The sequence below is a fragment of the Nocardiopsis sp. CA-288880 genome, from assembly GCF_050955985.1.
Lineage (GTDB): Bacteria > Actinomycetota > Actinomycetes > Streptosporangiales > Streptosporangiaceae > Nocardiopsis > Nocardiopsis tropica.
Genome location: NZ_CP192105.1, coordinates 1,538,426 through 1,593,810, shown reverse-complemented (window position 1 = coordinate 1,593,810; position 55,385 = coordinate 1,538,426). Strand labels below are relative to the sequence as shown.

The window sequence follows — 55,385 nt, the reverse complement described above, 5'->3', positions numbered from 1 at the left end:
TATGTGCAACCCCATGGTTGCACCAATGCCCCTCGGAAGCAACCCTCCGGTTGCACATGGAGCGCTGTCCGGAGGCCGCCCTGCTGGACGCCCGCGGGCGGGTCGGTCACCACCGCGCCTCGCCCTCCCCTAGAGCCCCCGCCGGCCGCGGCGCCGCGAGGACCACGCCCTCCACCTCCAGCGGCATTCGGAGCCGACGGGCCGGCCCCCACGGCGTGTCCTCGACCCCCGGGGCGAGGTCGCCGTCGCCCTCCGGGTCGAGCGGGCCGGGGTCGCCCGTGCCCCGGCGCCCGGCGAGGAAGAGGGCCGTACGCGCCAGGGACAGCCGGGCGAGGGAGCCCCGGCCGGCGTCGACCCGCCGCCTCAGCCCTTCCAGGGCGGCGTAGGCCATCAGGTACCCGGTCCCGTGGTCGAGCGCCTGGACCGGCAGCGGCTTCGGAGCGTCCAGCCCTCCTTCGCGCATGGCGGCGTCGGCGATGCCGGTGCTCATCTGCACCAGGCTGTCGAAGCCGCGCCTCGTCCTCCAGGGGCCGGTCCAGCCGTAGGCGTCGAGGCCGACCTCGACCAGTCCCGGGCGCACCCCTTGGCGGACGTCCGCGCCCAGGCCCAACCGGTCGAGCGCGCCGGGTCGGTAGCCGTGCACGAGGACGTCGCACCGCCCCAGCAGTTCCAGCAGGCGCCCGCGCGGGCCCGCCCCCCGCAGGTCGAGCCGGGCGGACCTCTTGCCGAGCATGACCTCGGGGACCAGGCCGGGCTCGTCCCACCAGGGCGGGTCGACGCGCAGGACGTCGGCCCCGAGCAGCGCCAGGAACCTCGTCGCCACGGGGCCCGCCAGGACCCGGGTGAGGTCGAGGACGCGCACGCCCTCCAGCGGGCGCGCCCCGCCCGCGAGGGCCGGCGCCGCCCCGGACCCGTCGCCGTCCTCCCAGGCGATGAGCGGTTCGCAGGCCACGCTCCGCCCCTGCTCGCCGGAGGCCCACGCGGCCGTCGAGCGCATCACGGCCGCGCAGCCCCCGGCCCCGACGACACGGGACTCCAGTTCGACCCCGTCCCACCCGGCGACAGCCCGCTGCACCCGGTCCCGCCCGCCGGGGACGCCGAGAACCCGCAGGGCCGCCGCACGGTGGGCGGCGGCGTTGGTGTGGAGCCTGATCCACCCGTCGAAGGTCCGGTAGTCGCCCGCGACGTCGTCCCACGGGGAGGGGGGCCGCCATCCCGTGGGACGGAGGGACCACGCGAACCACATCGAGGCCAGGCGCCGGTCGACGCGGACGTCCCGGCGCCGTCCGTCGCCCGCCGAGGCCAGGTCGGCGGCGGCGACACCGGCCGCGCCGACGGAAGCGGCGGCGAACTCCGTGACGGGAAAGACCGAGGGGAGTCCGCCCGTTCCCGTGAACGCGAGCCCCGCGCGCGGGGGACACCGGCCCGAGTCCAGGATGTCCGCCGCCATGGCCCGGGCGACGTCGTCCACGACGTCGTGTCCACCGTCCATCGACCGCCCCTCTCTCCGGAAGGCTCACCACCGTACGGGAAGGGCTCCGGGGGCCGCGTCGGCGAAACCGCGCCCGGGCGCGCGGCGGGGGGACGAAGCGCGCCGAACAGGACCGTCTACGGCGAACGCGGATGCGGGGGCGCACACAGCACATGCGCCGACCGGGGACCCCGGGCGCCTCGGCCATCGCGGGAAACCACCACGACCGGACGGACGACGTCACCGTTGTCAGGGCGGGAGAACACCACCCCGCCGATCAACACGACCCCAACCACAGGGGGTCACCTCGGGGGTTCGGGTGGTCTCCCCCCGGCAGACATGACGAAGGCGACCCCGCGAGAAGACCGAAGGCCCCCGAGCACATTCACCCCGAGAACACGGAACACAGGCAGCCCGTACGGAAAACCATCACGACCGAACGCGCGGATGCGCCGTTGCCGGAGTGGGAGAACACCACCCCGCCGATCAACACGACCCCAGCCACAGGGGGTCACCTCGGGGGGTTCGGGGGGTCTCCCCCCGGTAAACACGAAGGACGACCCGGCAAGCGCGGTCACGCGCGAGCAGGATCGTCCTCAGTCCGTGGAGCTATGGGGATTCGAACCCCAGACCTCCTCCATGCCATGGAGGCGCGCTACCAACTGCGCCATAGCCCCTGGTGTGCCGGGCGGTTTCCCCGCTCGGCGATAGAAGTACTGTACCCGAGGTCCGGGGCAGGTCGGGACGCCGCAGAGGACGGGCGGCCGGTGGATAGCCGTGTGCGGGGCCGAATACCCTGGGGTCGTGGCCGAATCAAAGCTTGAGATCCAGATGCTCCACGACCGCCTCCTCGTGCGGACGGTCGTGGACCGGAGCGAGCGGCGCAGCAGTGCCGGTCTGGTCATCCCGGACACGGTGAAGCTGGCGACCAGGCTCGCGTGGGGTGAGGTCGTCGGCGCCGGGACCGGCGCCCGGCACGTGAAGACCGGGGACCGCGTGCTCTTCGACCCGGAGGAGCAGGGCGAGGTCGAGCTGAACGGCGAGCGCTACGTGATCCTGCGCGAGCGCGACGTGCACGCCGTCGCCAACGAGGCCCCGGAGCGGGGCACCGGCCTGTACCTCTGACCCGTCCTCCCGATCCCCGCGCCGGCTCCGGGTGCCCGGCCCGCGGGGACCGCCGGGGCCGCCCGACCGGGGGGCGTCAGCCGCGCGCGCCGTTCGCGGCCGGGTTCGCGACCACCTTCTCCAGGGAGAGCACGCAGAGGTTGAGCGCCTCGTACGCGGAGGCCTCCCCGGTGTTGACGTAGGACCACCCGGAGTAGAGCCCCGCCCACAGGAACTGCTGCATCCAGCTCGCGGAGATCGCGGGGTCGATGCTGCCGTCGGCGTGCCCGCGTTCGATGAGGGCGGTGAGCGCGAGGTCGGCCTCCCCGCACTCCTCCGCGGAAGCCTCGGTGAAGTCCTCCTCCTGCCCGAACGACAGCATGACCACCTTCTGGAGCGCGAAGTACTCCGGCACGAGGCGCAGGAAGGCCTCCAGGCCGGTCCCCTCGGTGGTGCGCGCCCGCTGCATGGCCTCGGTGATCAGCTCGTCGGCGTACTCCCCCAGCGCGTTCGTCAGGTCGGCGCGTTCGGGGAAGTAGCGCTGGAGGGTGCTGCGGGCGACCCCCGCGACTCTGGCGACCTGCGACAGGGGGGCCGCGGAGTTCTCGCCGAGGACCTGGACGGCCGCTTCGAGGATCGCGCGCCGGGTGCGCGCGCGTGTCCTCGTCTCTTCCTCTGAGGGAGCGCTGTTCACCATGCCAACATCCTAGGCTTGTCGGTACTTGGTTGACAATAATCGGTCACATATGACCTAATTTAGAGCATGACTGAACGATCTACGGTATTAACCGACTCCTCAACGGGGGCGCCAGAGCCCCGCTTCGCCCAGCTCCGGGTGCTGTGGTCGTTCGTGCACCCGCACCGGCGGAAGCTCGCCCTCGGACTCGTGCTCGCGCTGCTCGGGTCCGCGCTCGAACTCGCCAACCCGATGGTGATCAAGCTCGTCCTGGACACCGTCGCCGACGCGGGCAGCCTCGTGGTGCCCATCTCGCTCCTGCTCGGGCTGTTCGCCCTGGGCATCGGGTTCGGCCTGTGGCACTGGATCCTCCTCGGCACCGTCGCCGAGAAGGTCGTCCTCGACGCCCGCACCTCCCTGGTCCGCCGCTACTTCCGGGCCGCCCTCGTCCCGATGTCCCGGCGCCCTTCGGGCGAACTCGTCACACGGGCCACCTCCGACACGGTGCTCCTGCGCGAGGCCGCCTCCAGCAGCATCATCAGCCTCGTCAACGGCGGTGTACTGCTGGTCGGGACCCTGGTGATGATGGGGGTGCTGGACCTGGTCCTGCTCGCCGTCACGTTCACCGCCGTGCTCGTCGTCACGATCCTGTTCCTCACCCTGATGCCCGCCATCGCCAAGGCCCAGGAGAAGGCGCAGAACTCGCTGGGGCTCATGGGCGGCGTCCTGGACGGCGCCCTGCGCGCCGTGCGCACGGTCAAGGTGAGCCGCGCCGAGGACCGGCTCGGCGGCCAGATCCTGGAGCACGCACGGCAGGCCGCGCACCACGGGGTGCGGTCGGTGAGGCGCGAGGCCGTGGCCTGGACGATCGCCTACGGCGGCATCCAGATCTCGATCATCGCCATCCTGGGGGTGGGCGCCCTGCGGGTGACCTCCGGCGCGATGGAGGTGTCCTCCCTCATCGCGTTCCTCCTCTACGCGTTCACGCTGATGAACCCGGTCATGGAGCTCTCCCAGAGCGTCACCACCCTGCAGTCCGGCGTGGCCGCGGCCAGGCGCATCCGCGAGGTCGAGGCCATCCCCCTCGAACCGTCCTCCGACGGACCCGACGTCCCGCTCGCCGACCCCGACGGCGCCGGGGAGGCGCTGCTGGAGCTGCGCGGGGTCACCGCCCGGTACGCCCCCGGAGCCGAGTCCGCGCTGGACCGGGTCGACCTGAGCATCCCCCGGCGGGGGCACACCGCCATCGTCGGACCGTCGGGCGCGGGCAAGACCACCGTGTTCTCGCTGCTGCTGCGCTTCCTCGAACCGGAGGAGGGGGAGCTCGCGCTGGCCGGGACGCCCTACCGGTCGCTCAGCCCCAGGCAGGTGCGCGGCCACTTCGCGTACGTGGAGCAGGACACCCCGGTGATCCCCGGGACCGTCCGCGAGAACCTGCTGTTCAGCAGGCCCGACGCGTCGGAGGAGGACGTGCGCCGGGTCCTGGACGAGGTCGGGCTGGCGGACAAGGTCGACGCCCTGGAGGAGGGCCTGGACACCCAGCTCGACGCCACGTCGTTCTCGGGCGGGCAGCGGCAGCGCATCGCCCTGGCACGCGCCCTGCTGTGCTCCCCGGACGTGCTGCTGCTGGACGAGGCCACCTCGCAGGTGGACGCGATCACGGAGGCGGCGATCACGGAGAGCCTGCGCCGCCACGCCGACCGGAAGGCCGTGGTCACCATCGCCCACCGTCTGTCGACGGTGATCCACGCCGACAGCATCGTCCTGATGGAGGACGGCCGTGTCCGCTCCCGGGGTACGCACCGGGAGCTGCTGGACCGGGACCCCCTCTACCGGGAGCTGGTCGCCGCGCTGCACATCTCCGAGACGGAGGCGGGGGACGGCGGGGTCCTGGACGAGGGGATCCCGGTCGGCTCGTCCTGAGCCGCGCGGCCGGTCCCGCCACGGGGGCCGGGTGGAGTTCCGGCCGGGCGGCGCCGCCCGGGTTCCGAGCGGCTCGGTGAACACCGGGCGCCCGGGTGACGCGCGTCACCCGGGCGCCCGGTAGCATCCTCCGTGAGCCGGACGGCGCGAACGGTTCGACCGCCCGGGACCGCGGGCCCTCTCCCACGGCCCGGGCCTCCCTGTCCGTCCCGTGCGCCGACCGCGGCGCGCGCACCGGGCGCCCCCGGCGCCAGCGAGGGAACGATGAGCCACTTCGCCCAGTACCAGGACGGCGTCTACGCCGACGCGACCAACGGCGACCTGCCGCACCTGCCCTACCACCACGAGGCCCTGCGCGACCTGGCCGAGAAGGCCATGGAGCCGGGGCCCTTCGGCTACGTGGAGGGCAGCGCCGGCCGGGAGCGCACCGCCGACGCCAACGTGGCGGCGTTCGCCCGGTACGCGCTCCGCCCGCGCAGCCTGCGGCCGGGCGCGGAGAACGCCGGGGACCTGGGCGTCACCCTGTTCGGGGAGCGCTACCCGACCCCGCTGCTCACCGCCCCGGTCGGGGTCCTGGAGCAGGTCCACGGGGAGGCGGAACTGGCCGTGGCCAGGGGCGCGAACGCCCTGGGCGTGCCGATGGTCCTGTCCACGGCCTCGTCCACGCCCATGGAGGAGGTCGCGGAGGCGGCCGACACGTGGTGGTACCAGCTGTACTGGCCCGGCGACGACGCGCTCGCGGAGTCGTTCGTGCGACGGGCGGCCGCGGCGGGCGCGAAGGCGATCGTGGTCACCGCCGATACCAAGAGGCTGGGGTGGAGGCCGCGCGACCTGGCCCTGGGCCACCTGCCGTTCCTGCGCAGCCAGGGCATGGCGAACTACTTCAGCGACCCGGAGTTCCGCTCCCGGCTCAAGGCCGACCCGGAGCCCGGCGGGGTGTTCACGGAGGCGGTGTTCCACTTCCTCGGGGCGTTCGCGAGCACATCCCTGAGCACGGCCAACATCGCGCGCATCCGCGACTGGACCGACCTGCCGGTCCTGGTCAAGGGCGTCGTCCGCGGCGACGAGGCGATCGAGCTGGTGGAGGCGGGCGTGGACGGCCTCGTGGTGAGCAACCACGGGGGCCGCCAGGTCGACAACGCGGTGGCGGCCCTGGACGCCCTGCCCGAGGTGGTGGAGGCGGTCGGCGACCGGGCCGCGGTGCTGTTCGACTCGGGGGTGCGCTCGGGCGCGGACGTGGCCGTGGCGATGGCGCTGGGCGCCCGGGCGGTGCTGCTGGGACGCCCCTGGGTCTACGGCCTGGCCGTGGACGGGGCGGCGGGGGTCGAGCACGTGCTGCGCGCGGTCCTGGCCGAGTTGCAGATCACGGCCGAGCTGATGGGCAGGGACGCCGCCGACCTGGACCGCGACGACGTCACCCGCCGGTGAGTCCCGGCCCCGGCCGGGAGGGGCGGGTCCGGGCGGCGCGCCGACGGCGTGGTGCGGGGGCCGCGGCCCGGCCGGGCGGCGGCGCCGTGGCGGTGGGCCTCCCGCCCCTCCCCCGGAGGGGCCCGGCGGCGGGAGGGGGCCGGGGTCCTGGACCGCTCCCCGGGCCCCTCCCCGCCGCCGTCAGCCCTTCACGGCCCCCGAGGTCAGGCCCGCCACGATCCGGCGCTGCAGGACCAGGGCGAACAGGATGAGCGGTACCGAGACCAGCACCGACGCCGCCATGATCTGGCCGATCGGGTTCTCGTAGCCGACCCGCTCGAACGTTCCCACGAACACCGGCACGGTCTGGACGTTCAGGTCGCGCGGCGCGAAGGAGAAGGCCAGCAGGAACTCGTTCGTGGAGTACACGAACGTCAGGATGGCGGCGGCGCCCACGCCCGGCGCCGCCAGCGGCGCCACCACGCGCAGGAACGCCTGGAACGGGGTGGCCCCGTCCACCTTCGCCGACTCCTCGATCTCCCGGGGGATGCCCGCGAAGAAGGTGGCGAGGATGAAGATCGCCAGCGGCAGGGTCAGCGCCACGTACGGGATGATCATGCCCGCGTAGGAGTTGAGCAGGTTGATACCGGTCCACTGGTTGAGCTTCAGGTACACCTGGTACAGCGGGTTGACCAGTGCCACCGGCGGGAACAGCGTGGCCACCAGGGTGGCCGCCAGCAGCGCGAACTTGCCCGCCATGGGCAGGCGCGCCAGCGCGTAGCCGGCGAGGGACGCGACCGGGATGCAGATCGCCGTGGTCACCGCCGCCACGATGAGCGAGTTGCGCAGGGCGAACTGGAACCCGAGGTCGAAGACCTGCTCGTAGTTGGACAGGCTGAACGGCCCCCGGAAGATGTTCGGGTCCGTGAGCGCCACCGACCCCGACCGGAGGCTGGTCATCCCCATCCACAGGAACGGGAACAGGCACCAGCCCAGCACCAGGAGCAGGCCCAGCAGCTTGAGCGCGTTGACCACCGCCGGGTGCGTCCTGCGGCGCGGCCGGTGGACCGGCCCGCTCGGCTTCACCGTCTCGGCCGTCATCACTTCTCCTTCCGCGCCACGTCGCCGACCATGTGGCGGCCCATGCGGCTGATGAAGGCCAGGCCGACGATCATGACGATGACGAACGTGACGGTGGACAGGGCGTTGGCGTAGCCCAGCTCCGGTTCGGCGACCAGGAAGCGCTGGGCGTACACGGACAGGGTGGCGAGCGAGTTCGAGTACCCGGCGAACACGTACGCGAAGTCGAACATGCGCAGCGCGTCCACCGTGCGGAACAGCAGGGCCACGACGATCGCCGGCCTCAGCAGGGGCAGGGTGATGAACCAGAACCGCTGGACCACGGTGGCGCCGTCGACCCTGGCCGCCTCGTAGTAGTCCTTCGGGATGGTCTGCAGCCCGGCCAGGAGCAGCAGGGCGACGAACGGGGCGGTCTTCCACACGTCGGCGCTGATGATGCCGACCATGGACCACGCGGGGTCGCGCAGCCAGTTGACGTCCGTGCCCAGGACCGAGTTCACGAAGCCCGGGTTGTGGTCGAACATGTACCGCCACACCTGGGCGGCGACGGCCGTCGGGATCACCCACGGCACGAGGATGACCGCGCGGGTCAGGCCGCGGCCGACGAACGCCTGGTGCATGATCAGCGCGAACGCCATGCCGACGACGAACTCCAACGACACCGAGGCGACGGTGAAGACCAGGGTGTTCCCGACCGCGTTGAAGAACCCCGCGTCGGTCAGGACCCGCGCGTAGTTGTCGAACCCGGTGAACTCCTGGTGGAACCCGCGGATGCTGTAGAGGCTCATCCCGATCGCGTAGAACACCGGGAAGAGGGCGATGACGGCCATGAACACGAACGACGGGGCGAGGAAGATCCTGCCCATCGCCCGCTCGCCCAGGCCGCGGCGCGTACTGACGCTCTGGGTCTTCGCCATCGGACCTACTCTTGCTCTAGGGCTTCGTCGGCCGACCGGTCCACGGCCTCCAGGGCCGCGGCCGGGTCCTCCTGCCCCAGGTAGGCGGCGTGCAGGTTCTCCTGCATGACCAGCGACATCGAGTTGTATCCCGGCACCGGCGGGCGCGCGTGCGCGTCGCCGAGGATCTCGCCGAGCACCTCCAGGTGGGGGTCCTCGGTGTCCTCGTAGGCGCTCTGCATGGTCGGCGGCAGGCTGTTGGTGGCCAGGATGTCCTGGGCCTCGGGATCGGTGGCCGCCCACAGGACGAACTCGCGGGCCAGGTCCTTGTTCTCGCTCAGGGTGCTGACCGCGTTGTTGAGCCCGCCGAGCGCGCTGGTCGTGCCCTCGCCCGTGAAGGTGGGCAGCGGCGCCACGGCGAAGTCGTCGGCGACCGCGCTCTCCTCGCCCGCCTCGCCCTCCAGGAGCGGGATGGCGTAGGGCCAGTTGCGCATGTACACGGCCTCGCCCGCCTGGAAGAGGGCGCGTGCGTCGTCCTCGACCATGGAGTCGAAGCCCTCGGCGTAGAAGCCGCTGTCGTAGGCCTCGGTCATGAAGTCCAGCGCCGTGGTGGCGGCGTCGCCCTCCAGGAAGGTGCTCTGCGACTGGGCGTCGTCGAACAGCTCCCCTCCGGCGGACCAGTACAGCTCGAGGAAGTTGACGACGAGCCCCTCGTACTGGTCGCCCTGGCCGACGTAGCCGGAGATGCCGGCCTCCTCGGCGGCCTCTGTGCCGGTCTCGTACAGCTCCTCCCACGTGGCGGGGGGCTCGTCGACGAGGTCGGTGCGGTAGTAGAGGAACGCTCCGTTGGAGGAGTACGGGAGCGCGTACAGCTCCTGCTGCCACTGCGCGCTGTCGACGGCGCCGTCCAGGCTGACGCCGTCGACCTCGGATCTCAGGTCCTCCAGGCTCTCGATGTACCCGTAGTCGGCGAACTCGCCGGTCCAGATGACGTCGAGGCCGAGGACGTCGAACTCCCCGGCCTGGCTCTGGAGGTCCTGGAACATGGCCTGCCGCTGTTCGTCCGCGGTCGGCGCCAGGAAGAAGATGTCGACCTGCCGGTCGGGGTTCCTCTCGTTCCAGAGGCGGGCGACCTCCTCGTGGACCTGCCGGTCGGCGCCGGTGACCGCCCACACGAACTGCGGGTCCTCGGCGAGCCCAGCGCTCTCGCCCTCCCCTTCCGACTCCTCCCCCGGAGGCGTTCCGCACGCGGTGGCCAGTGTCAGGCCGAGTGCGGCCAGGCCCGCCGCACCGGTGCGCACCGCGTACCTCTTGTGGCGTGAAAGCTCTGACATGACTCTCTCCTTCCGCGCCGGGCGGTGGCCGGGCGCGCGCCGTCGAGTGTGTCCTGGGTCATCCCCCCGGGGTCGTGCGAAAACGATGCCACCGCCATGTGATCCAGTCAACACAAAACTTATCCGGATCTGCCCGCTACAGGGGGAATGGCGTTCCTCGTGTCGGCAGACTCGTTGAAAACGTTGCCATGACACGGGCCACACTCTTAACGTAGGCAGCATGTCCAGCCAACCCGCGAGCATGCGGGACGTCGCCCACCGGGCGGGCGTCTCGCTCTCGACGGTCTCCCGTGTCCTGCGCGGCGCCCCCGGTGTCGCCCCCGACGTGCGACTGCGCGTCCAGCGCGCCGCGGACGAACTCTCCTACGTGGTCTCGCGGAACGCGTCGGGCCTGGTCACCGGCCGCACGGGCCGGGTCGCCGTGGTCGTCCCCTTCCTCCAGCCGTGGTTCTTCGGGGTGGTCCTGTCGGGGATCAGCGACGCGCTGCGCGAGGCGGACCTCGACATGCTCGTGTACCAGGTCGGCGAGACCCGGGCCCGTGAGGGCTGGACGCGCGCGCTCCCCCTCCGGCGCAACTCCGACGCCGTCGTCACGGTGTCGATGGACCTGTCCGAGGACGAGTGCCACCGCCTGGACGACGTCGGGGTCCCCGTGGTGCTCGTCGGCCAGTGCGTCCCGGGGCGGGCAAGCGTGTACATCGACGACCGCGCGGGCGCCGCCGGAGCCACCCGGCACCTGCTCAACCTGGGGCACACCCGTATCGCCTACATCGGGTCCCGGCGGGAGGAGTGGTCCAGCGCCAGCTCCCGGCACCGGCTCGAGGGGTACGGGGCGGCGATGGCCACGGCGGGCCTGGTTCCCTGGAGCGTCGGCAAGGCGACCGGCCACGCGGGGGGCGAGCTCGCCATGGGAGAGCTCCTGTCCGACCAGGACCCGCCCACGGCGGTGCTCGCCGAGTTCGACGACATCGCGATGGGCGCGCACCGGATCCTGCGGCGCTCGGGGGTCCGCGTGCCCGGCTCCATCTCCCTCATGGGGTTCGACAACCACGACGCCGCCGCCGTCCTGGACCTGACGACCGTGGACCAGGCCCCCTACGACACGGGCCTGGCCGCCGGACGGCTCACCGTGGGCATCCTCGACGGGAAGGCCCGGACCGACACGCACGTGGAGATGCCCACCCAGATCATCCTCCGGCAGTCCACCGCGGCCCCCCGGGGCGCGCGCGGGCTGTCCACCTGACCCCGGTCCCCGGGGCCGGGGCGACGGCGTGAGCGCGCCGGGGCGGGGCGCCCGCACGGCCCGCCGACGACCCGAACACCCGATCAGCGAAGGGGAACCATGCAGCAGTGGTGGCGCGACGCGGTCCTTTACCAGATCTACCCGCGCAGTTTCGCGGACGCCGACGGGGACGGTGTCGGTGACCTCCCCGGCATCACCGCCCGGCTCGGCCACATCGCCGGCCTGGGCGCGGACGGGATCTGGCTGTCGCCGTTCTACGCCTCCCCGTGGGCGGACGGCGGGTACGACGTGTCCGACTTCCGGGCCGTGGACCCGCGGCTGGGCACTCTGGAGGACTTCGACGCGATGGTGGCGGCCGCGCACGGACTCGGCCTGCGCGTGATGGTCGACATCGTGCCCAACCACACCTCCGAGGAGCACCCGTGGTTCCGGGACGCCCTGGCCGCCGGCCCCGGCTCGCCCGAGCGCGACCTGTACGTCTTCCGCGACGGCAGGGGCGAGGACGGCGGGCTCCCCCCGACCAACTGGCGGTCGACGTTCGGCGGACCGGCGTGGACGCGCGTGGAGGACGGCCAGTGGTACCTGCACCTGTTCGCGCGCGAGCAGCCCGACCTGAACTGGGACGACCCGAGGGTGCGCGAGGAGTTCCGGGGCATCCTGCGGTTCTGGAGCGGCCGCGGGGTGGACGGGTTCCGCATCGACGTCGCCTACGCACTGGTCAAGGACCTGCGTGAGCCGCTGCGCGACCTGGTCCTGGTGGAGGGCGGCCGGTTCGAGGACATCGCGGCCAACCCCGACCACCCGCTCCTCGACCGGCCCGGGGTCCACGAGGTGTACCGGGACTGGCGCCGCGTGCTGGCGGAGTTCGACCCGCCCCGGGCCACGGTGGGCGAGGTGTGGCTGCCCGGCGACCGGCGGCGGCTGTACACCCGGCCGGACGAGCTCGACCAGGCGTTCAACTTCGACTTCCTGAGGACGGAGTGGGACGCGGACTCCTACCGCCGCGTGATCGACGCGTCGATCGCGGACGCCGCGCACGTCGGCACGGCGCCCACGTGGGTGGTGGGCAACCACGACGTCGTGCGCCCGGTGTCGGTGCTGGGTCTGCCCCGCGGGACCGACCAGGGGGCGTGGCTGCTCTCGGACGGGCGCGACCCCGAGCCCGACCTGGAGCTGGGGACCCGGCGGGCCCGGGCGCTCGCGCTGCTGGAGCTGGCGCTGCCCGGGTCCGCGTACGTCTACCAGGGCGAGGAGCTGGGCCTGCCCGAGGCGGCCGGCCTGCCCGCCGAGGCCCTGGAGGACCCCCGCTGGGAGCGCAGCGGCCGCACCGACAAGGGGCGCGACGGGTGCCGGGTACCGCTGCCGTGGACCCCGGACGGCCCCTCGTACGGGTTCGGTGCGGGCGGCTCCTGGCTCCCCCAGCCCGAGGGCTGGGGACGGTGGTCCGTGGAGGCCGAGTCCGGGGACCCCGGTTCGGTGCTCAACCTGTACCGGAGGGCTCTGGCGCACCGCCCGGACTTCTGCGCGGACCGGACCCTGGTCTGGGACGACACGCTGAACCTGGGCCCGGTGCTGGCCTTCTGGAGGGGGCCCGGGGTACTGGTCCTGGTCAACACGGGCCGGGAGCCCGTGGAGCTGCCGCCCGGCGAGGTGCTGGTGGCCAGCACGGAGCTGGACGGACGGCTTCCCGGGGACGCCGCTGTCTGGCTGCGCCGGGTCTGAGGAGCGGGCGCCCGCGGAACCCGCCCCCGGCCGGTGCGGGCGCCGCACGCGGCGGCCCCCGTCAGAGGACCGTCTCACGCCCGTCCACGACCCCGAAGCCGCCGGTGGTGAAGGGCGCTGGGCGCAGGGTGAGCGAGAGGAGCCCGGCGGGCGTGGCGGCGCTCCCCTCGACGGTGAAGCCGAGCGGCTCCGTCCTCTCGTCGAACAGCCGCTTGCCGTCTCCCACGACCGTCGGGAAGACCAGCAGGCGGAACACGTCGACCAGCCCGGCCGCGTGGAGGGCCCGGGCGAGCCTCCAGCTGCCGTGGACCTGGATCTCGCCTCCCGGGCGCTCCTTGAGCGCCCGCACGCTTCCGAGGACGTCCTCGGCGATGAGCGTGGTGTCGCCCCAGTCCGCGCCCGTCCGGCCCGCGGTGGTCGAGACCAGGTACTTGGGACGGCTGTTGAGGGCCGTGGCCACCCGGTCCCCGGGGTCGGTGACCTCTCGCCAGTAGTCGCGCATCATGGCGTAGGTGGAGCGGCCGAACAGCAGCGCCTCCCCCGCGGCGAACCACCCGTCCACGATCCGGCCCATGTCCTCGTCGGCGTGGGGGACCAGCCAGCCTCCCCTGGTGAAGCCGCCGCTGGTGTCCTCGTCCGGCGCACCCGGCCCCTGCATCACGCCGTCGAGGCTGAGCAAGGTGTTGACGCTGAGTTCCATGGTCTCTCCTGTCCCGCCGACCGGCCCCCGTTCCCGTCTCCATCATGACGCCGTTCCGCCGGTCAGGGCCCCGACATGCCGAAGGGGACGACACGGAGGCCGTCCCCGGTTCCCCGGACAGGGGCCCGCCGGCGCCTGGAGACCCCTGCCCGGGGGGCCTCACCGCGCCAGGGGCGGACGGTCCTCCACCGCGGCCGTGCAGCGGGCGGCCTGGTCGCGGAAGGCGTCGGCGAGCCCGTCCGGGCCGCTGACCAGGGTGAAGTCCAATCCCACCGACGTGATCATCCAGACCAGGTCGGAGGGGGATTCCGAGCCCACGTGGAACAGGCAGCTGTGCTCGTCGACGGCCTCCAGGACACCCATGCCCGGCCACACGCGGTCGGCTGCGGCCTCGGAGGAGGCGTGCAGCCTGACCACGGCGCGGAAGGGCCAGGTCTCCGAGGACAGCTGACGGGCGAGGTAGGCGGCCGCGTCGCCGTGGGGAGGCTCGCGGGGGACGAACCGGGGGCCCGTGGGGGTCCGGGGGGTGAGCCGGTCCACGCGGAAGCTCCGCCAGTCCTGCCGGTCGGTGTCGAAGGCGACCAGGTACCAGCGCCGGCCGAAGCTGACCAGGCTGTGCGGTTCGACCGTCCGGGCCGTCGGACCCCCGCGCGGACTCGTGTAGCCGAAGCGCAGGCGCTCCCTGCGCCGGCAGGCCTCGGCGACGGCCATCAGCGTCTCGTGCGACACGGTCGGCCCCGGTTGCGCCCCGGCCCGCAGGGTGGCGCCGTGCAGGGTGTTGACCCGGCCGCGCAGACGCGAGGGCAGGACCTGTTCGAGCTTGGCGAGCGCGCGCAGCGAGGCCTCCTCGCCGCCGCTGACGGAGCCGTCGGCGGCGGTGCGCAGGCCCACTACCACGGCGACGGCCTCCTCGTCGTCGAGCAGCAGCGGCGGCATCGCGGCGCCGGCCCCCAGCCGGTACCCGGCGGTGCCCCTGGTCGCGTGCACCGGGTAGCCGAGCCCCCGCAGGCGGTCCACGTCGCGGCGGATCGTGCGCGCGGTGACGCCGAGCCGCTCCGCCAGCTCGGCGCCGGACCGCTCGCGGTGGGCCTGCAACAGCGAGAGCAGCGCGAGCAGGCGCGCCGAGGTTTCTGCCATGGATCCGATTCTCCCCTCCGGTTGGGAACGGATCCGACCTAACCGGTTCCTAGGCTTCCACCCATGACGAACACGGAGCAGGACCAGAAGGAGATCCGGCCCTTCCGCGTGGAGGTTCCGCAGGAGCAGCTGACCGACCTCACGGAGAGGCTGGGCAACACACGGTGGCCGGACGAGGTCCCGGGGGTGGGCTGGGACCGCGGCGTCCCGGTGGGATACCTGAGGGAGCTGGCCGAGTACTGGCGTTCGACCTACGACTGGCGGGCCCGCGAGGAGGAGCTCAACGCCCATCCCCAGTTCACCACCGTCGTCGACGGACAGAACCTCCACTTCCTGCACGTGCGCTCGCCGGAGCCCGGCGCCACGCCGCTGCTCATGCTGCACGGCTGGCCCGGGGCGGTCACCGACTTCCTGGACGTCATCGGTCCGCTCACCGACCCGCGCGCCCACGGGGGCGACCCGGCGGAGGCGTTCCACCTGGTCGTCCCGTCCCTGCCGGGGTTCGGCTTCTCCACGCCGCTGGCCGGACCCGGGATGGGGGCGGCCAGGATGGCCGGGGTCGTGGTCGGGCTGATGTCGCGGCTCGGCTACGAGCGCTACGGCGTCCATGGCTACGACACTGGCTCGTGGGTCGCCCCCGAGGTGGGGAGGCAGGCGCCGGAGCGGGTCCTCGGGGTGCACCTCAACGCCATGATCACGTTCCCCGTCGCGGAGGGCGACACCGAGGGCCTGACGGGGGTGGAGGAGGAGCGGTGGAAGTCGATGCAGGACTACAACGACGGGTACCTCCAGTGCAACGCGAAGCGACCCCAGACGGTGGCCTACGGGCTCAACGACTCGCCCGTGGGTCAGCTCGCCTGGATGGTGGAGAAGTTCAAGGAGCTCAGCGAGCCGGAGGAGGCCCTGCCCGAGGCCGCCCTCGACCGCGACCGGATGCTCACGTGCGTGTCGCTCTACTGGCTGACCGGCACGGCGGCCTCGTCCGCGCAGATCTACTACGAGGAGATGTCCGCGAACTCCTGGGGTGAGGACTCCGCGAGCGGATGGGACAGCGGGGAGACGGCGGACGGGGGGACGGACGAGGGCTGGGAGGCCGGAGGCTGGGCCCCCGAACGGGGGACGGTGCCGACGGGGGTGCTGGTCTCCGCGCAGGACGTGACCGTGCGGCGCTGGGCGGAGCGGGACCACCACGTGGTGCGGTGGACCGAGCTCGGCCGGGGCGGCCACTTCCTGTCCATGGAGGAGCCGGAGCTCCTGGTCGAGGACGTCCGCGCGTTCTTCCGGGCGCTGCCCTGACCCCGGTCCCCCCGGGCCGCTTCCCGCGGCCCCGGGGGACCCGCCACAGCCGGACGAGCGTCACCGCCGACGGTCCGGCACCGACTCCCGCCGATCAACACGACCCCAACCACAGGGGGTCACCTCGGGGGGTTCGGGGGGTCTCCCCCCGGTAAACACGAAGGACGACCCGGCGAGCGCCGTCACGCGCGAGCAGGGTCGCCCCGGAGAACGCAGGACACGGGTTGTCGGCGCAGGAAAACGCCATGACCGGACGTGCGGATGCGCCGTTGTCAGGGCGGGAGAACACCACCCCGCCGATCAACACGACCCCAACCACAGGGGGTCACCTCGGGGGGTTCGGGGGGTCTCCCCCCGGTAAACACGAAGGACGACCCGGCGAGCGCGGTCACGCGCGAGCAGGGTCGTCCTCAGTCCGTGGAGCTATGGGGATTCGAACCCCAGACCTCCTCCATGCCATGGAGGCGCGCTACCAACTGCGCCATAGCCCCGTGTGGGAGTCGGGGGGCTTTCGCCCTCGCGACTCCCAGAACCATAGCGGAATCCGGCGAGAACGTCGAAACGGTTTCAGGCGTCGTCGCTGAGGACCACGGGTTCGGGCAGGCTCGCCGCGTTGTGCTCCATGAGCCGCCACTGTCCCCGGCGCTCCTGGAGCACCGACCAGGAGCAGTTGCTGAGGGGGCCCAGGATCTCGCGCTGCTCGTCGGGGATGCCGAGCATGCGGGCGATCCCGATGCGTACGGCCGCACCGTGGCTGACCACCGCGAGCAGTCCCCCGGCCGGGGTTCTGGCCAGTCCCCGGTCGACGGCCGCCCGCATGCGGTCGCCGACCTCGGAGATGGGCTCCCCGTCCGGGATGGCCATCCGAGCGTGCTCGGACGGCCAGCGCGCGGACAGCTCCGCCCCCGTCCGCCCCTCCCAGGACCCCCCGAACCGCTCGCGCAGTCCCTTGTCGAACTCGATGGGCACCCCTGTGGCGCGGCTGAGGTACCCGGCCGTGTCGGCGGCCCTCTTCAGGTCGGAGGCGACGATGACGTCGGGGCCGAGCGAGGCGAGCAGGCCGCCCGCCCGCCGGGCCTGGGCGTGGCCGACCTGGTCGAGTTCGATGTCGGTCTGACCCTGGAAGCGGTTCTCCACGTTCCAGGCCGTGCGTCCGTGCCGCCAGAACAGCACGCGAGGGGTGTCGCTCACAGGGTGTTTCTCTCCGCTCGGGGTGGGTCCGAAAGGGTTACTGCTCGTCGAGGGCGGTGCGCTCGGCTCCGCGCGAGCCTTCGGGGAGCTCGATCTCGGGGCAGTCCTTCCACAGCCGTTCGAGGCCGTAGTAGCCGCGCTCCTCCTCGTGCTGGACGTGCACGACGATGTCGGCGTAGTCCAGGAGCACCCAGCGGCCGTCCCGCTCGCCCTCGCGCCGGAGCGGCTTGACGCCGCCCTTCAGGCGGAGCTGGTCCTCGACCTCGTCGACGATCGAGCGCACCTGGCGGTCGTTGGGGGCCGAGCAGAGCACGAACGCCTCGGTGATGACCAGCTGCTCGCTGACGTCGTAGGCGATGATCTCCTGGGCGAGCTTGTCGGAGGCGGCCTCGGCCGCCACCCTGACGAGCTCAAGAGCCCTGTCGGTGGCTGTCACGTTGTACTTGCTGCCTTTCAGCTGTCCCGGTAGAGCCCGGTCTTGTGGATGTAGCGAACGATGCCGTCGGGGACCAGGTACCAGATGGGTTCGCCCTTGCGGACCCGCTCCCGGCACTCGGTCGAGGAGATCGCCAGCGCGGGGACCTCCACCAGGGAGACCTTGCCCTCGGGCAGTCCTGAGTCACTGAGATGGTGACCGGGACGGTTACAGCCTACGAAATGCGCGAGATCGAAAAGTTCGTCGACGTTGTGCCAGCTGAGAATGGCGCCCAGCGCGTCGGCCCCGGTGATGAAGTACAGCTCCACCTCGGGACCGTACTTGCAGCGCATCTCGCGGAGGGTGTCGAGGGTGTAGGTGGGCCCCGAGCGGTCGATCTCGACACGGTCCACGCGGAACTGGGGGTTCTCCGCGGTCGCGATGACCGTCATCAGGTAGCGGTCCTCGGAGGGGGTCACCTTGGCCGGGTCCTTCTGCCAGGGCTGCCCCGTGGGCACGAACACCACCTCGTCGAGGCCGAAGAGGTGGGCGACCTCACTGGCGGCCACGAGGTGCCCGTGGTGGATGGGGTCGAAGGTGCCGCCCATGATGCCGACCTTGGTGGGGCCGGCGCCGCTCCGCCGTGGAGGGAAGCCTTCACCTGGGAGGACGCCTGGAGCCTCGTGCGCCACTGTGCGCTCCGTTTCGCCGTGGACGTGGGTCGTGGTTGCCGGGATCGGCCAACCGAGGGTAGCCGACGACGGGCCTCTTCGGCGGCCTCTTCCTCCCGTTTTGTTCCTTTCAACGGAACAACCGCGACCTTCGCGTCCTGCTTCCCGGGCGTGTCGGAGCACCCCGGCAATCGCGTCATATCTCGAAGGCCGAAACCGTGGCCAAGCGCCGACGGGCCGCATAGCATGCCGATATGGCCAACACACCAGACCGCGTCCGCGTCCGGCTCTCCGAGATCTCACCCCGCGCCTACGAGCACCCCGCCGACCGTGGGGCCCTGGTGGCGCTGCGCTCGCTGCGCGGGTTCGACGAGGTGTTCAAGCGCATGTCCGGGCTGTTCAACGAACGCGCCCTCAGACTGATGTTCCTGTCCAGCGCCGTCCGGGTCGGCCCCACCCAGTTCCCCCGCGTCCACGACTACGTCCGCGACGCCGCCTACGTCCTGGACATGGACGAGGTCCCCGAGCTCTACATCCAGATGAACCCCAAGCCCAACGCCATGGCGATCGGCAGCCAGCGGCCCTTCATCGTGATGACCACGGGCCTGTTCGACCTGCTGGACGACGAGGAGCAGCGCTTCGTCATCGGCCACGAGGTCGGGCACATCCTCAGCGGCCACGCCGTGTACCGCACCATGCTGCTGGCCCTGATCCGGCTGGCGACCCGCGTGGCGTGGGTGCCCCTGGGCTACATCGGCCTCCAGGCCATCGTCGCCGCGCTGGAGGAGTGGTACCGCAAGTCCGAGCTCTCCTGCGACCGCGCGGGCGTCCTGGCCTCCCAGAACCCCGAGGCCGCCAAGCGCGCGCTGATGAAGCTCGCGGGCGGCTCGACCCTGGTCGAGATGAACCCCGACGCGTTTCTGGAGCAGGCGCGCGAGTACGAGTCCGGCGGCGACGCCCGCGACAGCTTCCTCAAGCTGATCAGCCTGATGGGGCAGACCCACCCGTTCGCGGTGGTCCGCCTGGCCGAGCTGCACCGGTGGATCGAGGAGGGCTCCTACCAGCGGATCATCGGCGGCGACTACCCCCGCCGCTCCTCCGACCGCGAGGCGAGGGTCGGCGCGGAGGCCCGCAGCGCCGCCAAGTCCTACAAGGAGTCGTGGGAGCGCTCGGGGGACCCGCTCCTGGGCACCCTGCGCGACGTGGCCGGCAGCGCGGCCAGCGCGGGCGGCAAGATCTTCGACAACGTCGCCGACCGGTGGCGCAACGGCTCCGCCCGGTCCGACCAGGGCGCGAGCAGCACGAACGGGGCGAACGGGTCCTCCTGACCCCGTGCCCCGCGCGGGGAGGCGGGACGACGGACGGAAGGGGTCGGTCCGTGCCGGGCCGCCCCCTCCCGCGTCCGCGGACGGCGGGCCGCCCGCCGGCCCGGATCAGCCCGTCCGCGCCAGGTACGCGCGGACCACCTCCCAGGCGGGCCCCCGCGGGTCGATGACGGCGAAGTGGTCGGCCCCGGCGACCTCGTGGTACTCCACGGTGCCGCCCGCCGCGCGCACCGCGTCCGCGTAGTCGCGGCTGTGCTCGACCGGGACGCGCCGGTCGGCGTCCCCGTGCACCACCAGCTGCGGCAGGCCGGTCAGCGGGCGCCGCACCGGCGAGCTGACCCGGTAGAGCTCCGCGGTGGGGTCCGGCCCGAGGAACGGGACGACGGCGCCCTCGCCGAGCCCCGCCAGGGCGCACCGCTCCAGGTCGGTGACGGGGGCCAGGGCGACCACCGAGGTCACCGGGGTCCCACCCTCCGCGAGGCCGTTGAGCAGGGCGAGATGGGCTCCGGCGGAGTGCCCCACGCACACCACGCGTCCGAGGTCGTACCGCTCGGGCTCGCGTGCGGCCGCGTCGGCGAGGTACGCCAGGGCGTCGCCGACGTCGTCGAGGGTCTGCGGCCAGCCGCCGCCGTCGTCCCCGGTACGCCGGTACTCGATGTTCCACACCGCCCACCCGGCGGAGGCCAGGTCGCGGGCCAACGGGTCCATCAGGGCGGCGTCGTGCCTGTCGCGCCACCAGCCGCCGTGCAGCAGGACGGCGACGGGCGCGGGTCCGCCGGCGCCCTCCGGATCCCAGCGGTGGACGCTCCGGCTGGGGTGGTCGCCGTAGGACACGGTGGTGGGCACGCGCTGCTCCTCGTCGTCGGGGTGGTCGCTCCCGGACGCTGGCAAACGGGCGTCCTGCCCCGCCCGGCGCGCCCGCGCGTGCGACCCGGCTCCGGGCCGCCGTCCGCGCCACCGGCCGCAGGCCCCGGGCCTCCAGCGGCGGCGCCGTGCGGCGTCGGTGTCCGGGTCGCACAGCGGTTCGGGCAGGTCGAGCCCCGCGCGGGGCCCCGCCCGGACACGGGACGGCGCCGACGGCCCTGGACCGTCGGCGCCGTCGCGGTACCTGCGTGGCGTATGCCGCTCTAGAAGGCGGGTCCGGCCGCCATGGCCTCGTCGATCGTTTCGGCGCGGGCCGTCTCGACCTCCTCGACCAGGTTCTCCTCGTGCGCCTCGAACTCCTCGGTCACGGCGGCGGCGAGGCTGCGCAGGGCGACCTCCTCCGTGACGATGCCGCCGCGGACGCGGTTGCTGTCGCCGACCTGGGCGGTCGGGGAGTTGTCGGAGGTGACCAGGTCGCCGCCGACGATGTTGTTGTCGACGTAGACGCCGCCGCCCACACCGGTGACGCTCAGGTCGCCGTCGATGTAGTTGACCGAGGAGCAGAAGCCCCCGGTCTCACCGGCGCCGACCGCGACGGGGCCGGTCCCGCCGGTGTAGGTGGCCGCGCCGATGACCTCGCTGTCGCAGAGGATGCCGCCGGCGGTCGGGCCGGTGACGGTCAGCGCTCCGCGCACCACCGAGTCGTAGATGTCGGCGTACTCGACGCCGTCGGCCGTGACCGCGCCGCCGATCCGGGAACCGGAGACGTAGACGGCCCCGACCTCGGCGTTGACGCTCTTGACGGAGGAGTCGACGACGAAGGCGAAGCCGTCGGTGTTGCCGCCCTCGACCGGGACGGTGCGCAGGGCGGCGCCCGTGGAGCTCTCCTCGAGGTAGGTGCCGAAGGAACCGCGGTTGACCACGCGGTCGCCGACGGTGGTGTCGGAGGCGTCGAAGTAGGCGTCCTTCTGGACGATCACCTCTCCTTCGACCTCCCCGCCGACGATGTGGAGGTTGGCGCCCTGCCGGACGGTGATGTCGCCCTGGATGACGGTGCCGTCCAGGAAGCAGTTCTTGCCGGCCGGGACCGCGAGGTCCGTGGGCAGGGTGACCGCACCGCCGTGACCCGAGCAGAGGGTGACCAGGTCAGCCTGGGCCGGGGAGGCCATCAGGGTGACGCCGCCGACGGCCAGGGCTGTCGTGGCGAGGACCGCGACCTTGCTCCGGAGCTTCATGCGGGGGATTCCTTTCGTCGTGACCGTGGGGGCGGCGCTCTGTGAGGAGAGCGGGGAGAGCGCCGTGAGACACCACTGTGAAATTACCGACCTGCCGTCGCTTTGGGAATACTTCCTTTGAGAAGATTCGCTTCTGTCCAGGTTTCCAGCGGGAAAACATTCCAGATGCCAATGGGTTCCGGACCGCACGCGGTTACGCATGGTTTCCGCGCGAACACGGAAGGGCCGCCCGGGGACCGGGCGGCCCTTCGGAGTCCCCCGGCTACTTCAGGTGACCGTCGCCGGTGACCACGTACTTGGTGGAGGTCATCTCGGTCAGGCCCATGGGCCCTCTGGCGTGGAGCTTCTGCGTGGAGATGCCGATCTCGGCGCCGAAGCCGAACTCCCCCCCGTCGGTGAACCGCGTGGAGGCGTTGACCATGACCGCGGCGGAGTCGACCCGGGACACGAAGTACCGGGAGGCCTTCAGCGAGTCGGTGACGATCGCCTCGGTGTGCCGGGTGGAGTACCGGCGGATGTGCGCGATCGCCTCGTCGATGGTGGGCACGACGCGCACGGCGAGGTCCATGGACAGGTACTCGGTGGCCCAGTCCTCCTCCGTGGCCTCGACCACGTCCGCGCCGGCGCCGTGGGCGGCCGCGGCCTCCAGCACCCGCCGGTCGCCGTGCACGGTGACCCCGGCCCCGCCCAGGGCGTCCAGCACCCGGGGCAGGAAGGCGTCGGCCACGGCCTCGTGCACCAGGAGGGTCTCGGCGGAGTTGCACACCGAGCAGCGCTGCGCCTTGGAGTTGGTGGCGATGGCCACCGCCTTGGCGAGGTCGGCGTCGGCGTCCACGTAGACGTGGCACAGCCCCTCGCCGGTCTCGATCACGGGAACGGTGGAGTCGCGGACCACGGCCCGGATCAGGGAGCCGCCGCCGCGCGGGATGAGCACGTCCACCAGCCCGCGCGCCCGCATGAGCGCGGTGGAGGACTCGCGGGTGCGGCCGGGCACCATCTGGACGGCGTCCTGCGGGACCCCGGTCCCCGCCAGGGCGTCACGAAGGACGCCGACGATGGCGGTGTTGGAGGCGTAGGCGGAGGACGAGCCCCTCAGCAGCGCGGCGTTGCCGCTCTTGAGGCACAGGGCCGCGGCGTCCACGGTGACGTTGGGGCGGCCCTCGTAGATGATGCCGATGACACCGAGCGGAACCCTGATCTGGCGCAGGTCGAGGCCGTTGGGCAGCACCCCGCCCCGCACGGACTCGCCCACCGGGTCGGGGAGCTCGACGATCTCGCGGACGGCGTCGGCGATCGCCTCGATCCGCTCCGGCGTGAGGGTGAGCCGGTCGACCATGGCGGGGGAGGTGCCGTCCCGGCGCGCCCGCTCGACGTCCTCGGCGTTGGCCGCCGTGATCTCGCCGGCCCGTTTGACCAGCGCGTCGGCGATCGCCACCAGAGCGGCGTCCTTGACCGCGCGGCTGAGCGGGGCGAGCTCGGCCGCCGCGTCCCCGGCCCGCTCGGCTACCGCGTGGACCTCGCGCTCGATGTCACTCATGGTGCTCTCTCTTGGTTGGGAGACCAGCCCGGGGCACGCCCCGCCCTGCCGCGTCGAAGGGAGCGTGGGGCGCCGTCCGGGGTGAACCCCTCCAGCGTATAGCGCGGGCCCGCCCTCCGGCGGGCCGTCCACAGGCCGCAGTCGGCCGTGCGTGCCGCGCGCGCCCGGTCCGGTCCGCCACCTCGGCGTGTCCGGTGCGGGACCCGGATCCGCCCACCGCACCGGTCACCGAGGGTGAGCCCCACGAGGGGGACGAGTGACGAAGGTCACCTTGTACGGGAAAGTAATCGTCCGACTCCGGAAACGGCCCCGACGACGCACGATGACCAATGGTGTCCACCCGGTCACAGGGGTCTCCGGCAGTCCCCGGGATATCGTCGCATTCTCCTGACTGGATGCCCTGCGAAGGTAGCCGTGCCCCGCACCGCCGGCGACTGGACGACAAATCCAGAACACTTCTCACTTCTTCGGGTTCTTCAACGGCACCGCCGCCGCACGGACGCACATGTTCGACCGCACCCGAATACACCAGGAACGCGAGTGCGACAATGACGACGAATTTCGGTTCACGGACGTCTCACGGCGAGGCGCCGTCCCCGGCGCGGGCGCTGGACAAGCTGTCCAGGATCCCGGTGCTGCGGGAGAAGTACCTCGGCCACACCGCGGGGGGCTCCGCACCGGACCTGTTCGACCTCCCCACCCTGGGCAGGGACGAGCTGGGCAGGGCGATCGACACCCTGGTGCGCACCGACCCGTCCGCCCTCACCCGGGCCTCCCTGCACGTCATGGGCGGCACGCGGTCGACCATGCGCATGGGAGCGGTGCCGGCGGACCTGTACCTGGACGAGATCGCGCCGCACGTGCGCCCCTTCGAGCCGGGCGACCTGTTCACCACCCTCGGCACCCCCTTCCACATGCGGGCCTGCCAGGACCTGCACAACGGACTCGCCGCCAGGGCCGGGGTTCCCACCCTCTCCATGGACGCGCCGACCGACCAGATGATCGACGCCTACCTCGAACTGTTCGAGCGCCACGGGGTCAACGCCCTGGGCACCACGCTCGACACCTTCCGGAGCCTGCTGCGCTACTGCGCCGCGTCCGGGCGCGACCTGGGCTTCCTGCACAAGGTGCTGTGGAGCGGACCGGCCATGGACGCGGCCACCCGCTCGCTGATCCGGACGTACTTCCCCCACCTGCGCACGTGGTCGCTCTTCGGCTCGGCGGAGACCTGGATCATCGGGCACAGCGGCCCGGACTGCGCCAACGACACCCTCCACCCGCTCCCCCACCAGTTCACGGAGATCGTGGACGGGCGGATGCTGGTGACCGTCGTCCACGAGAAGGCGGTCGTCCCGCTGCTGCGCTACGAGACCGGCGTGGAGGCCGAGTGGGCGGCCTGCGCCTGCGGACTGCCCGGCCCCGCGGTGCGCACCCACAGCCGTATAGACGCCCCGATGGGGCCGCTCAGCCGCGTGGTCTCACCCCTCGACCTCGTGCCGCTGGCCCTGCGGCTGGACTCGGTCGAGGCGGCCCAGGTCGTCCTCGTCGACCCCCACACCGAGGACGAGCGGCTCCACCTGCGCGTCAGGCTCCGTCCGGAGACCCAGCCCGACCTCTACACCGGCGAGTGGATCCGGCAGCACGTGCTGTCCGAGTCCCTGGGCCTCTCCGAGGCCACGGAGGAGGCGCCCGAGTCCTTCGAGGTCATCGTCTCCCGGCACATGCTGCGGGAACGCCCGGACGGCACGGCCCCCGACTTCCTGGTGCGCGAGGGGGGACGCCTGCAGACCCCATCGATATCGATTCACGATCAGGGTTCTTATGATACCTTCTCGACATAGATTCAGGGGGACAGGTCGCACGCGCCGTCCGCGGCACCCCGGTCGTATCCCCGAGTGGCACCGTCCCTGAGTCGCGTCGAGCAAGAGCACCGACCACAGGAGTGCGCATGCGGACTGTTCCGCTGACCACCGACGGACCCACCGTCTCCGCCCAGGGACTGGGCTGCATGGGGATGAGCGAGTTCTACGGCCCGGGGGACGAGGCCGACTCCCTCGCCACCCTGCACCACGCCCTCGACCTGGGCCTCAACTTCCTCGACACCGCGGACATGTACGGACACGGCGCCAACGAGGAGCTGGTGGGCAAGGTCGTCCGGGAACGGCGGGAGGAGGTCGTCCTCGCCACCAAGTTCGGGATCGTCCGCGACAGGGACACCGGCGCGCGCAGCCACCGCGGGGACCCGGAATACGTCCGCGCGGCGTGCGACGCCAGCCTCTCGCGCCTCGGCATCGAGACGATCGACCTCTACTACATGCACCGGCGCGACGCCTCCGTCCCCGTCGAGGAGACGGTCGGGGCCATGGCCGAGCTGGTCGCCCAGGGCAAGGTGCGCCACCTCGGGCTGTCCGAGGTGAGCGCCGACGAGCTGCGCGCCGCCCACGCCGTGCACCCGATCGCCGCGGTGCAGACGGAGTGGTCGCTCTGGAGCCGCGACGTGGAGGAGTCCGTGATCGGCGAGTGCGCGCGGCTCGGCGTGGGCTTCGTCCCCTACTCCCCCCTGGGCAGGGGCTTCCTCACCGGGGCGCTGCCCCCGGTGGACGAGCTGCCCGCCGACGACTTCCGCCGCGGCAAGCCGCGCTTCTCCGGCGAGAACGCCGTGCGCAACCAGGAGCTGCTCGCCATCGTGCGGCGCGTGGCCGACGCGCACGGAGCGACCCCGGGACAGGTCGCCCTGGCCTGGGTCCACGCCCAGGCCGGGCGCTGGGGCCTGCCCGTCGTCCCCATCCCGGGGACCAAGAGGCGCGAACGCCTGGACGAGAACGTCGGCGGCGCGGACCTGGTGCTCTCCCCGGAGGACATCGCCGAACTCGACACCATCGCCGACGCCACCGCGGGCGCGCGGTACTGATCCTCCGCCAGCCGGGGGCGGCCCTGAGCCGCTCCCGGCGCCGCCCCGACGCCGACCTGACGTACGGCCGACGAGCACGGAGGGACGAGCGCCCTGAGATACGATTCCCAGATGACCCAGCTTCCCATGGACCAGCGGATCGGTCATCACCTGAAGCGCGCCGAGCAGGAGCTGATCTCTGCGAAGCACGCCGTTCTGCGGCAGTTCAACCTCTCGGTCCCCCAGTACACGGTGCTCCTCGTACTCTCCGAGGAGCCGGGGGCCTCAGGCGCGATCCTGGCCCGCCGGTGCCTGGTGACCCCCCAGACGATGTCCTCCGTGCTCGCGACCCTGAGCAGGCGCGAACTCATCGAGCGCAAGCCCCATCCGCTGCACTCCCACATCCTGGAGACCCGGCTCTCGCCCAGCGGGCGGGAGCTGCTCGCCAAGGCGGACGAGGTCGCGATCCGGGTGGAGATGCGTCTGAGCGAGGCCTTCAGCCGTGAGGAGGAGGGCGAGTTCGTACGCTTCCTCAGCCGGTGCGCGGAGGTCTCGGCGGAGAGCCGTACCGAGCTGGCGGACTTGAGCGAGGAGTGAGGCCGGTCCCCGCCGGCGCCCCCTGGGCGTCCCCTCCGGCGCGGGCCGGGCGTGCGGGAGCCGCCGGGCCCCCGGGTCGGAGCGGCCCGCCGCCCGCTCACCGGGAGCGCCCGGCGGGCCGACGCGGCGGGGGTCCCCGTCCCGGAAGCCCCCGCCCCTGACAGCGCGCCGCCGGAGACGGCGCCGGGCGCGTCCGCCGGCCCCGCGCGCGCAGCGACGCGGTACCGCCACGGGTCCCGCAGGCCGGGCCCCGGGTCCGGCCGCCCACGACGGCGGCCTCCCGCACCCGTCGGGCGCGGGAGGCCGGCCGGTCTCCACCGGCGGGTCGCACGACTCCGTCTCCGCCCCCGGGGGCGACGGCGTCACGCCGGGACGTGCACCGGGACCGCCCCTCCGGAACGGGCCGGAGACAGGACGGAGGAGGCCTGCGCGGCCACGGGGCTCCACCTCACGAGTGCCAGCCCCACGCTCATGCCGCCGCCGAACCCCGCGAGCAGGACGAGGTCGTCCCGTTCGAGCAGACCCGCCCGGTGCACGGTGTCGAGGGCGACGGGCACCGACCCCGACCCGGTGTTGCCCTGGGTCTCCACCGTGAGGTGGAGGCGGGCGCGGTCCAGGCCCAGGGACGGCCAGACGTCGGCGAGCATGGCGCCGTTGGCCTGGTGGGGCACGAAGTGGCGGATCTCCTCCCGCCCCACGCCCATCCCGTCGAGCATCCGGTGGATCGCCTCGGGCAGGCGCCGGGTGACGTACTCCCGCACGCCGCGCCCCTCCATCGTGAAGAAGTGCTCGCCCTGCTCCAGGGTGGCCGGGGACGCGGGCAGCCGCGACCCGCCGGCCGGGACCTTGATCAGGTCGTGGTGGTCCCCGTCCGTGAGCAGCTGGGTCCCGACGACCCCGCCGCGGTCCCGGGCGGGCCCCAGGAGGACCGCCCCCGCGCCGTCGCCGAACAGGATCGCCGTCTTGCGGTCGCCGTAGTCGAGGATGCGGGAGTAGATGTCCGCGCCGATGACCAGCGCGTAGGCCTCGCCGTGGGGTCGCAGCAGGTGCTCGGCCACGGAGAGCGCGTAGACGAACCCGCTGCACACGGCGTTGACGTCGAACGCCGCCGCGGAGGTGGCGCCCAGCAGGTGCTGGGTGATGCTCGCCGTGGCGGGCTGGGGGTGGTCGGGGGTGGACGTGGCGACGATGACGTAGGCCAGGCGGTCCGCGGGGACGCCCGCCTGGGCCAGGGCCCGGCGGCCGGCCTCGGCCGCGAGGTCGGAGGTGGCCTGGTCCGGTGCCGCGCGTCTGCGCTCACGGATCCCGGTCTTGCGGCGGATCCACTCGTCGGTGACACCGGCGGTGCGGGCGATCGGGTCGTTGCCGACCACTTCGGCCGGCAGGTACGAGCCCGTGCCGAGGATGGCGATGGTCATCGTGCTGTCTCCTTCTTGCTGGACTGCGGGAGGGTTCGGGGCCGCCGCCGCTCCGGGCGGGGGCGCTTTCCGGGGTCGCCCGGGGCCGCGGGCCCGGAGGGGGCGCCGGCCCCTGCCGCGGACTGCGCGCCGGGCGCGGTCCGCGGACTTCGCGCGTTCACCGGCGGGAAGGCCGGGGCTCCTCTCCCCCGGAGGCGGGGACCGGGTGTCCGGAGCCGGCGGTGACGCGCTCCCACCCGTGGGCCTCGGCGTGCGCCGCGAGCACGGAGTCCTCGCCGACGACCACCGGGCTGCCGACGGAGGAGAGCAGCGCCAGGTCGCTGGAGTGGTCCCCGTAGGCGGTGCAGTCGGACAGGGGGACGCCCCTCACCGCTGCGGCGGCCCTGGCCGCGACGCCCTTCGTCGCCCCGATCATCGGGACGAGGACCTCGCCCGTCAGGAGCCCGTCGCGCACGACGGGCCTCGTGCCCAGCGCCCAATGGGCTCCGGCGGCCTCGGCGATCGGGTCCAGGCAGGCGAAGAAGGAGCCCGACAGCAGGACGACCAGGTCGCCCCCGGCCCTGTGGCGGCGCAGCCGCTCCAGCACCGGGGTGTGCCAGAAGCCCGGCGCCCTCGCGGTCTCGGAGAACCACTTCCGCCCGGCGGCTCTCAGCCCCTCGACGGACTCCCCCGCCATGAGGCGGTAGTAGAGGCGGTTCACGTCCTGGCGGGGCACTCCCCGGGCCGCCGCCGCCCGCAGGTGGGCGACGGCGCGCTCGTAGGAGCCCGGTTCCCTGGAGCCGTCCCCGAAGTGGAACTCCAGGAACGAGAACATGCTCTTCGGTCCGATGAGCGTCTCGTCCACGTCGAAGAACGCGATGCCGCGTCCCCGGGGGCCGGATTCTTCGCTCGGGGTGGTCATGGGGTCTCCTGCCTGTAGGGGATCCGTGGGATCCGCGTCATGCGGGGATGCGGACCAGGCCGACGTCGATCCGGCAGATCGACGCGCCCCGCTGGAGCACGTCCACCTCGACGGAGGCCGGAGACTGCTCCGGGCCGCCGGCGGGCGCGATGAACTCCACGATCCCGCCCTGCGTGTAGTAGACCCCCTCGCCCTCCTCCGCGGTCGCCGGAGCGGTGCGGGCCCGCACCTCGGTCCGGGGCTCCAGTTCGCCGAAGCTGGTGAAGGTGGCGGTGATCTCGGCCGGGTAGGCCTTGGCGGGCGAGATCCCCTGGACCTCCAGGAGCGTGTTCAGGGCCAGCTGGCGCCCGGCCTCGATCAGGACCATGCCGGGCAGGTGGTCCTGGGCGTGGTCGAACAGGCTCGGGTGCTGCGGGAGCACGCGCAGGGAGGCCGACACCGCGTCCCCGTCCCCCGCGAGCCCGGCCAGGACCACGTTGTCGCCGTTGGACCGGCCGACGAGGTAGGGGGCGGGGACCTCCCCGGTGACGGTGAAGTCGAAGGTCTCCGTGGAGGGGACCGGTGCTCCCGAGCGGTTGCTCAGGCGCAGCGCCCCGTAGCTCGCCGGGGACTTGAAGCGCAGGCCGACGACGGCGTTGCCGACCTCGGTGCCGTCGACGAACAGGCGGAACCTGGCGTCGTAGCCGACGACGCGGCCTTCCTTGACCCTCTTGTCCTCGACCGAGCAGAGCATCCGGAGGGCGCACGGGGCGGTCCCCACCGCCATCCGCTCGGGGCGCGTGATGTTGATGCCCAGGGTGGTGAGCACGAACTTGTGGTCGAAGGGGACCCCGTAGTGGGTGTGGGCGATGGCCAGGCCCACCTGCCGGCACGCCTCGAGCAGCAGCACCGGGTCGTGGAGGCGGGGGCGGAGAAGGTGGTCGCCGTAGTAGGCGTGCGACCGGGGGAGCTGGGCGGCGGCCGCGTGGGCGTCGCCGCCCAGGGGCTGGGTGTCGGTGACGAAGACCTCCGCCAGCGACTCCCGGTGGACGACGGTGCGGTCGAGGGTCCGCTCGTAGTCCAGGTTCGGACCGTCCGGGTGGGCTGTCGCGGTGTCGGTGTCGCCGTTGAGGAGGGGGCGTACGGGCGTCTGCATGGTCTGTCTCGCATTCCTCGGGCTCGGGGACCTGATCTGGCGGGGAGGCCGCGGAGCGGGGAGAGCCTCCCGGGGAGCGTCGGCGGACGGGGCGGGGTCCGGCGGGGTCTGGTGGGGTCCGGCGGGGATCGCCCGGAAGGGGCGGGCCGAGGACGGCTAGCGGAGTTCGCGTTCCTTGACGACGAGGAAGGTGACCACCGCGCCGGCCAGGGCGAGGAGCGCCAGTCCGAGGAACGTGGTGTGCATCGCCGAGGTGAGGCTGGTCGACACCGCGTCCAGAGCGGTCTGGCGGTCTCCGGCGGCGAACTGGCCCAGTGCCGTCTCGAGCCGGCCCTGGGTGGCCTCCCCCGCCAGGGTCCGCTCCTGCTCGGGACTGGCGAAGGAGAGGTCGAGCGTGCTCAGCGAGAGGGTCGCCAGCACCGATCCGGCGCCGGCGATCGCCACGCTCTCCCCGGTGATGCGCATGGTGTTGAAGATGCCCGAGGCCATTCCGGCCCGCTCGACCTCCACGGAGCTGAGCGCGGCGTTGTCCATGACGCCGAAGGCGCTCCCCACGCCCGTGCCGAACAGCGCAAGGGGCGCGGCCAGCGCCGTCCAGTGCTGCCCCGGCTGGAGGGTCATCAGCCACAGGGACCCGCCCGCGATGAGCAGGGAACTGGTGGCGAGCATGACCCGCAGGGGGAGCCTGGCGGCCAGCTGCCCCGCCAGCATCGGCAGGGCGAGCACGGGCAGGGTCAGGGGAAGGAGCAGGGCTCCGGCCTCGGCCGCGCCGAACCCTCCCACGCCCTGGAAGAAGGGCGGCAGATAGACGAGCAGGACCACGAAGCCGAAGGTGATGGTGAAGGGCTGGCAGACCACCACGACGAACGTGGGCCGCTTGAACAGCGAGAGGTCGAACATCGGGCGCCGGACCCGCGACTCCACCAGGACGAAGGCCGCGAGGAAGACGACGAACCCGACCGCGGAACCGATGGCGCTCAGGCTGAGCCAGCCCGCCTCGGCCCCCTGGACGAAGGCCAGGGAGAGCAGGAACAGGCTGGTGCTGAAGGTCATGACACCGCCCCAGTCCACCGAGGTGGAGTTGGGGTCGCTCGACTCCCGGATCGAGCGCACCAGGAGCAGGACGACGGCGGCGAACGCGATGTTCATCAGGAACACCATGCGCCAGTCCGCGAAGTTGACCATCAGTCCGGCGACGAACGGGCCCATGGCCAGGCCGAAGCCGAACGAGGTGCCCAGGAGGCCGAAGGCCCTGGCCCGGGCCACGCCGCGGAAGGAGTCGGCGAGGATCGCCGACCCGCTGGTCATGATGCCCGCGGCGCCGATGCCCTGGACCGCCCTGGCGATGTCGATGACGACGATGTTGGAGGAGAGGCCGATCACCGTGGCCATGGCGGTGAAGACGACGAGGCCGATGACGAGGACCCGGCGCCTGCCGAACCGGTCGGCGAGCCCGCCCGCGGCGAGCATGAACGCCGCGAAGGTCACGTTGTAGGCGTTCTGGACCCACTGGGCCTCGCCGACCGTGGCGTTCAGGTCGGCCGCGAGCTGGGTGAGCGCCACTGCCGGAGCGGTGACGGCGAGCGGCAGCATCACGCTGGACAGGGCGACGGCGACGAGTGTGGCCACCGCCTGCCCTCTGGTCAACGGGGCGGGGGCGAGCTGTGCGCCCGGCCGATCCGTTGCGTCTATCGCCATTCCCACACCTCATGATTCGGATTCTTATGACTATCCATTCGTGGATGAACATAAGGTATCTTATGCTCATCGTCAATCTTATAGACCTGGCCGGGTACGCGGTGGGCGGACCCGGGACGTACCACCGCAACAGGATCGATCGGAGCTCCCCGAGATGCCGTTGACCAGCGACGACACACCTTCCACCCGCACAGCCGCCCCTCCCTCCGACGTGCTCGTCGTCGGTGCCGGACCCGTCGGTCTGACCGCCGCGTGCGAGCTTCTGAGACGAGGAACACGTGTCCGGCTCATCGACCGCGCCGAGAGCGCGTCCCCCTTCCCCAAGGCTCTGCTGCTCTGGCCCCGCACCCTCGACCTGCTGGACGACCTGGGGGCCCTGGAGCCGACCCGGCGCGCCGGCATCGACATCCGGAAGTTCCGCTACTTCTCCTCGGGCGAGCCCCTGGCCTCGTTCGCCTTCCCCGAGCACCTGGCCCCCGTGTGCCTGCCCCAGAACGAGACCGAGCGCGTGCTCACCGAGCGGCTGCACGCCCTGGGCGGACGCATCGAACGGGGGGTGCGGCTGCTCGCCCTCGACGGGCTGGACTTCTCCGGCGACATCACCGCGACCGAGGGGGTGACGGCGATCCTCGAACACTCCGACGGAACCGTCGAGCGCTACCACGCGCCCTTCGTCATCGGCGCGGACGGCGCGGGCAGCGCGGTGCGCGCCCAGATCGGCACCGGTTTCGTCGGAAGCACCTACGAGTCGGCGTTCGCCCTCGTGGACTGCCGCATCGAGGGGGAGCTGCCGACCGACGAGGCGCTCTACTACCAGTCGCCCCAGGGCGCCCTGGTGATCGTCGCCCTGCCCGACGGCGTCTTCCGGTTCTTCGCGAGCCTCCCGCCCGGGGAGAAGGCCGGCGTCGACCTGCTCCAGCGGATCACCGACGAGCAGGGGCCGGGCGGCGTGCGGCTGGTCGACCCCGTGTGGGAGTCCGTGTTCCGCGTGCACCGCAGGCACGCGGACGACTTCCAGCGGGGCCGGGTCTTCCTCGCGGGGGACGCCGCGCACGTGCACAGCCCCGCCGGGGGCCAGGGGCTCAACACCGGGATGCAGGACGCGCAGAACCTCGCCTGGAAGCTGGCCGCTGTGGTCGGGGGCGAGGCCCCTCCGGAACTGCTCGGCACCTACGGCCCTGAGCGCAAGGACGTGGCGCGCCAGGTCGTGCGGGACACCGACATCCAGACGCGCGGGTGGATGCTCCAGCACCCCCTGCAGACCGCGGGCCGGGACGCGGCCTTCCGTCTCCTGGAGCCGGTCATGGAGCGCGGATACCTGCCCGTCATGGCCGGATACCGGTTCCGGTACACACCCGCACGGCTCACGCAGGACCCCGCCTGGCCGTCCCTGTGCCGGCTCACCGGGCGGCTGGCGGGCGCCGTCCGCACCGGGCACGCCCTCCCCCGCTCCCTCGCGGTGTCCCTGGGGGTCACCGCGCCGCGGAACACGGAGACGGGGAACGGGCAGGCCGGCGACGGGCCGGAGCTGCCCGGCTGGACGCTCGCCGTCACGCCGGACCGGGGCCGGGCCCGGCCCGGGGAGTCGTTCTCCGCGCTCGCCTCCGACCGGCCGCAGGTGCGGACGGTGACGCTGCCGGCCGCACAGGCCTCGGAGCACCGCCTGTGCTCGGCCCCGGGGTACCACCTGATCCGCCCGGACGGCTACGTCGCCGCCCACGGCCACGCCGGGGACCACGCCCGGCTCCGCGTGGAACTGGCCGCGCACCTGGGCCGGGCCCGCGGCCGCCTCCGCGCGTCCGAGGACGCCGGACGGGCCGCGCCGAGCCTCGTCTGAGGACCCCCTCCAGCGCGGTCGGCCGATCACCCCCGGCCGACCGCGCACCGGGGGCGCCGGCGGCGCCGGTGCCGTCGGGAACTCCGCCGCCCCGGCGGCTCCCCGCGGGCGCGCGGCGCAATGGAACCCCGTACCGAAAAAAGCGGTCGAGTTGGCGGTCCCCCGCGGGCGCGCGGCGCGGCTGTGACGGCCGGACCCGGGGACGGCCCGCCCCCCTCCGCGGGCGCGGTGACGCGGGGAAGGCGCGCCCTGTCCCGCCGAGTTCCCGCAGAACGCGCGGGCGGCCCCGTCCGCCGCCCGCGCCCCGTCCGCCCGGCGCAGCCGGATACCGGCGAGGCCCGGGGGAGGGCGCCGGCCTGACCCCCTCGCCCCGGGCGGCCCGGCCCCTCCGCGCCCGGGCGTGCGGACCCCTCCCCCTCGCACCGGAGGCCGGCGCATGCGCGGCCCCGGCCCGCCCTCCCCTCCCGACCGGATGCGCGGCCCCCGCCGCTCCCGGGGAGAAGCCCCGGCCGCTTTCGGGGCGCCGCGCCCCCGCCCCTCTCCGCGTGGGCCCGGAGGGCGTCCGCCGGCCTCCCCGGAACCGGGCGGCTCCGCACAGGTGTTCCCCTTCCGACCATTCGCGGTGAGCAAGATCACCCGACCACATCCGGCCACGGAGGGACCACGCTCCGAGACATCTTCCAACAAGTGAACATGACCTGTGGTGATCGCTCGCTCACTATCGGCGGAAATCTTCGCCATGTCCCGCCGTGAAGGAATCTGCTTTACTGTCCGAACGGCCACGAACCAGCCATGCCGCCACCGAAGGCATTCCCCGAGAAGACTTAACAAGAATTTCAGATTCATTAACGTCACCGCAGCTGTCCCCGGCGGGCTGAACGCAATCCCTAACACCCAGAGATGCGAGCACGAGAATGACGATGAATATCGGAGGAATGGTGGAGGGGCCACTCCCCCTGGCCCAGGCGCTGCAGCGCCTCACGAGGATCCCGTCCATGCGGCACAAGTACGGCCGCTACCTCGGCCTGGGCAGGCGGCCCCGCCTGGTCGACCTGCCGCCCCTCACCCGCGAGGAGCTCGGCGAGGCCGTCGACGCGATGATGAGGGAGAACCCGGCCGAGCTCTCCCGCGCCTCGCTCCACCTCATGGGCGGCACGACGTCCACGAGCCGCATGGGCGCTCTCCCCTCCGACCTGCACGTGGACGAGATCTTCCCCCACCTTCGCCCCTTCGCCCCGGGCGACCTGCTCGCGAGCCTGAGCACCCCGTTCCACATGCGCGCGTCGCACGACCTCCACAACGCGCTCGCCGCGCGGGCCGGGATCCCCACGCTGTCGCTCGACGCCCCGACGGACCAGATGATCGAACCGTGCCTCGACCTCTTCGAGCAGCACGGCGTGACCGCCGTCGCCACCACCCTGGACACGGTCCAGCGCATCCTCCGCTTCTGCGCTGCCTCGGGCCGGCGCCTGGACTTCCTGAGCAAGGTGCTCTGGAGCGGGCCCGCGATGGACGCGGAGACGCGTTCACTGATCCGCACGTACTTCCCGCACCTGCGCACGTGGTCGCTGTTCGGGTCCGCGGAGACCTGGATCATCGGCCACAGCGGCCCCGACTGCGCGGTCGACACCTTCCACCCGCTCCCCTACCAGCACACGGAGATCGTCGGCGGGCGCATGCTCGTGACCGTCACGCACAGGAAGTCGGTCGTCCCCCTGCTGCGCTACGACACCGGCACCGGGGCCGAGTGGACGTCGTGCCCCTGCGGCCGCCCCGGCCGGGCCCTGCGGACCCACAGCCGCATCGACGCGCCCTACGGGCCGCTCAGCAGCCTGGTCGACCCCGCCGACCTGGCGTCGCTCGCCCTCCAGCTCGACTCGGTGGAGGCCGCCCAGGTGGTCCTGACCTCCCCCCACACCAAGGACGAACGACTGCGCCTGCGCGTCAGGCTCCGCCCGGGGACGGAGGCGGACCTGTACACCGTCGAGTGGATACGGCACCACGTGGTGTCCGGCTGCCTGGCCCTGTCCGAGGTCCTCGCGGAATCGCCCGAGACCTTCGAGGTGACCGTCTCCCGGAGGCTGCTGGACCAGTCCTCGGACGGCTCGGCCCCGGCGACGGTCGTCCGGTCCGCGGACCGGAGCCGTCACTCCGCGTGACCCGCGCCGGGCCGTCCGGCCCGGCAGCCGGGGTCACACCGGAATTCCGGACGCGGGTCGCGTGAAAATCCCGTGAAATATCCGGGGACCCCGGGGCGTCCGGCGAGTGTAATTCCCTCATTTCGGCGCAGGGGTCGGGCGCCGCGGCCCGTCCCGCACGGCGCGAGGTGTTTTTCGGAACGAGAACACGAAAGCCCGGAGAAAACCGCGCACGGTCCGCGCCCGCACCGCTCACGCCTTCTCTCCCGCCCCCTCCCGGGCGACCCGCACACGCCCGGACGGGGCTCCACCCGGCCCGTCGGCCCTCCGTCTGCGTGTCCGCCGGATCACCGCCCGCGTCGGGAGCGCCTCGGTCCGGCCCTCCCGCGGAGCGACCCGGCCGGAAATAAAAGATGCCTGATGCGAATCAGCCTTCACTTTTGCATAAGAGATCGTATACTCCTCCTAGCTCGATCAGTCAGACCTGGAAGAGGAACACTGCGATGTGCGGACCCCACGTGATCCACAAGGCCCGAAAGACTTTCATGACCGCCTCGGGACACACCCCGGAAACGCCCGGGGGCACGATCACGGCCGAACGCCCGGACCCGTCCGCACGCCTGGTGAGCAGCGGGGTGAACCGGCGCCGCATGCTGACCGGATCGGCCGCCGTCGGCGCGGTGCTGACCGGGATCGGGGCCCTCGGGGGGCCGGTGGAGTCCGCCCACGCCCAGACCATCGCGGACATCAGCCCCTCGCGGCTGAGGGTCACCGACCTCACCCACGTCCTCCACAACGACTTCCCGATCTACCGGCCCTACATCCTCGACCCCAACATCTTCCAGTTCGCGTCGATCGCGGAGGACGGGTTCAACGCGCTCAAGCTGGAGATCGACGAGCACACCGGGACGCACTTCGACGCGCCGTGGCACTTCAACGACAGCCCTGACGCCCTGCACACGCACGAGGTGGACCCGCGCGACCTGGTCTGCCCCCTCGTCGTCATCCGCATCTCCGACCGCGCCGCGCGGGACTTCGACGCGCAGGTGGGCGTGGCCGACCTGCGCCGCTGGGAACGGCGCCACGGACGCATCCCCCAGGGGGCCCTGGTCGCCATGGACTCCGGCTGGAGCGCGCGGGTCCTCCAGAGCGAGGAGGCGATGCTCAACCGCGGCAGCGACGGCATCGCCCACTTCCCCGGGTTCGAGCTCGAGGCGCTCGCCTGGCTGCTGTCCGAGCGGGACATCGCCGGGGTCGCCGTGGACACCCCGAGCTTCGACTACGGGCCCGACTCCGCGTCCAACCCCGAGGGGCACGTGTTCCTGCTCGGCGAGAACAAGTACGCCGTGGAGATGGTCGCCCACCTGGAGACCGCCCCCGAGAACGGGGCGATGGCGGTCGTGGGCGTCGCCAACATCAGGGGCGGTTCGGGCGGCCCCGTCCGCCTGCTGGCCCTCACCTGACGCGACGGTCCGCGCCGGGGCCCTCCGCGGGCCCCGGCCCCGCTCCCCGCGTGCCGGCCCCCGGCGTCCCGGCGGCCGGCCCGCCCGCGCGCCGGCCCGGGGTCTCCACGGGCCGCGCTCACCCCCGGGGCCACGCCTCCATGGCCACCCCGACCAGCGCCTCCAGGTCGGCACGGTCCGCCCCGTCCCCGGCCTGGACGGACATCCCCTGGATGAGGGCGCCGAAGTACCGCGCCAGAGCCGCGGTGTCGGCTCCCCGCGGCAGCTCCCCCGCGTCCTTGGCGCGCCCCAGGTAGGCGGCCACCGCCTCCATCGTCCGGGCCCGTCGCGCGGCGACCGCCCGCCCGACCTCCGCGTGCCGTTCTCCCACGGCCAGGGCCGCGGTGGAGATCATGCATCCGTGCGGCCGGCCCGGCTCGGTGAACTCACGCGCCGCGTTCGCCAGCAGCCGCCTCATGCCGTCCCGGGACGCCTCGGGTTCGTCGAGCACCTCCGCCGTGCCCGCTCCCACGCCCCGGGCGTAGTGGTCCAGGCACGCCTCGTACAGCCCCAGCTTGGACCCGAACGCGTTGTAGAGGCTCGGCGGCGTCAGCCCCGTGGCCCGCTGGAGCCCACTCAGACTCGCCCCCTCGAAACCGTGCCGCCAGAAGACGGTCATCGCCCGGTCCAGGACCCGCTCCTCGTCGAACTCGCGCGGTCGGCCGCGTCCCTCGGCCCGCCTTTTTTCCATAGTGACCACTATAGTAATCTTCATTCTGTAGTGATCACTATGAAAAGAGGACGGGATGAGCCGGACAGCACTGGTCACGGGCGGTACCCGCGGCATCGGACGGGCGATAGCACTGGCCCTCGCGGAGGACGGCGCCGCCCTCGTGGGGGTGCAGTACCGCGGTGACGGGGAGTCCGCCGCCCGTACCGCGGAGCTGATCGAGGAGCGGGGCGCGCGAGCGGTCACGATCCGCGCCGACTTCGGGGCCGACACCCTGGACGCGGTGGAGGCCACCGCGGACGCGTTCCTGGAGGAGGCGGAGAGAACCACGGGCCGGAGGGAGGTGGACGTGCTGGTCAACAACGCGGGCATCGGCGAGCCCCAGGAACTGGGAAGGATCGACGCGCCCACCTACCACCGGGTCATGGACGTCAACCTCACCGCACCGCTGTTCCTCATCCAGCGGCTGGCCCCGAGCATGGGCCGGAACGGCCGCATCGTGAACATCTCCACCGGATACACCCGTGTCGCCGCCCCGACCCACCCCGTCTACTCCGCGTCCAAGGCGGCCCTCAACGCACTCACCCTGGCGCTCGCGCCGGCCTTCGGTCCACGCGGGGTCACGGTCAACGCGGTCATGCCCGGGGTGGTCGACACCGACATGAACGCGGGCTGGCTCGGCGAACCCGGGGCCCGGGAGAGGGCGGCCGGCCTCTCCGTCTTCGGCAGGGTCGGCGAGGCGGAGGACATCTCGGCCCTGGTCCGCTACCTGGCCTCGCCCGAGGCCGGGTGGACCACCGGACAGGTCATCGACGCCACGGGTGGGAGCGCCCTCTGAGGACGCCGCCGGTACGGGCCGCCCGGGACCGGGTCCCGGGCGGCCCCGCGGGTCAGGTCCAGCCGTAGCGGCTGCGCAGGACGTCCGCGACCAGCCAGAACATCTCCTCGTCCATGACCGCGGCCTCACGCCGGATGTCGTCCTCGTCGAACTCGAAGAGCCGGTCCGCGCGGAGGAACGATTCGCGCCCCTCGCGGTCCCAGGGCCCCGAGCCGATCGGCAGCCAGTCCTGGCGCTCCCACTCCTCGGGGCGCTGCGAGGACAGCATCAGGCCGTGCAGGCGCCTGCCCCTGCGGCCGACGACCAGCAGCGGGCGGTCCTTGCCCTGCTCCGGGTCCTCCTCGTAGGGCACCCACGTCCACACGATCTCGCCCGCGTCGGCGAGGCCGTCGCGCTCGGGGGCGTACGCCAGCCGGGTGGCGTTCTCTGAGGTGGGGATCTCGCGGACCTCGCCCCGGTGGGGGTGGTCGTCGCCGCGTCGCATCGTTCGTTCGCTCACGCCCCGCATCCTAGGCGTGGTCCGCGGGTGCTTTCGGCGGGCCCGTCGCTCGCGCCGGTCGCCGCGGGCGGTCGCCGGGCCCTCTCCCGCGGGACGAGCAGCGGGGGCCGTGCCGCGCGGCGCCCGCCCCTCCCGTGTCGTCCGCGCCCGCCCCGGCGCTCCCACGCCCGCGCCGTCGCGCGCCGCCCGGCGGGCCCGTAGTGTCGACGCGGCCGGTCCCGCCCCCGCTGGCCCCCGCGGCGGCCGGCGTCCGGCCGCACCCCGCCGGGCACGGGGCACCGGAACGACGAACACCACGGAGAAGCGGGTATGAGCAAGGGAACGATCCTGATCAGCGGCGCCAGCGCCGGGCTGGGAGCCGAGATGGCGCGCCAGTTCGCCGCCCTCGGCTACGACCTGGCCCTGTGCGCGCGACGCGTCGACCGGATGGAGGCGCTGCGCGAGGAGATCACCGCGGCCCACCCCGGACGGCGGGTCGAACTGCGTGCCCTCGACGTCACCGACGCCGACGCCGTCCTCTCGGTGTTCGGCGACCTGGCCGACGCCTTCGGCGGTATGGACCGCGTGATCGTCAACGCCGGCCTCGGCAAGGGCGCGGCCCTCGGGACGGGGCGCCACGACGCCAACCGCCGGACGGCGGAGACCAACTTCATGGGCGCCCTCGCCCAGACCGAGGCCGCCATGGGGATCTTCCGTGCCCAGGGGCACGGCCACCTGGTGCTCATCTCGTCCATGTCGGCCCTGCGCGGCATGCGCAGGTCCATGACCGTGTACGCCGCCACCAAGGCGGGGGTCTCCGCCATCGCCGAGGGCCTGCGGGCGGAGCGTGTGCCCGGCCTGGACGTGTCCGTCGTCCACCCCGGCTACATCCGCACCGGTATGAACGAGCGCGTGGAGCAGAGGACGCGGTTCATGGTGGACACCGTGCCCGGCGTCCGCTCCATGGTGGCCGCCATCGAGCGGCGGCGCGTGAAGGCGTACGTGCCCGCCTGGCCCTGGGTCCCCATCGGCTTCGCGATGCGGGTGCTGCCGCTGTCGGTCGTCAGCAGGCTGGCCTGAGCGCTCCCTGCGGGGGCGGGGGCGGGGGCGGGGGCAGCGTCCGCGCGCGGGGGCGGCTGCGCCCCGCCCGAGCCCTCCGGCAAGACCTGCTCCGCAGCGTCCGCGCGGGGGCGGCCCGGGTGTCCGCGCCCGCGGACGGTCTCACAGGTCCTGGACGGTACCGATGATCGCCGCACGCGCCCGGCTGCCCTCGGGCACCGGGACCAGTGGGTACACGTGGAAGGCGCCCGCCTCCTCGTGCAGCTCGACCTCGCCGCCCGCCTCGGTGACGAGGTCGCGCAGTCGGCGGGTGTCGGGCAGGAACACGTCACGGGTGCCGATGTAGAGGTCGATGGGGGGAAGCCCGGCCAGCGGCCCGTTGATGGGGCTGAGCCTGGGCACGGAGAGGTCGTCGCCGCCCGCCCACGCCTTGGCGGCCTCTCTGAGGCCGACCGGGCTGAGCCACGGGTCCCTCCCCTCCACCTCGGCGATGTCGGGGTTGGACATGGTGAGGTCCGCCCACGGTGAGACGAGGATCAGGCGGGCGGGCCGGGGCAGGTCCTCCCCGGGCAGCGTCTGGGCGAGGGCCAGCGCCAGCCCGGCGCCCGCCGAGTCGCCCGCGAAGACGGTCCGCCCCGGGTCGGCGTGCTCCAGGAGTTCGCGGTAGACCGCGTGGAGGAACCCGAAGGCCTCGCGGTAGGTGTGCTCCGGCGCCAACCCGTAGACGGGCACCTCGACCCGGCACCCCGTGTCGGCCATGCGGGAGATCAGCACCCAGTGCCACGGGGAGATCTCGCTGATGTACGAGCCCCCGTGCAGGTACAGGACGGCCTTGTCCGGTTCGTCCTCCCGATCACGGGGCAGGACCGTGTAACTCCGGAAGCCCCCCACCTCGCGCAGGGTGATCTCGTGCCGCTTGGCGACCCAGTGCGGCGGCTCGGGGTCGTCCTTGGCCTCCTCGATGCGCTCCCGTGCGCCCTCCACGGTCTCCATCGGGCGCTTGCGCGCCACCCGGAACGCCACCGCGAGCATTCTCGCCACCAGGCTAGGCATGGATGTCTTCGCTTCTCTCCTCGGGGATGTCCCCCGACCTTGCCACAGGGGTCTCACAGAACGTGCGGACGGCGCGGGAGGACCCGCCACCGGGCCCTCCCGCCGCACTCCCTAGAGGACGACGAGGTCGTCCCGGTGCACGAGCTCCCTCTCGTAGGAGGGCCCCAGCTCACGGGCGAGCCAGCGCGTGGACCTGCCCATCAGGTCGGGCACCTCGGCCGCGTCGTAGTTGACCAGCCCGCGCGCGACCACGGTGCCCTGCTCGTCGCACAGGTCGACGGGGTCCCCCGCGCTGAACTCCCCCCTCACCCGCACCACCCCGGCCGGGAGCAGCGACGCCTTCTCCCGTACGACCGCCGCGACCGCGCCCGGATCCAGCACCAGGCTGCCCCGCCCCGCGGTCGCGTGCGCCAGCCACAGCTGGCGGGCCGAGGGGCGGCGCCCGCCCCCCGCGGCGAACAGGGTGCCGACCCTGTCGCCCGCCAGGGCGGCCCGCGCGTTGGCCGCGGAGGTCAGCATCGTGTGCACGCCGGCCTCCGTGGCGATCCGCGCGGAGGCGACCTTGGTGACCATCCCCCCCGTGCCCACGCCGCGCCTGCCGGAGCTGCCGATGTCGATGCCGTCCAGGTCCTCGGGCCCACGCACCAGGCTGACCACGGACGCCCCCGGATCGGACGGGTTCCCGTCGTAGAGGGCGTCCACGTCCGACAGCAGGACCAGCGCGTCGGCGCGCATCAGGTGCGCGACCAGGGCCGCGAGCCGGTCGTTGTCGCCGAACCGCAGTTCGTGGGTGGCCACCGTGTCGTTCTCGTTGACGATGGGGACCGCTCCGATGTCCAGCAGGCGGCGCAGCGTGCGCTGCGCGTTGCGGTGCTGGACCCTGCGCATCATGTCCTCGACCGTGAGCAGGACCTGGGCCGCGTTGAGCCCGTGTCCGGCCAGCTCGGCCGTGTACGCGGCGAGCAGCAGCCCCTGGCCGACGCTCGCCGCGGCCTGCTGGGAGGCGAGGTCGCGGGGCCGGCGGGCCATGCCGAGCGGGGTCATCCCGGCGGCGACCGCGCCGGAGGAGACCAGGATCACCTCCTGGCCGAGGGCCCGGCGGGCCGCCAGCACCTCGACCAGGTCGCGGATGCGCCCGGAGTCGATCCGGCCCTCGGGGGTCGTCAAGGACGACGACCCCACCTTCACCACGACCCTGCGGGCCGAGGCCACCGCCGCCCGTCCCGCGGTTTCCGCCCGGTCGGACTTCTCGAGTTCTGCGCTGTGCACCGTGTGGGGCTTTCCATCCAGGGCGCGGCGCCCGGATCGGGCGCCGCGCACGTTCCTGTTCGGCCGGGCCGTCGGTCCCCGCGCGGGTCAGCCCAGCCGGGCGTCGCTTCCGCGCGGGCCGGACGGGACGACCTCGGCGTCCATGGACGGGTCCCAGTCGAAGACCACGGAGTCCTCCTCGGTGCCGATGTGCACCTCGGCGCCCTCGGTGGCCCCGGCCTTGGCCAGCTGCTCCTCGATGCCGAGGCGGTTGAGCCGCTCGGCCAGGTAGCCGACCGCCTCGTCGTTGCTGAAGTCCGTCTGGGCCACCCAGCGGGCGGGCTTGTCCCCGCGCACCTGGAAGGCGTTGTTGCCCAGCGGCACCACCTCGAAGGGGGTGTCCCCGATCATCTTGGGACGGATCACGATCCGGGTGGGCTCGGCGGCGGGGGCGGCCCCGCGTGCGGCCGCGACCTGCTCGCCCAGGGCGAAGGACAGCTCGCGCAGGCCCTCACGGGAGGCGGCGGAGACCTCCATCACCTTGTACCCGCGCTCGACGAGCATCGGGGTGACGAGTTCGGCGAGCTCGCGGGCCTCGGGCACGTCGACCTTGTTCAGGGCGACGATGCGCGGCCGGTCGGACAGGTCCACCCCGGCGCGCTCGCCGTAGGCGGACAGCTCCGACTCCAGGGCGTCCAGGTCGCTGACGGGGTCGCGGCCCGGCTCATAGGTGGCGCAGTCCAGGACGTGCAGGAGGGTCGAGCACCGCTCGATGTGGCGCAGGAACTCCAGGCCCAGGCCCTTGCCGTCGCTCGCCCCGGGGATGAGCCCGGGCACGTCGGCGATCACGTACTGGGTCGTGCCCGCCTCCACCACTCCCAGGTTGGGGACGAGCGTGGTGAAGGGGTAGTCGGCGATCTTGGGCCGGGCCGCCGACATGGCGGCGATCAGCGAGGACTTGCCGGCGCTGGGGAAGCCCACCAGGCCGACGTCGGCGATGGTCTTCATCTCCAGGCGCACGTCGAAGGCCTCGCCCTCCTCGCCCTTGAGGGCGAAGCCGGGCGCCTTGCGCTTCTTGGAGGCCAGCGAGGCGTTGCCCAGGCCGCCGTGGCCCCCCTGGGCGAGGACCAGGCGGGTGCCGTGTCCCACGAGGTCGGCGATGAACTCGCCGTCCGCGCGGGTGACCACCGTGCCGTCGGGAACGGTGAGGACCAGGTCGTCCCCGTTGGCCCCGGCCCGGTGCCCGCCCTGGCCGGGCGTGCCGTTCTGGGCGTTGCGGTGCGGGCGGCGCTGGTAGTCCAGCAGGGTGGCGGCCTGCGCGTCGACCTCCAGGACGATGTCGCCGCCCCGGCCGCCGTTGCCGCCGTCCGGGCCGCCCAGAGGTTTGAACTTCTCACGGTGCACGGAGGCGCAGCCATGCCCGCCGTTCCCGGCCTTGACGTGCAAGACCGCCTCGTCGACGAAGTCAGGCATAGCTCTCCCCGTTGCTTGTCGGTCCCCGTACGGGTGACCTGGTGGAACACGCGTGTCACTCAGTGACAACGCGAGAGGCGGGCCAGTGTTCCCTGGCCCGCCTCGAAACCACAACGTCCGTGCGCGAACCTACTCGGCGGCGACAGGGACGATGTTCACGGCCTTGCGGCCGCGGAAGTTGCCGAACTTGACCTGCCCGGCGACCAGAGCGAACAGCGTGTCGTCGCCACCGCGGCCGACGTTGGCACCGGGGTGGAACTTGGTGCCGCGCTGACGGATGAGGATCTCGCCGGCCGAGACGGACTGACCGCCGAAACGCTTCACGCCGAGGCGCTGGGCATTCGAGTCACGACCGTTACGGCTGGACGAAGCGCCCTTCTTATGTGCCATTTCTCCAGGCCTCCTACTTCGCCGCGATGCCGGTGACGCGCACCTGGGTGTGCTTCTGGCGGTGCCCCTGGCGCTTCTTGTAACCGGTCTTGTTCTTGTACTTCAGGATGTTGATCTTGGGGCCCTTGGTCTCGCCGAGGATCTCGGCGGTGACCGAGTAGCCGCTCAGCTTGTCCGCGTCGCTGATGACGTTGCCGTCGTCAACGACCAGGATGGGCTGCCACGTGATGGTGGCGCCGGTCTCCTCGGAGACCTTGTCGATGTTCAGGACGTCATCGACAGACACCTTCTCCTGTCGGCCGCCCGCTCGCACGATCGCGTACACCGGGTAACTCTCTTCCTGCTCGCTCAACGAATAATGCTCGGGACCATCCCCGAGACGTGAGTTCCGGGGTCCGGGTCCGGCTGTACCTGTGCCCAGGCCAGCCGGGAGGATCGCCCCCATGTGGTTGGGGAGAAGCCTCGTTCCACGATCCACTGATCGCCTGTAGCGGGGCGCGGGGATCTGAGGGAAACAAACCCTGCGTGGAGAGCACTTCGGTGTCGGGGCGCGCGATTGTGGTGGAACGCGCCGACGCACCGTCCATCAGATTACCATCGGCCCGCTACAGGCCTGCACACGTGCCGTGGTTCGGACGGGGTCTCCCCCGTCCGGACCACGGCCGGTATGTACCGCCTCGGTCAGCCCGCGTCCACGGCGGACGGCGGGGCCGCCGCCGTCTTGGCCCGCCGGGTACGGCGCCGCTTGGGCCGCTCCGCGGCCTCCTCGTCGCCGTTCTCCGCCGGGGCGGGCGTCTCGCCGACGGCGGTGTCGGCGTCGCCTGCGGCGTCCGCCCCACCGCCGTCCTGCACCGCGGCCTCACCCTTGTCGGCCGCCGCGCGGGCGGCCTTGGTTCCGGTGCGCCGGGTGCGGGTCCTCTTCGCCGGGGCCTTCTCGGGCTCGGCGTCCGCGGCGGGGGCGGGATCCGCCCCGTCCTCCGCCTGGGCCGCCGTGCCGGTGTCCGCCTGCTCGGCGTCCGCAGCGTCCGCGGCCTTGCGGGAGCGGGTGGCGCGTTTGCGGGTCTTCTTGGCGGGCTCGGCCTGCTCCTGCTCCTCGGCCTGCGCGGGCTTGCCGGCCCCGGCCTCGGGAACGTCGGCGGGCCGCTCGGGCTCCTGCTCCGGCGCGGCCTGCACGGCCGCGTCGTCGCCCTCGCCCTCGTCGGAGGGCTTCTCCGCCTTCTCCGCCTTCTCGGCGGGCTGGTCGGTGTCGCCCTTGCCCTTCTTCTTCTTGCGCCCGCCGCCGTTGCCGCCGGCGCCGGCGCCCTTCTCCAGGAGGTCGCCGGACAGCACCAGGCCGCGCCCGCTGCAGTGCTCGCACGTGTGCGAGAACGCCTCCAGGAGGCCCTGGCCGACCCGCTTGCGGGTCATCTGCACCAGACCCAGCGAGGTGACCTCCGCCACCTGGTGCTTGGTGCGGTCGCGCGACAGGCACTCCAGCATGCGGCGCAGCACCAGGTCGCGGTTGGACTCCAGCACCATGTCGATGAAGTCGATGACGATGATGCCGCCGATGTCGCGCAACCGGAGCTGGCGGACGATCTCCTCCGCCGCCTCCAGGTTGTTCTTGGTGACCGTCTCCTCCAGGTTGCCGCCCTGGCCGGTGAACTTGCCGGTGTTGACGTCGACCACGGTCATGGCCTCGGTCCGGTCGATGACCAGGGAACCGCCGCTGGGCAGCCAGACCTTGCGCTCCAGGGCCTTGTTGATCTGCTCGTCGATGCGGTAGGCGGAGAAGACGTCGCGGTCCTCGGACCAGTGCGAGAGCCGTTCGGCGAGGTTGGGCGCCACGTAGTCCACGTACTCGTGGACGGTGGTCCAGGCCTCCTCGCCGGAGACGACCAGGCTGGAGAAGTCCTCGTTGAAGACGTCGCGCACGACACGGACGGTGAGGTCCGGCTCGCTGTTGAGCAGCGACGGCGCGTTGGCCGACTTGGACTTGCGCTTGATCGAGTCCCACTGCTTGGCCAGGCGCGTGATGTCGCGCTCCAGCTCCTCCTCGCTGGCCCCCTCGGCCGCGGTGCGCACGATCACCCCGGCGCCGGACGGCATGACCTTCTTGAGGATCTGCTTGAGGCGGGCGCGCTCCTTGTCGGGGAGCTTGCGGCTGATGCCCGTCATGGAACCGCCGGGCACGTACACGAGGTAGCGGCCGGGCAGGCTGATCTGGCTGGTGAGGCGGGCGCCCTTGTGGCCGACCGGGTCCTTGGTGACCTGCACCAGGACCGACTGGCCGGACTTGAGCACCGACTCGATGCGCTTGGGCTGGCCGTCCAGGCCGAACGAGTCCCAGTTGACCTCGCCCGCGTACAGGACGGCGTTGCGGCCCTTGCCGATGTCGACGAACGCGGCCTCCATGGACGGCAGCACGTTCTGGACGCGGCCCAGGTAGACGTTGCCGACGTAGGAGCGGTGGGTGGCCCGGTCGACGTAGTGCTCGACCAGGATGTCGTCCTCCAGGACGGCGATCTGGGTGCGGTCGCCGGTACGGCGGACGACGAGGTCGCGCTTGACCGCCTCGCGGCGGGCCAGGAACTCCGACTCGGTGACGATCGGGGCGCGGCGGCGGCCCTGCTCGCGGCCCTCGCGGCGGCGCTGCTTCTTGGCCTCCAGCCGCGTGGAGCCGCGGACGGACTGGACCTCGTCCTCGATCGGCTTCTCCGCGCGCGGCTCGCGCACACGGACCACGGTGTTGGGCGGGTCGTCGACGGTGGTCTCGCCGCCCGAGCCCCCGCCGGACCGGCGCCGACGGCGGCGGCGACGGCGGCTGCTGCCGCGTTCGCCGTCCTCCCCCGCGTCCTCGTCGGACTCGGCGTCGACGTCGTTGTCGTCCTCGGCGGTGCCGGCGGACTCGACCTCGGCCGCGCGGCTCCTGCGCCGCTCGGGCTTCTCCGCGGCGGGCTCGGGGGCCTCGCCCTCGGCCTCGTCGCCGGAGCGGGACCGGCCGCGGCCGCGGCCGCCCCGGCGGCGGCGACGGCGGCTCGGACGGTCGTCGGAGGGGTCGCCGGTCTCCTCGGCGTCGGAGGACCGGTCGGCCGTGTCCTCGGCCTCCTCGTCGTCCTCGTCCTCGTCGTCGTCCTCGTCCGCGGAGGGGGCGGCGACGGGCGCCGGGGAGGCGCTGGCCACCGGCGGCTGGAACAGCATGGCGGGCGCCTGGAAGACGCTTCCGCCACCCTGCTCGGCGGTCTCCTCGTCCTCCTGGGCGGGGATCGCCTCGGGCGTCTCGGCGGCCTCGGACACGCGCGTGCGCGTTCGGGACCGGCCGCGGGTCCGGGCGGACCCCGCCGTGTCAGGGGTGTCGGCGGCCTTGTCGCCGCGGTCGGCGGAGTCCTCGGCGGCGGCCCGCGCGGTCGCGGGCTCCGTGTCCCCGGTGGCGCGGGTGCGGCTGCGGCGCGGGGCCGGGTCCTCGTCGGGACGGCCCGCGGCGCGCACGGTGCGCCTGCGGGCGGTGGTGGACACCGCCGTCTTGACCGTGCCCCCCTCGCCGGAACCGGCGAGCGAGGTGACGGGCATCGAGGGCGGGGTGAAGACGTCGTCCGGCTCCGGGGGCGGTCCGGCCGCGCGGCGGACGCCGCGTACCGGCGCCGGCGTGGTCACACGCACCTCACCTCCCCCGCCGGGGGGCGCCGCCTTGCGAGCGCTTGCTTCAGTTGTACCCGCGGTGCTCTCGGCACCGTCGTTGGGCTCGTTGTCGAGCATCCGGGCGGTCTCCCGTCAAAGTCCTCGGGCGCGCTGCGGCCTTTCGGTCGCCGGCGCGGCTCACGAGAACTGTCGTCGCTGTGTCACCGCCGGCGGCACCGGGGTGCCGTCGGGGCGAAGTCCTGTGGTTTCGCCCATGTTCCCCGCTTCGGGGCCGCACATCCGCGCGGTCCCGTCCATGGGCGTTGACGGCCGTGGTGCGTCGTCGCGCCGCTCGTCCGCGTTGTCGTTCGCGGGTCCGGGGCTCGTGAGAGCTTCGGGCCGGTCCTCGGTGAGCGGGTCCGCGATCGCGCCTGTCGCCTCGTCCAGCGGCCCCTGCGCCAGCCGGGTCATCACGGGTGATGACGGCGGCGCGAGGTCGGCCACTCGGAGGAGTCCGGTCAGCACGTCGTCTGGTCGGACAGCAGGTGTCGTGTGCCGTACAACCATCCGAAGTATGGCATATGCCGTGTCGTGTTCCCCTGGGACGCGCCCGTGGGATCCGCTGCACACGTCGATACGAACCACTGCCGGTCGTGTGTCGAAGCGGCGACGACCCTTCTTCGTCATCCGCTCCACCTCGACACTGTCGGCGGCCGCGTACGCGGCCACCGCCCTGGCGGCGTCATCGGGGTCGACGCCGTCCATCTCCACCTGCCAAGCGGAGGCCTGGAGCCGATCCGCGAGCCCGGCATGCCGGGCCTCGACGACCTCGACCACGTCGATGCCCTCGGGCATCGCGGCGTCGATGTCGGCTCGGACCCGTTCGGGTTCGCGTGCCTCGGCCAGGACGAGTTCAAGGTACTCCGCCTCGCTGGCGACCCCGGTGGGGGCCGCTCCCGTGTAGGAGACCTTGGGGTGAGGCGAGAAGCCGGCGGAGAACGCCATGGGCACGGAGGCCCTGCGCAGGGCCCGTTCCAACGCCCGGGCGATGTCGCGGTGACTCGCGAACCTCATGCGCCCGCGCTTGGCGTAGCGGACACGAAGCCGCTGTCCCGGCTTGGCGGTGGAGGGTGAGGTGGTGCCCTCGGGTGCGGGGGGCAGCTCAACTCCTTTCCTCATGCCCCCAGGTGTGGTCGGCGGAGCGACCTCGAAGGGGCTGTTCCTCGTCCTGTTCAGCGTACGGTGCGCCGTGGTGCACATGCGCCAGCAGGACTACGCATACCGGTATCTCCCCCACTGACCTGCGGTCGAAAAGTCCCGGAGGTCTCGGAGCGGACACTGAACCGGTGTTCACCACCTGAACGCGGAGCCGCCGAAAAAAAATCCGAAGAAAATCTTCCGGAGATGGCAACCCCCCGCGCACCCCGCGAGTCTTATTACTCGTACGGCCCGGCGCGAGCGGGGCGCCGGGCCGTACACCTTCTCCCCCGGGCCACTCCCCTCCACAGGGTCGAGAGAGCGCCCGGAGCGCGAATCCTACTCCTGTAGCCCTGACACCACGGTGAGCGACCCCGCCCTCCCGCGCCATGAGCGCCCCTGTTCTCCGCCGTCCCCCGGCGGAGCAGGGGTTCCCCGCTCCCGGGGCGCGTGCCCGGCACGGCGGTCAGACGGGCGGACGCAGCCCCGCCAGCACCACGGCCACGGTGCGGCGCCGCGCGGCCTCGTCGGTCCCCCCTCGCTCCCGGGTCATGCACCCCTCCATCAGCGCCTTGACGTCGGCGGCGTCCACGTCGTCGCGGACCTCCCCCGCCTCCTGCGCCGCGGCGAGGAGCTCGCCGAGCGCCGCCACCACGTCGTGGCCGGTGCCGCGGACCGCGGCGGCGACGTCGAACCCGCCGCCTCGGAGCGCCTCGCCGAGCCCGTGGTCGAGCGCCCCCTCGTCGACCACGAACGCGAAGAAGGAGGCGAGGGCGTCGCCCGGCGCCTCCTCCTCCGCGAAGGCCCTCGCCGCGCCCACGAGGCGCTCCATCCGGCTGAGCACGATGGCCCCGTAGAGGGACTCCTTGGTGGGGAAGTGCCTGCTGACGGTTCCGGCCCCCACGCCGGCGCGCCGGGCGATCTCGTGGACGGTGACGGACAGCCCCTCGGAGGCGAAGGCCTCCAAGGCCGCGCGCAGGACCTTCTCGCGGTTGCGTCTCGCGTCGGCTCGCACTGTCGCCCCCAGGGCCCGCGCACGGGCCGTCGACCAACGGGATGCCCGTCCCGACGCCGCCACGGCAACCGGGACAGTCGTCCGACTCTAGCCGGATACTCCCCGTCGGCGGCGGAGCACGCGGCTACTCGACGGTCAGCGGGAGAAGAGGGCGCCCCCCGGCCGGCGCGTTGATCTGGATCTCGGTTCCCATGCTCGGGCAGACTCCGCAGTCGTAGCAGGGGGTCCACCGGCAGTCGTCGACCTCCAGAGACTCGTCCCCGTGCAGGGAGTCCTGCCAGTCCTGCCAAAGCCACGACCGGTCCAGGCCCGCGTCCAGGTGGTCCCAGGGCAGGACCTCCTCCTCGTCGCGTTCACGGGTCGTGAACCAGTCGAGGTCCACCGGGAGGCCGGCCAGGCCGGTTCCGGCCGCCCGCTCCCAGCGCTCGTACGAGAAGTGCTCGCTCCAGCCGTCGAACCGGCCTCCGGAGCGCCACACCTCCTCGACGACCCGGCCCACCCGGCGGTCGCCCCGGGACAGCAGGCCCTCCACCACGGACGGGCGGCCCTCGTGGTAGCGCAGGCCGATGGACTTGCCGTACCTGCGGTCGCCCCGCAGCGCGTCGCGCAGCTTGCGCAGCCGTGCGTCCACGACCTCGTGCGGCGTCTGGGCGGCCCACTGGAAGGGCGTCTGGGGCTTGGGCACGAACCCGCCGATGGAGACCGTGCACCGGATGTCCTTGCGCCCGGTCACCTCCCGGCCGGTCCGGATGACCTCTGCCGCGAGGTCGGCGATGGCGAGGACGTCCTCGTCCTCCTCGGTGGGCAGACCGCACATGAAGTACAGCTTCACCTGCCGCCACCCGGCCGCGTACGCGGCGGTGACAGTCCGGATCAGGTCCTCCTCGGTGACCATCTTGTTGATCACCCGGCGCATCCGCTCGCTGCCGCCCTCGGGCGCGAAGGTCAGCCCCGACCTGCGCCCGTTGCGGGTCAGCTCGTTGGCGAGGTCGATGTTGAACGCGTCGACCCTCGTGGAGGGCAGGGACAGGCCCGTGTTGGTGCCCTCGTACCGGTCCGCGAGCCCCTTGGCGATGTCGCCGATCTGGCTGTGGTCGGCGCTGGAGAGCGACAGGAGCCCCACCTCCTGGAACCCGGACGCGGCCACGCCCTCCTCGACCATGCTCGTGACGGTCTCCCGGCTGCGCTCGCGCACCGGCCGCGTGATCATCCCGGCCTGGCAGAACCTGCAGCCCCGCGTGCAGCCGCGGAAGATCTCCACGCTGTACCGCTCGTGCACGGACTCCGCCGTGGGCACGATCGGCCTCTTGGGGTAGGGCCACCCGTCCAGGTCCGTCACGGTGTGCTTCTGGACCGTGCCGGGGACCCCGGGCCGGTTGGGCGTGTACGAGGCGATCCGCCCGTCCTCGTGGTAGGCCACGTCGAAGAAGCGCGGCACGTACACGCCGCCGGACGCGGCCAGCCGCAGCAGCAGCCCGTCGCGCCCGCCCGGCCGGCCCTCGTCCTTGAAGGCGCGGACGGTCTCGGTGACGGCGAGGCTGATCTCCTCCCCGTCGCCCAGGACCACCGCGTCCAGGAAGTCGGCGATCGGCTCGGGGTTGAACGCCGCGTGCCCCCCGGCGAGCACGATCGGGTGGTCGTCGGTGCGGTCGCGGGAGCGCAGCGGGATCCCGGCCAGGTCCAGCGCGGTGAGCATGTTGGTGTAGCCCATCTCGCTGGCGAAGCTGATCCCGAGCACGTCGAAGGCGGCCAGCGGCCGGTGGGCGTCCACGGTGAAGTGCGGGACGCCGTGCTCGCGCATCAGCTCCTCCAGGTCCGGCCACACCGCGTAGGCGCGCTCGGCCAGGACCCCCTCGCGCTCGTTGAGGACCTCGTACAGGATCTGCACGCCCTGGTTGGGCACGCCCACCTCGTAGGCGTCCGGATACATGAGGGCCCAGCGGACCCTGGCCCCGTCCCACTCCTTGACCACGGAGTTGAGTTCGCCCCCGACGTACTGGATGGGCTTGCCCACCTTGGTCAGGAGGGGTTCCAGGCGCGGAAACAGGCTTTCGACGGACATGGTGCGGGCCTTCGTTCGGCGGACATCGTGTCAGAACGCGTGTTGTCCCCCGCCGGGGCGGGAGCGGGCGGCGGAGCCGCTGGAGCGCGACCGCCCGGAGGTTCCCAGGCTACCGGCCCGGAGGGCTCCGGCCCTGGTCGTCCACAGGGCCGGTCGGCGTTCCCCCCGGCGCCTCGCCGGGACGCCCGTGGGGCGCGCAGCCCGCCCCCGGCCGGGACGGGCGGGGCCCGGGGAGGGCGGTCCCTCCCCGGGCCCCGGTCGCGGACCGCGCGACCGCTACTCGAACCCCCGGTCCCGGGAGTTGACCCCCAGCACCAGGCCCAGCCCCAGCATGTTCGCCATGATCGCGGTGCCGCCGTAGGACACGAACGGCAGCGGCAGGCCGGTCACGGGCATGACCCCCAGACCCATGCCGATGTTGATGAAGGTCTGGAAGCCGAACCACGCCGCCACCCCCACGCACAGCAGGCGGGGGTAGGGCTGGTCGCATCCCAGGGCGATCCGCAGGATCCGCCAGATGACCACGGCGAACAGCGCGACGACCAGGGCCGCCCCCGCGAACCCCAGCTCCTCCCCGGCGACCGTGAAGATGAAGTCGGTGTGCTGCTCCGGCACGAACCTGCCGTGCGTCTGCTCCCCCTGGAACAGCCCGGTCCCGTTGAACCCGCCCGAGCCCACCGCGATGAGCGCCTGGTTGGAGTTGTACCCGGCGCCCTGCGGGTCCGCGGACGGGTCCACCAGGGTCGCGAGGCGGTCCAGCTGGTAGGGCTCCAGGAGGTCGAACCAGAACACGCAGAACACCGCGGCGACGCCGCACGCGAGCATGCCGGCCACCCAGACGAACGGCGCGCCCGAGAGCGTGAGCATCCCCAGGAAGATCGCCCCGAGGACCAGCGTCGTACCCAGGTCGGGCTGGAGCATCACCAGGGCCAGCGGCACCGCCAGGACCAGGAGGCAGAACAGGACGTCCCTCGTCATCGGCCTGATCTCGCCGTCGCGCGGCTCGCCCAGGAGCGTGGCCAGGACCAGGACGAGCCCGACCTTGGCCAGCTCGCTCGGCTGGAACTGGAACGCCCCGACCACGATCCACCCGCGCGACCCGTTGATCACCGCCCCCAGCGGGGTGAGCACGAGGACCAGGGCGACCGCCGTGACCAGGTAGACGATGGGCGCGTACGCCCGCACGGTCCGGAAGTCCACCGAGGCGACGACCAGGCACGCCACCCACGCCACCGCCAGGTGGGCCAGGTGGCGGCGGAGGTGGCCGGTGGAGTCCATCGGGTCCCCGCCGTCGCCGGGCAGGGTCGCCGACCACACCAGCAGTGAGCCGATGGCGCAGAGCACCGCCACCGAGACGATCAGGACCCAGTCCAGTCGGCGCGCCGCCCCGGCCGCCATGACGGCGCCGGAGCCGAAGCCGGTCCGGCGGCCCGGCAGCGGCGCGCCCGTGTGTGTGCTCATGGCCTACCGATCCAACACTTCGATGGAACCGTCGGAACGCACCACGGGCAGCTCCGAGTAGGGCTTGCCGCCCGGGAGCGCGGGCTCGCCGCCGCCGGAGTCGTCGTCCTTCTTCCCGGAGAACCCGTAGATGCCCTCGTAGATCTTGCGGGCGATGGGCGCGGACGTCTCACCGCCCGTTCCGCCCTGGGAGACGAAGACGACCACCGCGAACTGCGGGTCGTCGGCCGGCGCGTAGGAGGCGAACCAGGACGACACCTGGCGCTCCTGCGCGTCGGCGCTGCCGGTCTTGCCCGCGATGGACACGTCGTCCTGCGGGAACTCCGCGAAGGCTCCGCGGCCGGTACCGGACTTGGTGACCTCGGTGAGCGCCTTCTGGAGGTACTCGATCGTCTCGTCCTTGACGGGGACCCGCCCGGCCACGACCGGTTCGATCTCCTCGACGGAGCTGCCGTCCGCGGCGACCAGCGCCTTGGCCACGCGGGGCTCGTACAGCGTGCCCCCGTTCGCGATGGCGGCGTAGGCCCGGGTCAGCTGCAGCGGGCTGACCAGGACGTCGCCCTGGCCGATCGCGAAGTTCACCGCCTCGCCCGCACGCCACTCGAAGCCCTCCACGCACTGCTCGTGGGCGAGGCGCTTGAGGTAGGAGGCGTGCGACGGGTTGGTCTCGGCGACCTCCGGGTAGCCGTGCTCGCCCCGGTAGCAGTTGTTCTCCCGGGTCTGCGCCCAGAAGGTGCGCTTCCACTCGCGGTCGGGGATGCGGCCGCCGGTCTCGTACGGCAGGTCGATGCCGGTCGGCGCCCCGAAGCCGTAGCCCCGCGCCATGGTGGCCATGGCCTCGGTCGGCTCGCCCTCGGGCCTGAGCCCGCCGTCCTTGAGCCACAGCTGGTAGCCGAAGTTGTAGAAGATGGTGTTGCAGGAGACCACGATGGCCTGGTGCAGCGACAGCGCCCCATGGCCGCCGCCCGCGTAGTTCTGGTAGTTCTGGCCGGCGATGTTGACCGATCCGGGGCAGGCGTAGGTGCTGCGCAGCGAGAAGCCGTTCTCCACCGCGGCCGACAGGGACGAGATCTTGAACGTGGAACCCGGCGGGTACTGGCCCTGCACGGCGCGGGAGAGCATGGGCTCGCCCGCCTCCTCGCTGAGCATCTCGTCGAAGGTCTCCTGGTCGATGCCGCCCTGCCAGACGCCCGGGTCGTAGGTCGGGAGGCTGGCCATCGCGACGATGCCGCCGTTGCGCACGTCCATGACGATCGCGGCGCCGGAGTCCGCCCTGTACCTGGGCCGGGCGGCCTCCATCCCCTCCTTCAGCGCGTCCTCGGCGATCTTCTGCACGCCGACGTCGAGGTGGGTGACCAGGTGCGAGCCGGCCACGGGCAGGCGGTCGGAGATCACGTCCATCACCTCGCCGTGGTTGTTCACCCCCAGTGTCCGCAGGCCCGCGGTCCCCCGCAGCTCGGCGTCGTAGACCGCTTCCAGGCCGTCGCGTCCCACCTGGTCG

Annotated in this window: 46 protein-coding genes and 2 tRNA genes (1 of these 48 cut by a window edge); 16 read left to right on the top strand and 32 right to left on the bottom strand. The window is 72.7% G+C overall.

All coding sequences use genetic code 11. The features are described 5' to 3' along the window. Positions 1 to 106: 106 nt before the first annotated feature. Positions 107 to 1,492 (bottom strand): CoA transferase, encoded by a 1,386-nt coding sequence (locus ACQPYD_RS06995; protein WP_433700267.1) that lies wholly within the window; start codon positions 1,490 to 1,492, stop codon positions 107 to 109. A 583-nt stretch (positions 1,493 to 2,075) separates the two neighbouring features. After that, a tRNA-Ala gene (locus ACQPYD_RS06990) sits at positions 2,076 to 2,148 on the bottom strand. 154 nt (positions 2,149 to 2,302) lie between these two features. On the opposite strand from ACQPYD_RS06990, the gene ACQPYD_RS06985 reads away from it, so the two are divergent. Continuing rightward, a complete protein-coding gene (locus ACQPYD_RS06985) occupies positions 2,303 to 2,596 on the top strand; it encodes a GroES family chaperonin (protein ID WP_267950283.1) in 294 nt (97 codons plus the stop codon). 76 nt (positions 2,597 to 2,672) lie between these two features. Here the strand turns inward: ACQPYD_RS06985 and ACQPYD_RS06980 are convergent, their stop codons facing one another. Next, positions 2,673 to 3,272, bottom strand: coding sequence for a TetR/AcrR family transcriptional regulator (locus tag ACQPYD_RS06980; RefSeq protein ID WP_433700266.1), 600 nt, complete (start codon positions 3,270 to 3,272; stop codon positions 2,673 to 2,675). A gap of 138 nt (positions 3,273 to 3,410) precedes the next feature. On the opposite strand from ACQPYD_RS06980, the gene ACQPYD_RS06975 reads away from it, so the two are divergent. Both ACQPYD_RS06975 and ACQPYD_RS06970 read left to right on the top strand, forming a co-directional pair. Further along, positions 3,411 to 5,174: an ABC transporter ATP-binding protein gene (locus tag ACQPYD_RS06975; protein ID WP_433700265.1), complete on the top strand. Its 1,764-nt coding sequence runs from the start codon at positions 3,411 to 3,413 to the stop codon at positions 5,172 to 5,174. 264 nt (positions 5,175 to 5,438) lie between these two features. Continuing rightward, the gene (locus tag ACQPYD_RS06970) at positions 5,439 to 6,602 is read left to right on the top strand and encodes an alpha-hydroxy-acid oxidizing protein (RefSeq protein ID WP_433700264.1); all 1,164 of its coding nucleotides are present in this window, start codon (positions 5,439 to 5,441) and stop codon (positions 6,600 to 6,602) included. A gap of 180 nt (positions 6,603 to 6,782) precedes the next feature. Here ACQPYD_RS06970 and ACQPYD_RS06965 read toward each other — a convergent pair whose 3' ends face one another. From ACQPYD_RS06965 to ACQPYD_RS06955, 3 genes are read right to left on the bottom strand one after another with little or no spacing between them, the layout of a single operon-like run. Beyond that, a complete protein-coding gene (locus ACQPYD_RS06965; RefSeq protein ID WP_433700263.1) occupies positions 6,783 to 7,682 on the bottom strand; it encodes a carbohydrate ABC transporter permease in 900 nt (299 codons plus the stop codon). Beyond that, entirely contained in the window at positions 7,682 to 8,527 is an 846-nt protein-coding gene (locus tag ACQPYD_RS06960) for a carbohydrate ABC transporter permease (RefSeq protein ID WP_330159110.1), read from the bottom strand. Before ACQPYD_RS06960 ends, ACQPYD_RS06965 begins: the two co-directional genes overlap by 1 nt. 56 nt (positions 8,528 to 8,583) lie before the next feature. Beyond that, positions 8,584 to 9,891 carry an ABC transporter substrate-binding protein gene (locus ACQPYD_RS06955; protein ID WP_433700262.1) on the bottom strand — a complete coding sequence of 436 codons (1,308 nt, stop codon included), beginning with the start codon at positions 9,889 to 9,891 and terminating at the stop codon, positions 8,584 to 8,586. 220 nt (positions 9,892 to 10,111) lie between these two features. On the opposite strand from ACQPYD_RS06955, the gene ACQPYD_RS06950 reads away from it, so the two are divergent. Both ACQPYD_RS06950 and ACQPYD_RS06945 read left to right on the top strand, forming a co-directional pair. Next, positions 10,112 to 11,134, top strand: a complete 1,023-nt coding sequence (locus ACQPYD_RS06950; protein ID WP_433700261.1) for a LacI family DNA-binding transcriptional regulator — start codon at positions 10,112 to 10,114, stop codon at positions 11,132 to 11,134. Between the two features lie 99 nt (positions 11,135 to 11,233). After that, the gene (locus tag ACQPYD_RS06945; RefSeq protein ID WP_433700260.1) at positions 11,234 to 12,856 is read left to right on the top strand and encodes a glycoside hydrolase family 13 protein; all 1,623 of its coding nucleotides are present in this window, start codon (positions 11,234 to 11,236) and stop codon (positions 12,854 to 12,856) included. A 61-nt stretch (positions 12,857 to 12,917) separates the two neighbouring features. Here ACQPYD_RS06945 and ACQPYD_RS06940 read toward each other — a convergent pair whose 3' ends face one another. Further along, a complete protein-coding gene (locus ACQPYD_RS06940; RefSeq protein ID WP_267948633.1) occupies positions 12,918 to 13,556 on the bottom strand; it encodes a dihydrofolate reductase family protein in 639 nt (212 codons plus the stop codon). Positions 13,557 to 13,715: 159 nt separating this feature from the next. Beyond that, complete coding sequence (locus ACQPYD_RS06935; RefSeq protein ID WP_433700259.1) at positions 13,716 to 14,693, bottom strand: helix-turn-helix transcriptional regulator; 978 nt, start codon at positions 14,691 to 14,693, stop codon at positions 13,716 to 13,718. A 63-nt stretch (positions 14,694 to 14,756) separates the two neighbouring features. On the opposite strand from ACQPYD_RS06935, the gene ACQPYD_RS06930 reads away from it, so the two are divergent. Next, on the top strand, positions 14,757 to 15,989 hold the full coding sequence (locus ACQPYD_RS06930) for an epoxide hydrolase family protein (RefSeq protein ID WP_433700258.1): 1,233 nt from the start codon (positions 14,757 to 14,759) through the stop codon (positions 15,987 to 15,989). Positions 15,990 to 16,407: 418 nt separating this feature from the next. On the opposite strand, the gene ACQPYD_RS06925 is transcribed toward ACQPYD_RS06930, so the two are convergent. The 4 genes from ACQPYD_RS06925 to nadD all read right to left on the bottom strand — a co-directional run bounded on the left by ACQPYD_RS06925 (position 16,408) and on the right by nadD (position 18,203). Continuing rightward, positions 16,408 to 16,480, bottom strand: a tRNA-Ala gene (locus tag ACQPYD_RS06925). Positions 16,481 to 16,556: 76 nt separating this feature from the next. Then, positions 16,557 to 17,180, bottom strand: a complete 624-nt coding sequence (locus ACQPYD_RS06920; protein ID WP_344184026.1) for a histidine phosphatase family protein — start codon at positions 17,178 to 17,180, stop codon at positions 16,557 to 16,559. A gap of 37 nt (positions 17,181 to 17,217) precedes the next feature. Beyond that, on the bottom strand, positions 17,218 to 17,616 hold the full coding sequence (gene rsfS / locus ACQPYD_RS06915) for a ribosome silencing factor (RefSeq protein WP_433700257.1): 399 nt from the start codon (positions 17,614 to 17,616) through the stop codon (positions 17,218 to 17,220). Between the two features lie 17 nt (positions 17,617 to 17,633). Then, positions 17,634 to 18,203 carry a nicotinate-nicotinamide nucleotide adenylyltransferase gene (nadD, locus tag ACQPYD_RS06910; RefSeq protein WP_433700256.1) on the bottom strand — a complete coding sequence of 190 codons (570 nt, stop codon included), beginning with the start codon at positions 18,201 to 18,203 and terminating at the stop codon, positions 17,634 to 17,636. A gap of 317 nt (positions 18,204 to 18,520) precedes the next feature. Here nadD and ACQPYD_RS06905 point away from each other — a divergent pair, with 317 nt between their 5' ends. After that, positions 18,521 to 19,594 carry a M48 family metallopeptidase gene (locus ACQPYD_RS06905; RefSeq protein ID WP_433700255.1) on the top strand — a complete coding sequence of 358 codons (1,074 nt, stop codon included), beginning with the start codon at positions 18,521 to 18,523 and terminating at the stop codon, positions 19,592 to 19,594. Positions 19,595 to 19,699: 105 nt separating this feature from the next. Here ACQPYD_RS06905 and ACQPYD_RS06900 read toward each other — a convergent pair whose 3' ends face one another. From ACQPYD_RS06900 to ACQPYD_RS06890, 3 genes are all read right to left on the bottom strand, one after another. Beyond that, the gene (locus ACQPYD_RS06900) at positions 19,700 to 20,437 is read right to left on the bottom strand and encodes an alpha/beta hydrolase family protein (protein ID WP_433701977.1); all 738 of its coding nucleotides are present in this window, start codon (positions 20,435 to 20,437) and stop codon (positions 19,700 to 19,702) included. 281 nt (positions 20,438 to 20,718) lie between these two features. After that, the gene (locus ACQPYD_RS06895; RefSeq protein ID WP_433700254.1) at positions 20,719 to 21,690 is read right to left on the bottom strand and encodes a hypothetical protein; all 972 of its coding nucleotides are present in this window, start codon (positions 21,688 to 21,690) and stop codon (positions 20,719 to 20,721) included. Between the two features lie 262 nt (positions 21,691 to 21,952). Continuing rightward, complete coding sequence (locus ACQPYD_RS06890) at positions 21,953 to 23,227, bottom strand: glutamate-5-semialdehyde dehydrogenase (protein WP_433700253.1); 1,275 nt, start codon at positions 23,225 to 23,227, stop codon at positions 21,953 to 21,955. Between the two features lie 548 nt (positions 23,228 to 23,775). Between ACQPYD_RS06890 and ACQPYD_RS06885 the strand changes: the two genes are divergently transcribed. From ACQPYD_RS06885 to ACQPYD_RS06875, 3 genes are all read left to right on the top strand, one after another. After that, complete coding sequence (locus tag ACQPYD_RS06885) at positions 23,776 to 25,068, top strand: AMP-dependent synthetase (RefSeq protein ID WP_433700252.1); 1,293 nt, start codon at positions 23,776 to 23,778, stop codon at positions 25,066 to 25,068. Between the two features lie 107 nt (positions 25,069 to 25,175). Then, positions 25,176 to 26,138 carry an aldo/keto reductase gene (locus ACQPYD_RS06880; RefSeq protein ID WP_433700251.1) on the top strand — a complete coding sequence of 321 codons (963 nt, stop codon included), beginning with the start codon at positions 25,176 to 25,178 and terminating at the stop codon, positions 26,136 to 26,138. Between the two features lie 111 nt (positions 26,139 to 26,249). Then, on the top strand, positions 26,250 to 26,714 hold the full coding sequence (locus ACQPYD_RS06875; protein WP_433700250.1) for a MarR family winged helix-turn-helix transcriptional regulator: 465 nt from the start codon (positions 26,250 to 26,252) through the stop codon (positions 26,712 to 26,714). 362 nt (positions 26,715 to 27,076) lie between these two features. Here the strand turns inward: ACQPYD_RS06875 and ACQPYD_RS06870 are convergent, their stop codons facing one another. The 4 genes from ACQPYD_RS06870 to ACQPYD_RS06855 form a co-directional block, all read right to left on the bottom strand. Next, the gene (locus tag ACQPYD_RS06870; RefSeq protein WP_433700249.1) at positions 27,077 to 28,132 is read right to left on the bottom strand and encodes a 3-oxoacyl-ACP synthase III family protein; all 1,056 of its coding nucleotides are present in this window, start codon (positions 28,130 to 28,132) and stop codon (positions 27,077 to 27,079) included. A gap of 157 nt (positions 28,133 to 28,289) precedes the next feature. Beyond that, the gene (locus tag ACQPYD_RS06865; RefSeq protein ID WP_433700248.1) at positions 28,290 to 29,033 is read right to left on the bottom strand and encodes an HAD family hydrolase; all 744 of its coding nucleotides are present in this window, start codon (positions 29,031 to 29,033) and stop codon (positions 28,290 to 28,292) included. Between the two features lie 37 nt (positions 29,034 to 29,070). Further along, entirely contained in the window at positions 29,071 to 30,168 is a 1,098-nt protein-coding gene (locus ACQPYD_RS06860) for a ScbA/BarX family gamma-butyrolactone biosynthesis protein (protein WP_433700247.1), read from the bottom strand. A 156-nt stretch (positions 30,169 to 30,324) separates the two neighbouring features. Next, complete coding sequence (locus ACQPYD_RS06855; RefSeq protein WP_433700246.1) at positions 30,325 to 31,866, bottom strand: MFS transporter; 1,542 nt, start codon at positions 31,864 to 31,866, stop codon at positions 30,325 to 30,327. Between the two features lie 154 nt (positions 31,867 to 32,020). Here ACQPYD_RS06855 and ACQPYD_RS06850 point away from each other — a divergent pair, with 154 nt between their 5' ends. The 3 genes from ACQPYD_RS06850 to ACQPYD_RS06840 all read left to right on the top strand — a co-directional run bounded on the left by ACQPYD_RS06850 (position 32,021) and on the right by ACQPYD_RS06840 (position 37,304). Then, positions 32,021 to 33,703, top strand: coding sequence for an FAD-dependent monooxygenase (locus tag ACQPYD_RS06850; protein WP_433700245.1), 1,683 nt, complete (start codon positions 32,021 to 32,023; stop codon positions 33,701 to 33,703). Between the two features lie 920 nt (positions 33,704 to 34,623). Next, on the top strand, positions 34,624 to 35,862 hold the full coding sequence (locus ACQPYD_RS06845; protein ID WP_433700244.1) for an AMP-dependent synthetase: 1,239 nt from the start codon (positions 34,624 to 34,626) through the stop codon (positions 35,860 to 35,862). Between the two features lie 524 nt (positions 35,863 to 36,386). Then, positions 36,387 to 37,304: a cyclase family protein gene (locus tag ACQPYD_RS06840; protein ID WP_267948614.1), complete on the top strand. Its 918-nt coding sequence runs from the start codon at positions 36,387 to 36,389 to the stop codon at positions 37,302 to 37,304. Between the two features lie 118 nt (positions 37,305 to 37,422). On the opposite strand, the gene ACQPYD_RS06835 is transcribed toward ACQPYD_RS06840, so the two are convergent. Beyond that, positions 37,423 to 38,034 carry a TetR/AcrR family transcriptional regulator gene (locus tag ACQPYD_RS06835; RefSeq protein ID WP_433700243.1) on the bottom strand — a complete coding sequence of 204 codons (612 nt, stop codon included), beginning with the start codon at positions 38,032 to 38,034 and terminating at the stop codon, positions 37,423 to 37,425. Positions 38,035 to 38,089: 55 nt separating this feature from the next. On the opposite strand from ACQPYD_RS06835, the gene ACQPYD_RS06830 reads away from it, so the two are divergent. Then, positions 38,090 to 38,851, top strand: coding sequence for an SDR family NAD(P)-dependent oxidoreductase (locus ACQPYD_RS06830; RefSeq protein WP_433700242.1), 762 nt, complete (start codon positions 38,090 to 38,092; stop codon positions 38,849 to 38,851). A 52-nt stretch (positions 38,852 to 38,903) separates the two neighbouring features. Here the strand turns inward: ACQPYD_RS06830 and ACQPYD_RS06825 are convergent, their stop codons facing one another. After that, on the bottom strand, positions 38,904 to 39,359 hold the full coding sequence (locus tag ACQPYD_RS06825) for a type II toxin-antitoxin system PemK/MazF family toxin (RefSeq protein ID WP_433700241.1): 456 nt from the start codon (positions 39,357 to 39,359) through the stop codon (positions 38,904 to 38,906). Between the two features lie 300 nt (positions 39,360 to 39,659). On the opposite strand from ACQPYD_RS06825, the gene ACQPYD_RS06820 reads away from it, so the two are divergent. After that, positions 39,660 to 40,409 carry an SDR family oxidoreductase gene (locus ACQPYD_RS06820; protein WP_433700240.1) on the top strand — a complete coding sequence of 250 codons (750 nt, stop codon included), beginning with the start codon at positions 39,660 to 39,662 and terminating at the stop codon, positions 40,407 to 40,409. A 141-nt stretch (positions 40,410 to 40,550) separates the two neighbouring features. On the opposite strand, the gene ACQPYD_RS06815 is transcribed toward ACQPYD_RS06820, so the two are convergent. From ACQPYD_RS06815 to ACQPYD_RS06785, 7 genes are all read right to left on the bottom strand, one after another. Continuing rightward, positions 40,551 to 41,441, bottom strand: coding sequence for an alpha/beta hydrolase fold domain-containing protein (locus tag ACQPYD_RS06815; protein ID WP_433700239.1), 891 nt, complete (start codon positions 41,439 to 41,441; stop codon positions 40,551 to 40,553). A gap of 111 nt (positions 41,442 to 41,552) precedes the next feature. Then, entirely contained in the window at positions 41,553 to 42,710 is a 1,158-nt protein-coding gene (gene proB, locus ACQPYD_RS06810; protein ID WP_267948608.1) for a glutamate 5-kinase, read from the bottom strand. A gap of 87 nt (positions 42,711 to 42,797) precedes the next feature. Next, on the bottom strand, positions 42,798 to 44,162 hold the full coding sequence (gene obgE / locus ACQPYD_RS06805; protein ID WP_433700238.1) for a GTPase ObgE: 1,365 nt from the start codon (positions 44,160 to 44,162) through the stop codon (positions 42,798 to 42,800). Between the two features lie 129 nt (positions 44,163 to 44,291). Beyond that, on the bottom strand, positions 44,292 to 44,552 hold the full coding sequence (gene rpmA / locus ACQPYD_RS06800; protein ID WP_150253013.1) for a 50S ribosomal protein L27: 261 nt from the start codon (positions 44,550 to 44,552) through the stop codon (positions 44,292 to 44,294). Between the two features lie 13 nt (positions 44,553 to 44,565). Then, a complete protein-coding gene (rplU, locus tag ACQPYD_RS06795) occupies positions 44,566 to 44,877 on the bottom strand; it encodes a 50S ribosomal protein L21 (RefSeq protein WP_330161927.1) in 312 nt (103 codons plus the stop codon). Positions 44,878 to 45,233: 356 nt separating this feature from the next. Then, the gene (locus tag ACQPYD_RS06790; RefSeq protein WP_433700237.1) at positions 45,234 to 48,287 is read right to left on the bottom strand and encodes an Rne/Rng family ribonuclease; all 3,054 of its coding nucleotides are present in this window, start codon (positions 48,285 to 48,287) and stop codon (positions 45,234 to 45,236) included. Positions 48,288 to 48,347: 60 nt separating this feature from the next. Further along, the gene (locus ACQPYD_RS06785) at positions 48,348 to 49,223 is read right to left on the bottom strand and encodes a TIGR03936 family radical SAM-associated protein (RefSeq protein ID WP_433701976.1); all 876 of its coding nucleotides are present in this window, start codon (positions 49,221 to 49,223) and stop codon (positions 48,348 to 48,350) included. Between the two features lie 103 nt (positions 49,224 to 49,326). Between ACQPYD_RS06785 and ACQPYD_RS06780 the strand changes: the two genes are divergently transcribed. After that, positions 49,327 to 49,449, top strand: coding sequence for a hypothetical protein (locus tag ACQPYD_RS06780; RefSeq protein ID WP_330160396.1), 123 nt, complete (start codon positions 49,327 to 49,329; stop codon positions 49,447 to 49,449). 363 nt (positions 49,450 to 49,812) lie between these two features. Here the strand turns inward: ACQPYD_RS06780 and ACQPYD_RS06775 are convergent, their stop codons facing one another. The 4 genes from ACQPYD_RS06775 to mrdA all read right to left on the bottom strand — a co-directional run. Beyond that, positions 49,813 to 50,361, bottom strand: coding sequence for a TetR/AcrR family transcriptional regulator (locus tag ACQPYD_RS06775; RefSeq protein ID WP_433700236.1), 549 nt, complete (start codon positions 50,359 to 50,361; stop codon positions 49,813 to 49,815). A gap of 124 nt (positions 50,362 to 50,485) precedes the next feature. After that, the gene (locus ACQPYD_RS06770) at positions 50,486 to 52,423 is read right to left on the bottom strand and encodes a TIGR03960 family B12-binding radical SAM protein (RefSeq protein WP_433700235.1); all 1,938 of its coding nucleotides are present in this window, start codon (positions 52,421 to 52,423) and stop codon (positions 50,486 to 50,488) included. Between the two features lie 276 nt (positions 52,424 to 52,699). Continuing rightward, positions 52,700 to 53,884, bottom strand: coding sequence for a rod shape-determining protein RodA (gene rodA, locus ACQPYD_RS06765; RefSeq protein ID WP_433700234.1), 1,185 nt, complete (start codon positions 53,882 to 53,884; stop codon positions 52,700 to 52,702). A 3-nt stretch (positions 53,885 to 53,887) separates the two neighbouring features. Continuing rightward, a protein-coding gene (mrdA, locus tag ACQPYD_RS06760; RefSeq protein WP_433700233.1) for a penicillin-binding protein 2 crosses the window boundary here: on the bottom strand, positions 53,888 to 55,385 show its 3' portion. It continues 632 nt past the right edge of the window; 1,498 of the gene's 2,130 nt are visible here — the last part of the coding sequence; the start codon falls outside the window, past its right edge — the gene reads right to left on this strand; the stop codon is at positions 53,888 to 53,890.

Bases quoted from the DNA above. Each gene is read 5' to 3' on its own strand.
- rpmA (WP_150253013.1), bottom strand. From the start codon at position 44,552: ATGGCACATAAGAAGGGCGCTTCGTCCAGCCGTAACGGTCGTGACTCG.
- ACQPYD_RS06850 (WP_433700245.1), top strand. From the start codon at position 32,021: ATGCCGTTGACCAGCGACGACACACCTTCCACCCGCACAGCCGCCCCT.
- ACQPYD_RS06875 (WP_433700250.1), top strand. From the start codon at position 26,250: ATGACCCAGCTTCCCATGGACCAGCGGATCGGTCATCACCTGAAGCGC.
- nadD (WP_433700256.1), bottom strand. From the start codon at position 18,203: ATGGGCGGCACCTTCGACCCCATCCACCACGGGCACCTCGTGGCCGCC.
- ACQPYD_RS06865 (WP_433700248.1), bottom strand. From the start codon at position 29,033: ATGACCACCCCGAGCGAAGAATCCGGCCCCCGGGGACGCGGCATCGCG.
- ACQPYD_RS06935 (WP_433700259.1), bottom strand. From the start codon at position 14,693: ATGGCAGAAACCTCGGCGCGCCTGCTCGCGCTGCTCTCGCTGTTGCAG.
- ACQPYD_RS06980 (WP_433700266.1), bottom strand. From the start codon at position 3,272: ATGGTGAACAGCGCTCCCTCAGAGGAAGAGACGAGGACACGCGCGCGC.
- ACQPYD_RS06860 (WP_433700247.1), bottom strand. From the start codon at position 30,168: ATGCAGACGCCCGTACGCCCCCTCCTCAACGGCGACACCGACACCGCG.
- ACQPYD_RS06785 (WP_433701976.1), bottom strand. From the start codon at position 49,223: ATGAGGTTCGCGAGTCACCGCGACATCGCCCGGGCGTTGGAACGGGCC.
- ACQPYD_RS06945 (WP_433700260.1), top strand. From the start codon at position 11,234: ATGCAGCAGTGGTGGCGCGACGCGGTCCTTTACCAGATCTACCCGCGC.
- ACQPYD_RS06815 (WP_433700239.1), bottom strand. From the start codon at position 41,441: ATGCCTAGCCTGGTGGCGAGAATGCTCGCGGTGGCGTTCCGGGTGGCG.
- ACQPYD_RS06890 (WP_433700253.1), bottom strand. From the start codon at position 23,227: ATGAGTGACATCGAGCGCGAGGTCCACGCGGTAGCCGAGCGGGCCGGG.
- ACQPYD_RS06960 (WP_330159110.1), bottom strand. From the start codon at position 8,527: ATGGGCAGGATCTTCCTCGCCCCGTCGTTCGTGTTCATGGCCGTCATC.
- ACQPYD_RS06820 (WP_433700240.1), top strand. From the start codon at position 39,660: ATGAGCAAGGGAACGATCCTGATCAGCGGCGCCAGCGCCGGGCTGGGA.
- obgE (WP_433700238.1), bottom strand. From the start codon at position 44,162: ATGCCTGACTTCGTCGACGAGGCGGTCTTGCACGTCAAGGCCGGGAAC.
- ACQPYD_RS06770 (WP_433700235.1), bottom strand. From the start codon at position 52,423: ATGTCCGTCGAAAGCCTGTTTCCGCGCCTGGAACCCCTCCTGACCAAG.
- ACQPYD_RS06880 (WP_433700251.1), top strand. From the start codon at position 25,176: ATGCGGACTGTTCCGCTGACCACCGACGGACCCACCGTCTCCGCCCAG.
- ACQPYD_RS06950 (WP_433700261.1), top strand. From the start codon at position 10,112: ATGTCCAGCCAACCCGCGAGCATGCGGGACGTCGCCCACCGGGCGGGC.
- ACQPYD_RS06955 (WP_433700262.1), bottom strand. From the start codon at position 9,891: ATGTCAGAGCTTTCACGCCACAAGAGGTACGCGGTGCGCACCGGTGCG.
- ACQPYD_RS06870 (WP_433700249.1), bottom strand. From the start codon at position 28,132: ATGACCATCGCCATCCTCGGCACGGGCTCGTACCTGCCGGCCGAAGTG.
- ACQPYD_RS06905 (WP_433700255.1), top strand. From the start codon at position 18,521: ATGGCCAACACACCAGACCGCGTCCGCGTCCGGCTCTCCGAGATCTCA.
- ACQPYD_RS06855 (WP_433700246.1), bottom strand. From the start codon at position 31,866: ATGGCGATAGACGCAACGGATCGGCCGGGCGCACAGCTCGCCCCCGCC.
- ACQPYD_RS06970 (WP_433700264.1), top strand. From the start codon at position 5,439: ATGAGCCACTTCGCCCAGTACCAGGACGGCGTCTACGCCGACGCGACC.
- ACQPYD_RS06830 (WP_433700242.1), top strand. From the start codon at position 38,090: ATGAGCCGGACAGCACTGGTCACGGGCGGTACCCGCGGCATCGGACGG.
- ACQPYD_RS06965 (WP_433700263.1), bottom strand. From the start codon at position 7,682: ATGACGGCCGAGACGGTGAAGCCGAGCGGGCCGGTCCACCGGCCGCGC.
- ACQPYD_RS06790 (WP_433700237.1), bottom strand. From the start codon at position 48,287: ATGCTCGACAACGAGCCCAACGACGGTGCCGAGAGCACCGCGGGTACA.
- ACQPYD_RS06885 (WP_433700252.1), top strand. From the start codon at position 23,776: ATGACGACGAATTTCGGTTCACGGACGTCTCACGGCGAGGCGCCGTCC.
- ACQPYD_RS06930 (WP_433700258.1), top strand. From the start codon at position 14,757: ATGACGAACACGGAGCAGGACCAGAAGGAGATCCGGCCCTTCCGCGTG.
- ACQPYD_RS06780 (WP_330160396.1), top strand. From the start codon at position 49,327: ATGCCCCCAGGTGTGGTCGGCGGAGCGACCTCGAAGGGGCTGTTCCTC.
- ACQPYD_RS06985 (WP_267950283.1), top strand. From the start codon at position 2,303: ATGCTCCACGACCGCCTCCTCGTGCGGACGGTCGTGGACCGGAGCGAG.
- ACQPYD_RS06995 (WP_433700267.1), bottom strand. From the start codon at position 1,492: ATGGACGGTGGACACGACGTCGTGGACGACGTCGCCCGGGCCATGGCG.
- ACQPYD_RS06835 (WP_433700243.1), bottom strand. From the start codon at position 38,034: ATGGAAAAAAGGCGGGCCGAGGGACGCGGCCGACCGCGCGAGTTCGAC.
- ACQPYD_RS06840 (WP_267948614.1), top strand. From the start codon at position 36,387: ATGACCGCCTCGGGACACACCCCGGAAACGCCCGGGGGCACGATCACG.
- ACQPYD_RS06825 (WP_433700241.1), bottom strand. From the start codon at position 39,359: ATGCGGGGCGTGAGCGAACGAACGATGCGACGCGGCGACGACCACCCC.
- ACQPYD_RS06940 (WP_267948633.1), bottom strand. From the start codon at position 13,556: ATGGAACTCAGCGTCAACACCTTGCTCAGCCTCGACGGCGTGATGCAG.
- ACQPYD_RS06845 (WP_433700244.1), top strand. From the start codon at position 34,624: ATGAATATCGGAGGAATGGTGGAGGGGCCACTCCCCCTGGCCCAGGCG.
- ACQPYD_RS06895 (WP_433700254.1), bottom strand. From the start codon at position 21,690: ATGAAGCTCCGGAGCAAGGTCGCGGTCCTCGCCACGACAGCCCTGGCC.
- rodA (WP_433700234.1), bottom strand. From the start codon at position 53,884: ATGAGCACACACACGGGCGCGCCGCTGCCGGGCCGCCGGACCGGCTTC.